Raw genomic sequence first — 57,671 nt, 5'->3', positions numbered from 1 at the left:
GACGAGGCTTCTCTTCCCTTTGCGCTTGAAGCGCTCCACAGCGCTTTCGGGATGGTGGCGAAAAGGGAGGAAGGAATAAAGGCGTGAAGAAGTGAACATGCATAGAAACCCGCCAGCATAGAGAAAAGGAGTGTGAACCCATGCGATACCTGGGAGAAGTGATTACTGCCATGGTGACGCCGTTTGACAGGAAGCTCGACGTTGACTATAAAAAGGCGGCAAAGCTTGCGAAAAAGCTTATAAGCGAGGGAAGCGACAGCCTTGTCGTCGCCGGGACCACCGGTGAATCCCCCACCCTTACAAAGGAGGAGAAGCTCAGGCTTTTCTCCGCCGTAAAGGAGGCTGTGGGAGGCAAAGCGCCGGTGATTGCCGGCACCGGCTCTTACTGCACGAAGACCACCGTCGAGCTCTCCAGGGATGCTGAAAAGTGCGGCATTGATGCTATTCTTGTCGTGGCTCCCTACTACAACAAGCCGCCGCAGGAAGGCCTCTACGAGCATTATGCAAGGGTTGCCGAATCAGTGAAGGTCCCTGTCATCATCTATAATATCCCCGGTCGCACGGGCGTCAATATCTCAAACGAGGTCATCGTGAGACTCCATAAGAAATTCCCCCATGTGATGGCGGTGAAGGACGCTGCAGGAAACCTTGATCAGCTCTCCGAGCTCGCCCTCAGGACAAAAGCCGCGGCGGGCCCCGGGAAGGCTGTGGCGAAAAAGGGGGAGTTCAGGATATACAGCGGTGACGACTCCCTGACGCTCCCCATGCTCTCATGCGGCGCTTCAGGCGTGGTGAGCGTCGCCTCCCACCTTGCGGGGAAGCGCATCAAGAAGATGATCGGGAGCTTCTTCAAGGGCGACGTGGAAGAGGCCAAAAAGATCCACTGGGAGCTTTTCCCTCTCTTCAAAGGGCTTTTTGTCACGACGAACCCCATACTGCTGAAAGAGGCCCTTGCCCTCACCGGGTTTGACGCGGGGGGGCTCCGCCCGCCCCTGCTTCCGGCTACAAAGGAACAGAGAGAAAACCTTGCCAGAATCCTCAAGGAAGCCAGAGTGCTGTGACAGGAAAAGAGAACAGCCATACCCTGGACCAACAAGGCGCAGAGTGCCACAGGGCTCAGCTGCTGGAGCTTCACGATGCCGTGAGGCAGTGCCGGAAGTGCCCACTCTCAGAAACGCGCACCTATGCAGTTCCCGGCGAGGGAAACCTCTCGGCGCGGGTCATGTTTGTCGGTGAAGGTCCGGGAGCCCAGGAGGATTCTGAAGGCAAACCCTTTGTGGGTGCTGCAGGAAGGCTTCTGGGGGAGCTTCTTTCCTCAATAGGCCTTACCCGCGGCGATGTCTTCATCACCAACGTGGTGAAGTGCCGCCCCCCGGGAAACAGGGATCCCCTTGACGAGGAGATTGCCAGGTGCCTCCCCTACCTCAGGAAGCAGGTGCTTCTCATGAAGCCTCTTCTCCTCTGCACGCTGGGGAAGCACGCGCTGAGGACTCTTGTTGACAGCAATCTTTCCATCTCCGCCGTCCATGGGAAGCTCTTCACCAAGGGGAATTACCGCTTTTTCGCCATGTATCACCCGGCAGCGGCTCTTTACCAGCAGAAGCTGAAGGAGACCCTCGCCGGGGATTTCATTACATTAAGAAAGCACCTGGAGGATAATGAGCTACTTCTTCCCCCAGTTCACCAACAATGAAAAGCTCCTCGAGGAGCCTGTCGTACACGAAAGCCCGCCGCACGGCGCACTCTGGATCGTGCCGCTGGGGGGGCTTGGAGAGATTGGCAAGAATCTCTGTGTCATGGAAACGGAGAAGGAGATTCTCGTCATTGACGCGGGCCTCATGTTCCCCAACGAAGATATGCCCGGCGTGGACTATGTGATCCCTGACATCCGTTATCTTATTCACAAGAAGGAGAAGATAAGCGGGATCATCCTCACCCATGGCCATGAAGACCATATCGGCGCACTTCCCTACCTCATCCCCCAGCTCAGCGCGCCCCTCTACGGCACCAGGCTCACCATCGAGCTGGTGAGAAGCAAGCTCAGGGAGTACGGTGACCTTGCCACGACCACGAAGCTTGTTACTGTCTCGCCCGGAGACGTGCTCACCTTTGAAAGCTTCTCTGTCCGCTTCTTCAGCGTGATCCACAGCATCTGCGAGGGAGTGGGGCTCATTATCGATACGCCTGCGGGAAGAGTGGTCCACAGCGGCGACTTCAAGTTTGACACGGCCCTCCAGAACGGGAGCGTCGCTGATTTTCTCACCCTGGCGGGACTTGGCGAGGAGAAGGTGACGGTGCTGATGTCCGACAGCACCTATGCAGAAAAGCCGGGCTTCTCAGTCCCCGAGAGGGTTGTCGTCGAGACCCTCGACAGGGTCTTTCAGTCGTGCAGGGGGAGGATAATTGTCTCCACATTCGCCTCGTCGATACCGAGGATACAGCAGATTATGAACCTGGCCAGCCGCCATGGCCGTAAGGTCTGCATCCATGGCAAGGGCCTGGAGATGAACCTGGCCATCGCCCAGGAGTTCGGCTACCTCACCTACCCAGAAGGCACTGTCGTGAGGATCGAGGACACGAAAAGAATCGCTGATGAGAAGCTTCTTATCCTTGCCACAGGGTCCCAGGGAGAGCCCCTTTCGGCACTCACCCTGATGGCCACGGACTGCCACAAGTGGGTGAAAATCAAGAAGGGCGACACCGTTATTATCTCCGCCACGCCGGTTCCCGGCAACGAGACGCTGGTCCACAACAACATCAATGCCCTTTTCAGGCTCGGCGCCGAGGTTATCTATGAAAATCCCTACAGGACTGCAGAAAGCGACCAGGAGGCCTTTCATGTCCATGCGAGCGGCCATGGAAGCAGGGAGGAGCTCAAGCTCCTGATCACCCTGGTGAAGCCTGAGTATTTTATCCCTATTCATGGCGAGATCCGGCACCTGATATTCCATGCCCGCCTGGCTGAAGAGATGGGCATCAGGGAGGATCATATATTCATGATTGAGGACGGGACCATACTGGAGCTGACCAGAGAGGGACTGAGGGTCCTGACAATCCTCCCCATGGCCGATATCCTCGTGGACGGCTTTGGTGTCGGCGACGTGGGACCTTCGGTGCTGAAGGACAGGATGATAATGGCCCAGAACGGGGTCTGCTTCATGTCGGCCACCGTGGACCCTGACGGGGCCTTTATAGTGGAGGGCCCGTGCATCGAGACCAGGGGGCTGGTCTATGAAAAGGAGTCCCAGGAGCTTCTCGACGAAGCGCGGGGCCTTGCAGAGGCGGCCCTCGAGGAGAACCTCGGAAAAATGCCTTCCGAGGAGCTTCCCGCGGCGGTGAAATCGGTGCTGAAGCGCTTCTTTTACCAGAAAACCAAAAGAAGGCCCATCATTGTCCCCCTCATTATCTCGTCAAAGGACGGTACGGAATGGAAGTGAGAGTGCTGCCCAGAAAAAGGTGGGATGCCACCCTCGGGGTCCCCGGCGACAAGTCCATCTCTCACAGGGCCCTGATATTCAGCGCCCTCGGGACGGGATTATCGGAGGTGAAAAACCTGCTGCTGGGTGACGACTGCCTCTCTACGAAGCGCTGCCTCGAGGCGATGGGCATAGTCTTTGATGAGCGGGGACCGGGGCATATGCTTATCAGGGGAAAGGGACTTGAAGGCTTCAGCGAGCCTTCTGTGGTCCTCGACGCCGGAAACTCCGGCACCACCATGAGGCTTCTCTCAGGGCTTCTGGCGGGACTCCCCTTTTTTTCCTGCATATCTGGAGACAGCTCTCTCAACAGGCGTCCCATGAAAAGGGTCATCGCGCCCCTTGAGCTCATGGGGGCAAAGATATGGGCACGAGGGAACAACGAGTATGCCCCCATGGCTTTTCTCGGGTCGAGCCTGAGGGGCATAGAATACCGGCTGCCAGTGGCCAGCGCCCAGGTGAAGACGGCCTTGCTCCTTGCGGGGCTCACGGCCGGCGGCACCATGAGCATCATAGAGCCAATGAAAACAAGGGACCATTCAGAGCATATGCTCCAGGCCATGGGGGTGAAGCTCTGCATTGAAGGCACTTCCCTCTCCATGGATGGAAGGCAGGCTCTCTGTCCTCTTGCTATCACCGTCCCCGGCGACTTCTCTTCTGCCGCCTTTTTCCTGGCGGCCTGCGCTCCTCTGGAAGAGGCGCGTCTCTCGCTCACGAGGGTAGGCATCAATGAGACAAGGACCGGTTTCCTCGACATACTGCGGGAGATGGGAGCAGCCATCACTCTTGAGGAGATCTCCGAGGCCGTGGCCGGTGAGCCCTGCGCAACCATCACTATCAGGAGCGGCCGTCTCAGGGGAGTGACGGTTGGCGGACCCCTGATCCCCCGCTCAATTGATGAGCTCCCCCTTCTCGCCGCCCTGGCCACGCAGGCCGACGGTGTCACCGTGGTGAAGGATGCCCATGAGCTGAGAGTCAAGGAGTCTGACAGAATTAAAGCAATCGTGATGGAGCTGAGAAAGATGGGCGCCGCCATCGAGGAGCGCGAAGACGGCTTCGAAGTAAAGGGGACGAGGGCTCTCCGAGGCGCCCGCGTCATCTCTCATGGCGATCACCGGATTGCCATGAGCCTTGCCGTGGCGGCCCTCTTTGCCAGCAGCGAGACAGTGATTGAAGATGCCGGATCCGTGAGCATCTCGTTCCCTCAGTTCTTTGACCTCTTTCATACAGGCCATATCGAGGAAGGAGTGCCCCATGGCTCACATTGACGCCTCTACGGGGCTTGCGGCCCTTATCGGCTGCCCCGTGAGACACTCCCTCTCGCCCTTCATCCATAACCTTGCCTTTGAGATCACCGGCGTCCCCATGCGCTACCTGGCCTTTTCCGTAAGCCCTGAAAACCTTCATGATGCCATAAAGGGCCTGAAAGCCCTCGGGGTGAGGGGTGCGAATGTCACGGTGCCTCACAAGGAATCAGTCATCGCCTGGCTTGATGATCTCTCCCCCCATGGGAAAATCCTGGGAGCCGTCAATACCATAGTGTTTGAAAAAGGAGAGGCCCGCGGTGAGAATACTGACTGGCTGGGGTTCCTGAAAGCCTGGGATGAGGAGGCAGGGACTTCCCTCAAGGGCTCCCATGCCCTCATACTTGGCACGGGAGGCAGCGCCCGGGCCGTCTATTATGCCCTCGGGCAGTCCGGCGCCGGGGCGATCACCCTTGCAGCACGTTCTCCGGCTAAGGGTGAAGGACTTCACCGCCACTTTGAGGGCCTTTTCCCCTCTCTCGGCAGGGAGGTTCTCTCATTTGCTGACTGTGCCGCCCTGGCTGAAAGTTTCTCCAGGGCCGATGTCGTGATAAACTGCACCCCTGTCGGTATGGCACCCGGAGAAGAGCTATCTCCCATTGCGGTACCTGCAGGGATGGAAAAGAAGCCCCTGGTCTTTGACATTGTTTATAATCCGCTGGAAACTGCCTTGATGAGGGATGCCGCCAGTAAGGGCCTCAGGGCCTTCAGCGGCCTCTCTATGCTCCTCCACCAGGGCGCCCTGGCCTTTGAGCTCTGGACAGGCACTCCCTTCCCCCTCACTCAGATAAGGGCGCGCCTCCAGGAGATTTATAAAAAAGGGCGAATCACTTGATCGAGTGATTTCCGGGAAGCCGCCTGATGGTGCCCGGGAACCCTTCACCAATGGCAGAATATTGAGATAAGAGCGCCATTTTATCGCAGGAGAGAAAGATGAGACTCCTCACCGCCGGTGAATCTCATGGCTTTGGGCTGACAGGCATACTGGAGGGCCTCCCCGCCGGTATCCCCGTTGATACAGGCCGCATAAATGAAGATCTCGCCCGGAGGCAGGCAGGTGTCGGCAGAAGCGAGAGGATGAAGCTTGAGCGCGATACTGTTTCGATCCTGGGCGGGATCATAGGGGGAAAAACTTACGGCGGCCCCCTGAGCCTCCTCATCACCAACAGGGACAACAGGAATCTCCCGGAAAGCGGCGGCGATCCTCACCACGTGCCGAGGCCAGGCCACGCCGATCTGACAGGATGCCTCAAATACGGCTTCAATGATACAAAGATGCCCGCTGAGCGCGCCAGTGCGAGAAATACCGCCATATTCGTCGCTATGGGCTCGGTGGCGAAACAGTTCCTCGGGCTTTTTGGCATCGCTGTGCTTGGCTATACGAGCGCGATTGGAGCTGTGGCCGCATCCGGAGGGACTGGAAAGATTGAAGCTTTCCGCGAAGCCGTAGAGGCTTCTCCCCTGAGGTGCCCCTCGAGCGGTGCCGAAAGGGAGATGACGGCCCTCATAGAGGCCTGCAGGGAAGAGGGTGATACCCTTGGCGGCATTGTCACCGTGCTCGCCGAGGGCATGCCTGCGGGCCTGGGAAGCTTTGTGCACTACGACAGGAAGCTTGACGGGAGGCTGGCTGCAGCCGTGATGAGCATTCCGGGCATCAAGGGAGTGGAGTTGGGAGACGGATTCGGTCTTGCGGCGACCAGGGGAAGTGAAGCATATGATCCTGTCACGTGGGAAGGCCGCTACAGGAGAAGCAGCAATCATGCCGGAGGCCTCGAAGGCGGGGTGACAAACGGGGAGCCCCTTGTCATAAGGGCCGTGATGAAGCCCATACCAACCCTTGGCAGGGGTGCCCTCTCTGTCGATATTACCACAAAGAGGGAGAGCCGCACGCAGTACGTGCGATCAGACGTCTGCGCGGTGCCCGCTGCCGGTGTCGTCGCCGAAGCGATGACAGCCCTGGTCCTGATGGAGAGCTTCCTGGAGAAATTCAGCGGCGACACCCTTGAAGAGGTCACCGCAGCATACGGCGAATACATGGGCCGCGCGGGCGGCTCCTGAGCCGGCCGCCTTTCGGGAAACGGCCTTCAGGCTCTCAAAAGCGGGAGATGGAATGCAGAAAAACATATATCTCGTGGGATTCATGGGCACGGGGAAGAGCACAATAGGCAAGGAGCTTGCAAGGCTCACGGGCCGCAAGTTCATTGACATGGACCTGATGCTTGAAAAACGCCTGGGAATGACGATTGGAGAGGTCTTCGAGGCGAAGGGCGAGCTGTTTTTCAGGGCCGAGGAGAAGAAGCTCGCCTTTGAGCTTGCCGAGACCCACAACAGGGTCATTGCCACCGGCGGCGGCACCATCCTCGATGAGGATATCAAGGCCACCTTCGCCTCCCATGGCATCATGATATGCCTTATCACCGACAGGGGCAACCTCATTTCGCGCCTGAACAGGACCGACAAGCGTCCTCTCCTCAAGGGAGAGGCGCTCGAGGAGCGCGTCGCCCGCCTCATGGAAGAGCGGAAGGATATCTATGATAAGATCCCCCTCAAGGTTGACACGACGAACCTTTCACCCAAGGAGGCAGCGGAAAAGATCGTGAACCTCTTCAAGATAAGGCAGAAGATCCTGGATCAGCTCCAGAACCAGTATATCATCATAAGCTGAGTGATCATGGCTGCCAGGAGGGATGAGCGGCCGGGGAATAGAATCGAGATGACAGGGGTATCAAGGCAGGAAGCGGCAGTGTCCTGCAAGATGATGCCGGAGATTTATAGGGAGGTGCTCTTATGAAGAAATACGCCATTATGGCCCTGGTATGCATGTTTCTTATCGGGCTCGCCGTGCCGGTGCTCGCGAAGGTGACCATAAAGAACAATACCGATATCCGCTTCGAGGTGGAGATAAAGGACTCGAGAGCGAGGAAAAGCTACTTCCTCAATACAAGCGAGAAGCAGTCCTTTACCACCAGTCAAGGGGGAGGGAAGGTCACCATCTACAAGAAGGGCGAGGAGATCACCAAGTCGGCCTTTGACGACGGAGACTGTTTCATCATAGTCATCGAGGGCGAGAACGTGGTCATCAAGAAGGTCAGAAACCTGTAAATCGACAGGTTCGGTCAGGAGCAATAAAATTCTTCCCGCGCAAAAAACCTTACGCCCGACGGCAGACTGGACCTGAAACGCGGGGAAACCGGCCTGGTCCTTCGCTGGTTCACGCTTTATGGCGTTCAGGGTCATTTTTGACCTATTCGCCCCTTTCGGGCCATCCTTCGGCCATCTGGCGATAGCCTTTTATCCTCTCTGTGATAAGGTTTGAGAGGGGCAGCCTGTTTGATGTTTTCCGGCTGATATGCTATGATATAATCATGGATACACATGAGACCCGTTCCGTTGCTGCCCTGTTCCTTCCCGATGAAGAAGAGCTTCTTCACCTCAACGATTCTTTGTCTTCTCAGGATTACGAGGACATGCTGCTCCTGCCGGAGCCTTATGAGCTTCCCGCGGGGGGGCCCTGCAGGCCGGAGCACCTCGTCAAGCTCACCAGGGAGGGCCTCATCCCCGAAGCGGAAAAGCTCACCGAGGATATCTCCTTCGGCTCAATCGACAGGGACGAGCGGGCAGCGCGCATTGATTTTCTGCTCTGCGAGGCAGTCCGCGGCCGCCTGGCACTTGATCTTGCACTCGGCGGCCTTCTCGTCACTCTTAAAACGAAAGGGGTTGATCAGTTAGGATACCGCTCCATGGGGACCTTCGCCACGGAGCATCTCTCTTTCTCGGGGCGCACCGCGTCGGAGCTGATGCACAACTTCGAGCTGCTCAAGGCGCTGCCCCTCACCCGTGAGGCATATCTGCATGGAAAAATCGCAAAGAGCGCTCTCAGGCATCTCTCGAGGGTCGCAACGCCTGAGAATGAGTCCTGGTGGCTCGCCATTGCAAAGGAGCGCTCCCTGTGCGGCCTTGAGCAGGAAGTGAAAAGGGCCCTCGCTGAAGGGAAGGCCGATGGGGCTCCCGGTTCTGAAGGAAGTCTGCGCGCAGCGGGCGGGGCGTGCGATGATGCGCACGGTGACGAGGCTGAGGGCACGATGATGTATTTCAGCGTGCCGCCCTCCCTTGCCCTCACCTGGGACTTCGCCCTCTCCCTCTTCCGGGACAAAGAGCACTATGACGGGCCTGTCTCAGGATTTGTCGAGGCGCTCCTCGCCAATTTCCTGGCCTCGGGGAAAGCCGCCCCGGAGCTCCCGGCCCTCGATAGCGAGGGGAATCGCCCCATATTCTCACGGGTGCCCCTCCTGAAAAGGAGGATGAGAAACCGGCGTGTGAGCGATCCCGATGAGTCCGACGGGCAGGACGGCGAAGGCCAGGCCTTCGGCTCTCCCTGGGAGCAGCCCTGGAGCATCCATTTCCCGTCGTGGCTGGAAGAAGCCCGGCCGGGAAGAGACGCCGGGAGCTCCGCAAGGGCGATTTCGAATCGCCTCCGGAGGGCCGCCTCGATCCGCCAGAGGCTCGACGTGGCCTCGGGAATGCTCCTCCGGGCGATGGATGAGCGGCAGCTCCACCGCCTTCTCGGCTATGAGTTCATCGAGGATTACGCAGGGGAGTGCTGCGGATTTTCGATGGCTCAGACCCGCCAGCTCATCAGGCTCGCCCAGGGATTCCGGCGCCACTCCCTCACTGAAGACGCCTTCAGGAAAGGTGTCATCACCAGGGAGCAGGCACGCCTCATCCTCCCCCTCGTGGACTCCAGGAATGAATCGCAATGGATTGCCTATGCCGCAAGCGTGCCCACGATTGATCTCAGGGAAGAGGCGGGGCGTGTCGCCCGGATCCTGGAATATGACTGCCTTGTCCCTCACAATTATGCGCTCCTTCCCGGCTTCCGCTACGTCACTGACGAGAGGTTTCACGACCTGCCGGAGGAGGTGCAGGACATCATAAGGACTGGGTCCTGGTACACAGGCCCTTCCCTCAATCCTTCGTGGCCTCTTGAGTCAGACGACGAGGAACTCGTCGCTTCCCGCGACAGGCGCTTTGATGTGCCCTGGAAGTATTTCAGCGATGTCGATGAGCTGCGCGCCGCCGAGGCATCCAAGAAAATTGAAAAAAACTCCAGGCTGTGTGCGGGCCTCGGAAATCGGTCGGGGAGCGATCATCTCTATGCGGGGGCATGCAATGGGGAGAAGCAGGCACCTCATGGGCAAGGATGCAAAAATCTCCTGTGCTCCTGTCATCAGTCGCTGGAAAAAGCCCGGCAGATCTGCACCATCCCCCGGGGAGAGAGCCCAGAAGAAGTCTTTCTCAGGGACATTCTCTCGGAAGGCAGCCCGGCCAAGGCAGGGGGCCCCTCCCTGGCAGTGAAGGGCGCCATGATGATCAAGTTCTTCCTTCCCCGGGAGCTCCAGGGGATCTGGGATCTGGCGGCTCACCTCTTTCTCGCCAGGCTTGCCAAGGCAGAGGGCGCCGACACCTCCGGTGATTTGTTGAGGGACCCGGAAGAGAAATTCCTTGCCGCCCTTCTAGCCGACTATCTCACCACCGAGGGAACCTTGAAAAAGGCGGCCCATCACCATAAAATTCTCAGGCGTGACCGCTTCCGCTGCCAGACCCCCGGCTGCCGGTGCCGGCGGGGCCTCCACGTGCATCATATCATCAGGCGCTCCCAGGGCGGCACCGATGCCCCCTGGAACCTCATTGTGCTCTGCGAAGCCTGCCACCTCCACCTCCTCCACAATCTGCGGACCCTCACCGTGAAGGGCAGGGCGCCTTACGAGCTCACCTTTACTTTCGGCTCACTCTCGGAAGGCACTCCTTTCCTGGTCTATGAAAAGGGGCTCGTGAGGAGTTCTGGCGGTTCCATGGCTTCTCGATGAGAACGGCCGCAGGCGCGGACACCGATTTGCACGTCACCGGCCTCAAGAATATATGAGAAACTATGGGCTATGGCATCTCTGTCTTTCTCCAGGCCCGGATCATTATGATATCAGCATTTTTACCGCTGTGCCTCAGTGAGAGGGCAGGAAAAGCGTCTTCCCGATGAAGAAGTAACTGCAGCGAACAATTCGAGGCCCACGGCCTCCCCTCAGATTCCTGGACTTGCAGAAAAGAGGCTCTCAATGAAACAATGGTCCGTACTCCCAAGGGTATTGATTGTATTGACGGTGCTGGCTTTTTTCACCGGCTGCGGCGGTAACGGCGGCAGCGGAGAAAGTGTCGTGCTCTCATCCTCCGGTGATGCATTGAAAATGAGATTCGCAGCCTTTGGTGATCTCCAGATAGGCACGCTCCAGTCAGGAAACGCGAGCTGCACCAACATTCCGCAGCTCCGCCAGACCATTATTGACTGTGCCGGCAGCGATCCCGTGCCTGAGATCACCTTCCTGAACGGCGATATGGTGCTGAACATGATCAAGGATGACGGGGAAGCGCTCAAAACCCAGCTTGATGCGTGGCAGCAGCTCTACAGCGGTCTCCCCGATGCAGGCAGGAGCCAGCTTCTGCCGATCCCGGGAAACCACGAGGTGGACTTCGAGGACCTCGCGCTCAACGCGCAGGCGCCCAACCCGGGGGCCATTGATCAGTGGCTTCTGTGGTTTGTGAGGAACGGCTATGATTTCGCCGCAGGGAACGGTCCCACGCCGGCGGGCTCAAACCCCGACAGCCTGGCCCGCGATGAGTCAAAGCTCACCTATTCCTTCACCAGGGGAGTTACCCACTTCACTGTCATCGATACCGACGTGCTCACCACGAAGACTGACGCGACCACGGGGCTGGTGCTGTCCGGCTGGATTGCGATCAACTGGATAGAAGAGGATGTGAGAAAGGCCCAGCTTGATCCGTCAGTCTCAGAAATAATCATAGTGGGGCACAGGCCTGTTGAGACGCCTTCATACAGCACCGACAGTCCCGGCATAATCAACACGGCCGAATATCCTCTGGCCGACAGGCTTTCCGCGGTGATGAGCAGCAACAGCAAGGTGAAGCTCCTTCTCGTAAGCCACTGCCATGCATGGGATGCAAGAAAGCTCAACAACGGCGCAGGCGTGTGGCAGGTAATAGTGGGAAACGCCGGAGCGCCTATCCAGGAAGGCTGGAATCCGGCAGGAGGAGTGTACTTCGGCTATTCCCTCATCGACCTCTATCAAAGCGGAAAGATAGTCCTTTCCAATTACGGGAGAGCCCTCCCCCCCTCCCCGCAGAAATTCTACGAGGACTCGCCCGTGGCCCCGGCGCCCGCGACGCTGAGGGAAACCCTGACGATTTAATCGGGGGCCGACTCCGAAATGGCGGATCCCGGGGTGCAGATTCCTCGAAGAACTGCGGTGTGCTGGAGAATCACGATCACCTCCCCTGCACCTCACGCCCCCCCTCATCACGACCCTGAAAGCATTGCTGTGCTTGATGAGGTCGTCTGTTTTCATGCACTCTTCATGCAGGGTAAGAGCTTTTTCCCGGTCTGTCGTTTCTCCTCTTGCATATTATCTTGAGATTCTCTTGCCGGTCCAGTCCCCGCCGTCCAGGCTCTTGTCATAGCCCCACGTGCCATAAAGGCTATTGCCATCACTGGAGATAGTCAATGTCACTCTCCCAGCATCTTTGCTGGGCCTGTAGGAAGGTGCCTCGCTCCAGTAGCCTGTGAGGGTTCTGCCATCATTTGAGAGAGTGGCTTTTATTCTTCCCTTGTCATGGGTATAATTCCCATAGACCGACACCCCTTCCACCTTAAGCACCATCCTTCCCCAGTTCGTATCCCAGGTACCTGCAAAGTTGCTCACATAACGTATCTGCTCACTTGTGGGCGCGGGCCCCGGCGAGGTGTCTTCTCTTTTCACCACGGTAAATTTCATTGGTACATCTATGCTGAAATCCTTTGAATCTGTAACACGGACTGTCACTTCGCGAGGGCCCAGTTTTTTAAGATTGATTTCGATAGCGTCCATGTTGTTGAGCTTTTCATCCTTTTTTCCTTCAAAGAACCATTCATAGCGGAAAGGCGGCCTTCCTCCTTTTATTATCTTGGCTTCTATTTCGATGGTTTCGCCTGCATATATGGTGTCCTTTGATAAACATGCCGAATCTTCGGCGCTGAGAACAAGCTTTACCCCGAATTCTTCTATTTTGGGTTTCACTGTGGGCTCTGGCCTTTCTTCAACGGATACGGTGCAGTTTGCCTGGGCCGTGGTCCCGGCGCTGTCCCTCACGATTACCGATTCGGTATACTGTCTCGGATTCCCAAGGGTCCATTGTATGGAGGATTGAGAGAGCTCCGTCTCCTTTTGGCCGTTCCAATACCATTCATAGGTATAGGGAGGCACCCCTCCCCTCGGTTTCGCCACGAGGCTCACTTTCAGGCCCGTTGGTCCGCTCAGCGCAGGAGGATCGAGGGTTACCGTGAGAGGCTGCGCGCTTGCAGCAGGCGCTGCCTTCTGCTGCACCGTGACGGTGCAGTTTGCCTGGGCCGTGGTCCCGGCGCTGTCCCTCACGATCACTGATTCGGTGTACTTTCCCGGACTCCCAAGGTTCCATTGTATGGAAGATCGATAGAGTTCCGTTTCCATCTGCCCGTTTTCATACCACTCATAGGTATAGGGAGGCACGCCCCCGCTGGGATGGGCAACAAGGCTCACTTTCAGGCCTTGAGGGCCGCTCAGTTCCGGGGGATCGAGGGTTACCGTGAGAGGGCTTGCCGGACTGGCAGGCGCGGCAGGCTCCTGGGCCGGTGCCGCTTCATGGTGCACGCTCACCGCGCACTCTGCCCTGGCCCGTGACCCGGTGCTGTCCGTCACCACGACCGATTCAGTGAACTGCCTCGGCCTGCTTGGAGTCCAGCTTATGGAGGGAGTGGAGACAATGTCCTCCCTTGAGCGGTTATCAAACCATTCATAGGTGTAGGGAGGCGTTCCTCCGTTCGCCCTTGCTTCAAGAGTGATTTTCTCACCGGTCTTTGCATTCACTTCCTGGGGAGAGAGGGTTACCGTGAGGGGCTTTACATTTTGAGAGCCGATATCACGTATTACTCCTTTTGCGATATTATCGGCTGGATCAATCTCGAGAGCTTTCTGCGAATCTGCAAGGGCTTTCTCCTTGTCGCCAAGGTGCATCCAGCATCGCCCTCTTGCCGCATAGTAACGGGCCTCAGGCTTCAGCCTTATTGCTTCGTTGAAGTCTTCTATTGCTTTCTTGTGCTCACCGAGATGGCAGTATACGACACCACGGTTACGATATAACGATTGATAGTCCGGCTTCAGCCGTATCCCCTCTGTATAGATGTCAATAGCTTTCCTGTAATCACCAAGTTCATCGTAGGAATATCCTAATATATTATAGACAAGATAATATTTCAAAACTTTCAATTCATCTGGCAGTGCAGTGTTATTCCTGAAAGTGATGGCTTTGCACGAGTCTTCTGCAGCATCTCTGAAATCTTTGATTGAATTCTTGCTGTATGCTCTGTCTGCGTAAGCTGAGGCAAAATCGGGCTCCAGCTCGATTGCCCTGTTGAAATTTTCAATGGCTTCGCTGAACTTCCCCTCCTTATTTTTAGTAACGCCCTGTAAATAATACTTAATTGCCTCACTCCGCGAGGTTTTTGCAGCCCCTTCCACGGCCACAGTGCCGGCGGTACTCTCTTCATTTCCGGCGCTGTCTTTCACTTTCACCGATATAATGAACTGTTGAGGCTTGTCAAAAGTCCAGGTGACCCTGGGGCCTGAGGCTTTCTCATCCCTGGCGGGGCCTGCATACCACTCATACCGGTAAGGTGGCTTTCCTCCGCTTGCCTGAGCATCAAGTGTGATTTTCTCGCCTGTCTTTACCTTCACTTCACTCGGAGAGAGGGTCACGCTGAGGGGCTCGGCCTTCTTCTGAAGCCTCGCGAGGGCTGCCAGGGACGTGGCATCGTCTGGCTTTATCTCGAGGGCCTTCCTGATGTCAGCGAGGGCACCCTCAAGGTCTCCCGTCTCTTCCTTTGAAAGACCTCTTCCGCACCATGAGGTGTATTTCCGGGGGTCAAGCTCGACAGCTCTGGTGAAATCTTTTATGGCCTCCTGGTGCCTGCCAAGCATTCTCAGGGCAATGGCCCTGTTATAGTAAGCGCTTGTATAATCAGGCCTGAGGCGGATTACCTCGCTGTAGTCCGAGATGGCGCCGGCGAGATCGTTCATCTTTCTCTTATCGAGACCTCTGTCATACCAGATGACGGCATTGCCCGGTGTGAGCGCAATGGCCCTGCTGTAATCTTCCACTGCTCCCCTGCTGTCGCCGGTCTCACCTTTGCATACCCCTCTCATGTGCCACGCCTCAGCGAGAGATGAGTTTATATCGAGTGCTTTCGTATAGTCGGCAATCGCTCCCTTGTAGTCTTTTGTTTCCTGTTTCCCTGCTGCTTCCTTCATCAGGCCGGCCAGGTTTTTCGAGCGCCCGGCCGCTTCCTCGGCAGCCTTTCCCTTCTTCAGGGCCTCCTGCGAGATGGTGACGCTGAAGCTCCCCGAGCCGCTTCCGAGCACCATGCCATCAGCGTTTTTCACTGACACCGTGGCCTGGCATGTTCCCACCTCGCTTCTCTGGGCCGCCGTCTCTTTTGCAGAGGAGTTGCCCGAGAAGCTCGAGCCGCTGTTGAGGCTCCACTGGTAGCGGAGAGATCCCTCAGGCAGGGGCTCGATGTCGGCGCGGAGCCTCACATCCTGGAACACGGCGATCTCGCCGGGTGCATCGACAAGACCTTTTCCCTCCTTCCAGACCTTGGGAGGAGGGCCCGAAGGCCCCAGCACCGTGACAGAAACCTTGTAGGAAGAGGCCTGAATGGTCCCGCTCGCGTCGCCAAGGTCATCGCCGTAATGAGGGGTCCGCACCCGCGCCGTCAATGAGGCCGGTGTGCTGTCCAGGAGCAGGAATACAATTTCCTTGGTATCCTTGGATTCCGAGAGGAGCTTCGCATTTCTTGAGAGCTCCCACCGGGCTTCGCACTCATTGAAGAGAGGCACTGTCTTGAGTTTCGCTTTAACCTCTTTTCCCACCTGGGGTGAAGAGGGAGAGAATTCAAGAGAAAGAGCCGGGGCGGCCACTTCCGCTTCAAGCTGCTCTGATTCGCCCGCAGGAGTGAGGGCGCTCCCCTTTTTTGCCAACACCTCCACCCATGCCTTCACCTTCCCGGGGCGGGTGAAGCGCACCTTGCTCTGGGATGCGGCGCCTTCACCGGGATCGAAGGAATCCTTGGTATCAGACTGCCATCGGAACACAAAGCTCCCGGTGACGGGTTTCCCTCCCGAAGTGAGGGCCGCCTTGAATTGTGCCGTCTCGCCAAGAGTGATCGTGCGGGCGCCGCCCGTCATCTCAATGGTCACGGTGAGATCCCCCACTATGAGAGAGAGCTCTTTCGAAGCCTTTTTGCCCTTGCTGTCAGTCACCGAAGCTTTCACTGTATATTCACCCGGCTTGGCAGAAGAGAAAAGATGGCTTGATGTGCTCCCCGGGGAGCCGTCATTCCAGGCGTATGAGTAAGGCCCCTTTCCCCCCTTGACTCTTGCCGTGACCTTCGATTCCTCACCGGGGGCAAGCTTTGCCTTTGACGCCTCAAGCTCAACGGAGAGGGGCTCGCTCTCTTCAGTGGGAGAAGGCTTCTCCGACGGAGTGATGGCCACGGGGGCCGCACCTGGCTTGTCCTCGAAGAAACCGCAGCTGTGATAATAGTTATCCGTAAGGGAGACAGACGGGGGAACGGGATCGGGGACCGGGTAAGGGAGCTTTTTCTTCAGCGCTTCCACCTTGTTCACGTATCCCTTATAATCCCCGGAAGCTTCACAGGAGGAGGAAAAATCCAGGAGCCCCGATCCATTGATGGCCGCTTTCGCGGCGTTCATCTTCTTCTGTTCGTCTTTATGGCGGGTTGATGCCCAGGCGATGCACTTCTTCTTATAAAGGGCAAGAAGCTCTTCCTTTGTCATAACCTTTCCCCCGCCTTTCCCGCGCGCGCTGTGACGATCCTCATCGGCATCGGGCCTGCACCGCGAGGGAAACCCTGAAAACACCCTGGTATCAAGCTCTTTCAGGGCATCAAGGTATTTCAATGCATCGATAAGCCAGTTGTGGAGCTTTTTCGCCTCGGGGGCGAAGTGCTCCTGGTATCTTTGCTGGGCGCTGCTCCCGGGCTCCTGGGAAGGAATGCCTGTGGGGGAAGGAGTGGGAGAAGGCGATGGACTCGGCTCCGGAGTGCTTTCCTTGCCTGCCATGATTCCTTTTTCCACGCAGGCAAGCACGTGCTCTTTACCGAAATCGCCCAGGTAGTAGAGGACAGCAGTAACCTTCCCCTGTCCCGTGACCTTGACCTTGGCTTCATTGTTCTTAGTCCCGTCGCCCCGAGGCATGATCTGAGCGCCGCCTGAAGCCACCCAGCGCCAGAGACTCTCCTTGGGAAGGGTGCCTCTCACGCAGAGTGCCTTTGCATTGATAACCTCGTCCTTTGCAGGCTTGGCGTTGGAGAGTGATATATCAACAGTATATTCCTGTTTTTTTACAAATATGAATACATTGTCATAGCCTTTGCGACCCTTTTCATCCTGAATCTCCACCCTCACGTTGACGAGCTTTTCATCATAAGGGCCCGCATCAAAAACATATGAGGCTTCTGAGCTTCCTTTATTGCTGAAATTCCAGTAGTAAGTCAATTTTCCGCTGTCAAAGGCTTTTTTCACTTTCACAGAGAGCTTTGCTTTTTGCCCCTGGAAAACTTCAGCTGACGATGGCTCTGCCTCGACAAGCAGAGGATTATAGTAAGGTGTTGTATCTTCATCGGAGCTGATTCTCATGGTTGTCCAGTTTCCATAGTTGAAGAAGGATGCCTTCTTGGGATCCACCCCGCTGCCGAGGGGGGCAAAATCTCCAGGATTCACCCATTGCCCTGATTTGAGGATAGTTGCAATCCATTTCACTTCCCCCCACAGGGCGGATGCAACAGAATCACCCTCCCCGGCGGCCTGCGGAACAGTTATGTCCTGCTTGGAAGCGACAATCGCGCCGCCTTTTTGCCCCAGCAAGACCTTCCCGAGATTATTGACAAACTTTCTGTGCTCTGCAGTTGCTGCCGCGGAGCATACCAGTAACAAGATTCTGGCATCAGGAGCCATAATGGTTCTTACCTTCTCAAATCGATCCAGGTTGTCTATACGGCGGATTAAATCAGGCCTTATATTGTCATCGTAGCTTTCGAGCCTTTTTTCGGCCAATTCCAGATCAGATTTCTCCTCTTCACTGAGCTCCTTTTTATATTTGAGCGTATAGTATTTCAATCTGTTACTGATTCTTGATTCAATGGCGGATCTGAGATATCTCATATCATTATCTATGTCAATATCATCAGGGTTGAGCTGAACTTGCACAGGCTCTTCAGATAGAGTAATAAACGGCGTCTCCTGTGAGCCGTGGCCTAGAAGAATCAGATTCCCGATTTTCTTTTCTCCTGAGCCGATTTTATGCAGTTTTTCAAAGAAATCATCGACGGTATGAACCTCAACCATGTAGTTTATCTCTGAAAGCTGTCCCATGAGGGCCTTTAATGTCTGGTCCTTTTCTGTCTGCCTGAGTTTAGGAAGTACACCTATGCAGATAGTATCGCTCCCTTTGCCTTCTTTCCCACGGGCCTCTTTGTTTACAGCCTGTGATCCAAAGAGACATAGTGCCATAAAAAAGATGAGAGAGATAACTATCTTCATGCCAGACGGCAAGCCGTATTTAATCTTCAGCTTGAATTGATGCATAGGGAACCTCCTTGTTAATAAGGCAGAATCTCAATAATTTTGAGCCTGGTATTTCTCTTTGCAGATAGTTATAATCTGTGGTCTATATATTCCCGGGATCATGTTCTTTTCAGGCCGTCATTTCCCCTTTTGGTCCTTCTTCTCACAAAATGCATTTGTACCGTCACAATGGGGCAAGTGGAAGTGAAATGACTGTGGTGCTTGCCCTGAAAATATTGATCCCGGGAATAAGGCCTCATATTGACAGGGAGACGGTATGCTGCTATAATTGAGGCAGAGTGAGTCATAAAGAGAATCAAGGAGCCCGTGCATGAAGCAGCTCACCCTGAGAAGCCTTCCCCCTGATATAGAAAAGAAGATCCTCGAGGTGGCCGAGAAGGAGGGCCTGAGCTACAACAAGGCCATAATCTCGCTGCTGAAAAAGGCAGCCGGCGAGGGTCGAGGGAAGAAAAAGCCGGTCCATCACGATCTTGACCATCTCTGCGGCATCTGGGATGAAGAGGAGGCAGCATCCTTTGAAAAGCATCTCGGCATCCAGAGAAAAATTGACGAGAGCCTATGGAAGTAAGCCGCGTATTGATTGACACCCCGGCCTATTCCGCCTTCTTAAGAGGCAGTAAAGCCATAAAAACGGCACTCCAGCATGCTCAGGAAATCAATGTCAGTCCCATTGTCGTAGGGGAGCTCCTTGCGGGCTTCATGAAAGGCAGAAAAATGAAAGAGAACAGGGAGAGACTTGCTGAGTTCCTACTCTCACCCAGGGTCAGGATCATTCCCCTTGATGAGGAGACCTCCGAGCGCTATGCAGTCCTTCACTCATTTCTCTATTCAGCAGGGAAGCCCATCCCCACCCACGATCTCTGGATAGCCGCGCAGGCCATGCAGCACGGCTTGAAGATCCTCACCACTGACAGGCATTTTGATGCCGTCCCCCATGTGCTCAAGGAAATTTTCCCCCCGTGATCTTAAGCTCCCCTCCAGGGCATACCAGGCGACTCCGGGTGAATCCCGGCCATCACTGCCGGCCTGTCCGGATGTTAACATTTTCATAACAATCGAAATGACCTTTTATGCTACAATATAATCAGGTAATATATTATCTGAAAGAAAGTGGGAATGGCTATGTCAGAAATATCACCGAATGTCCCGAGCCAGTTGCGTATTGTCTCCTATAACCTGGAGGCGCTGGGCCAGGATGCCCCGGCCGCTGAAGGGGCCAAGAAGCGGGAGAATATGGCAAAAACCATAGAGGAGCTCGACGCAGATATAGTAATCAACCAGGAAGCGCCCAACGAAGCGGATTATGTCGATTTTTCAAAGTCGGACCTGAAGGGAAAGTACCCCTATACCCATTTCTTCAAGACAAATGATCCCTCCAAGCACCACCTTGGCATTATGAGCAAGTTCCCCATCACAGAGACACAATCTCATACCGATGAAGAGTTCCCGATTCATGGCAGTGATGAGAAGATGACGTTTCTGCGTGACGCCCCCGAGACGGAGATCCAGGTGGGGCCCTACGCGCTCAGGATCATCGACGTGCATTTCAAGGCCGATCCCTATTTCAAGAGCCGCAAGGCAAAAGACCCCGACAAGATGCAGCTATGCGAAGACAAGCGTGTGGGAGAGGCCGAGAAAGTCATCGATCTTATCGCCGGCTCCATGAAGCGCATGCCCAGCAAGCTCTATATCGTGGCGGGAGACATGAACGAAACGCCCACTTCCCCGGCGATACAGACATTGACCCATAACACCACGGCGCCCCTCATAGATTCTTTCGGGGATTCCCCCGAGATTTCCCACCCGGCCGCCGGGAAGCGCTTCGATTACATCATGCTTTCACCCGAGATGTCCCAGGGGCTGGTGCAGGGCTCCGCGAGGGTATATCATTCCACGAGCGCCGAAAATGGCTCCGATCATCTCCCCATATCGCTCACCATTGACATGGATGACCTGGGAGGGGAAAAGAAAGCCTAGAGGCACAATTCCGCGGGTAAAGAAAAGGACCATTGCACCGGCAGGAGGTCCTTTTTTCCTGTCTCTCGCTGATATCATCGAAGAGAAGACCCTTGAAAAAGTGACTTTTTGTTAACACATTGTTAATAGTCATCGCCACCTCCTTTCAGGTATAATATAAGTGCGGAGGAGTATGCTTTCATGTTCGGTGGCGTAGATTTTCCTTCATCGTTCATCCCCGTCGATATGGCGGCCGGCAAGAAGAAGCCCCCCATAAGGGCTGAGAAGCCTGTTGACGAAACAGGCCCCACCGACAGCTACGAGAAGAAGGCAGCGAATGACAACACAGCCCCCAGCGCCGAAGAAGCGGCAAGGAGCAAAGAAGAGCTCCAGGAGGAAGAAAAGGCCGGGCAGGACACGGGAGATCTTGAAAATGCCCTGAAAATCACGATCCTCCATACCAACGACATCCACGGGATGGAAGAGAAGCTCCCCGCATTGAAAGCCCTCATAGAAGACCTGAGACAGGACAATCCCAGCTCCATCCTTGTTGACTCCGGCGACATTGCTTACAGCGCCAAGCCTACGGAAGGCGACCATTTCGACTCGGTGAAGAATTATATCAACGAGGCGGGTTATTTCGCCATCGTGCCGGGCAACCACGACTTCCAGTGGGGCAAGGACGAGGCGGTCAAAGATTTCTTTACCCAGGTGAAAACCGACGTGCTCTGCGCAAATGTCCATGACACGGAGACCGGCAAGCACCTGGCCGGCACAAAAACAAGGGTGATGAAGGAGCTGGACGGCCTGAAGGTCGCCTTCATCGGCGTCACCACCACGAAGATGGCGACACCTGATCACCCCGATACAGGTGATGATCTCATAGTGTTCCCGGAATACGAGACCCTTCAAAGCGAGGTTGCGCAGGCGAAGAAAGAGGGCGCCGACATCGTGGTGGCCCTCATGCACAAGGGATATACCGATATCAAGGAGTTCAAGGACTTGGCCAGGCGCCTTCCCGACATCGACCTGATGGTCCTCGGCCATGATCATGAGCTTCACAAGACATCGCTGCGCACGGGCCCCATGCCTCACAGGACCTACATAGTGGAGGCAGGCTGCTACGGCAATTACGTGGGCGGCGTCAATTTCTATGTTGACAAGGACTCGAAGAAGATTATCAAGGCCCAGATGAAATCATATCCCACGAAGAATTACACCGTCACGGCCCAGGACCCTGCAGTGAGCAGTTCTCTGGAGAGCTCGGGGCTCTGAAAATGCCCCAGGGGAGGCTTTAATGATCAGCGGCGACAATTTTTCCATAGGAAGCTCCTGGAAGACCAGGGAGCCATTGAATGTTCCCTCCCATGGGATGACGGAAAAGGCCCCCCGGGAGCAGGCGAGACAGGAGGAGGCCCAGCCTTGCGAGGAAGCGGTCCTCTCCGAAGCGGCAAGAAAGTCTCACGGGAAAGACCATCACCACAAGTCGAAACACGGAGAGAGGAATAAGCCTGCCGGGGCGCCTTCAAAACCCGCTCCCCAGGCGCCTCTCAAGGACCATACCACAGGCGCGTCATATGTCATGACGAACGGCGGCAAATCAATTGCCCTTTTTGCCGATGCTCCCGCACCGGGAGAAAGCCGCACTGTCAGCACTTTCGTTGACAGGTACAGCACAATTGCAGCGACATGCGGCTGGTGCACCATGAAGGATGACGGGTCGCTGGATCCCACCGGAAAATCAAGCGCAGGTGAAGCACTCGGTGCGCTCCCGCAGCTCAAGGACAGGGCTGAGGAGCTTGCAAGCGACCCCGCCAAGGGAAAAAAGATCACGCCCGGATCGATAGAAGAGGCCGCCGTCGGCGCCTATGCCGAAGCATGCGGCGTGGTGCCGCCCACGGTCACGAGGGAAGCGACTGGCGCCGCGGAATTTATTGATGGAAAAGGGGCCCCATGGGACGTAAAAAGCCCCCTCTCCCCGCCTCAAGGCGCGAGATGGTCTTTTGACGCTCCTCATATTCTCGTCAAGCTCCGTCATGATCTCGGTGAAGGGGAAGGCGTGCTCCTTAACCTCAGCAACTGCAACAAGGCCGATGCCGATGCCGTGATCAACCTCATAAAATCAGACTTTTCAAACGAGGAACGCTCGCAGGTCAGGATACTTGTCAACCGCGAGGCCCTTGCGCAATGAGTACAGTGCTCGATATGCGCCGGCGCCTTGAAGCCCACTCACGGTGGCTGGCCCTTGATCCCGACGGTGAGCGCCTTGACCTCTCCGGCGCCGACCTCACCAAGGCGAATCTCTCCGGTGCCTGCCTTGCAGAAGCCCTGCTTTCCGGTGCAGACTTGTCAGGTGCCCTCCTTTCCGCCGCTGATCTCTCCGGAGCCGAGCTTGAGCAGGCCCGCCTTGACGGCGCCGACCTCACGGCTGCCAGCCTCGTGAAGGCCAACCTTCACCGCGCCTCCCTCCAGGGAGCCGTAATGAAGGGGGCGAAGATGAAGCGGAGCGACATGGGAGACACCGATCTGCAGCGCGCCGATCTCTCGGAGGCTGACTGCGAGGGTGTCCTTTTTGCCGGCGCTGACCTGCGCCACGCTGATGCGAGGAATGCAAAACTGTCGCACTGCCTTTTTGACGGAGCCCTTGTCTATGGCTTGAACCTCTCAGGTGCCGACCTTGACGGGGCAAAGGGAAGCCATGTCCATTTCAGCAGGGAGAGGGACGGGAGCGACACAGGCGACATCACAAGGCTTCACTGAACGGCCCTTACAGGGAGATTATGCCGTTCTTCACGGCGAAAAGCACCATCTCGACGCGGTCCCTGAGGTTGAGCTTGCTCATCAGGTTGGCCACGTGGCTCTTGACCGTTGCCTCGCTGATAAAGAGCGCCGAGGCGATCTCCTTGTTGTTGAGGCCCTGGGCAACGTGGCTGAGCACTTCCCTCTCGCGCTCCGTGAGGCTGGTAAGCTTTCCGCTCTCTCCTTTTTCAGGAGATTTCCTTTTCTCCTCTGAGAGCTTGCAGAACTCCTTCAGTATCTTGTTCACAATGCGGGGCTGAATGAGCGACTCGCCCGAGTAAGCTGACCTGATTGCCTTGATCACCTCGAGGGCATTGGTGTCCTTCATAAGGTACCCTGTGGCACCCTCCCTGATGAACTTGAAGACATAGGCGTCATCCTCGAGGGCGGTGAGGATCACCACCTTGCAGAGGGGCTGCTCCCTCTTGATCTCCCTTATTGCCTCCAGGCCGTTCATACGCGGCATGTTGATGTCCAGCAGAATGATGTCGGGATGAAGCTTCCTGGCCTGTGCCACCGCTTCCTCCCCGTCGCTTGCTTCGGCAATGACTTCGATATCTTCCTCTTCGCTGAGGGTGTGGAAGAGCATCTCCCTGAAAAGATGGTGATCGTCTGCTATGAGAACCCTTATTTTCTCGTCCATTATGAATCTCCCGGCTGAGTGATAGTATGCTCCCCCGGAGGGGCAGCAGCGGCGGGGGCTTCACCAGGGCCTGACTCCTCAGCAGATGCGGTGTTTTCACGGGAGATGGTGAAGGCAAAGATCGTGCCCTTCCCCACCTCGCTCTCCACCAAGATCCTCTGGCTGTGGCCGTCTATGATCTTCTTGACTATGTAAAGGCCCAGACCCATGCCCCCCGATGACTTCTCCCCGAATGTGAACTGGGTGAACTTGTTGAAGATTGAGGTGATGTGCCGGATCTCAATACCGGCTCCCCGGTCAGCGACAATGATCCTGATGACCGGGCCGCTCTCCTCGGCGGTGAGCGTGATGGCGTCACCTGGCTTGGAAACTTCGATTGCGTTTCCTATGAGGTTCGTAAGAACCTGCCCTATCTTTGCCCTGTCGGCATGGACCATCTCGCAGGAGGGGGGCACCTTCACCTCGAGGGAGACGTCCCTCTCCTCGAGGAAGAGCTGGAGGGTGCTCTTTATCTCCTCTATGAGCATTGAGAGCTTGAAGTTCTCCATATAATAGCTTATCTTTCCCGCATCATATTTTACCGAGTCCAGCATGTTCCTCACCAGGTGGAGGAGCTGGCTGTTCGCCATGGCGATGCTCCTCAGGAATTTTTCCTGCTTCTCGGTGAGGGGGCCTGTTTTGGACTTGAGAAGGAGCTCCGTATAGCCCTGGGCTGCCGCAAGCGGCACTTTCAGGTCGTGGGTGACGAGAGAGAAGAACTCTCTGAGCTCCTTGGTCTTATCCTGGACCTGCTGCTCAAGCTTCTCATTGAGCTGGCGGTAACGCTCGTTGAGATCAAAGAGCCTCCTGTTCTGCCGCTCGAGCTCCTCCCTGAATTTCTTGAGATCGCCGGCCATCTTATTGAAGGAGCCGTACGCCCTCGCAAGCTCATTGGTGTGTACCAGGTCAAGATCCACCCTGGTGTCGAAATCGCCGCTCGCGAGGCGGTCCTGGGCCTGGAGGATGAACTCCAGGGGGCGCCTGACGGCGTTGTCGGTCCATATGGAGATGGCGATGAAGGTGGAGATCAGGAATATGAGCACCAGGGTGATGTTCCCTATGGTGATGAGCTTAAGGAGCGTGGGCAGTTTCTTGACGTTGAAGGAGAGATAAAGGACGCCCACGGGCATGTCCTTCCTGATGACGGGCATGAAATATTCAAAACTGAAGCTCCTGTTGTCAAAGATGGCCACATGGGTGGCAGGCTCGCCGATCAGGTCGCTTCCATCATGGTAGGCCCAGAGATGGGAAGAAGGCGACTCAGTCCTGGAGGCTTCCTTGAGAAGGGCGTTCCTGAGGCCGATCTCGTCATCCTTGATGCCGTAGCGGAAGAGGATCTTCCCGTCGCTGTCGTAAATCTTCACAGCCCTGATATCCTCGAAGCCGTCGAGGTAAGCATCGAGGGAGCGCCTCTGGTTGTCGGTCACTGCCAGGGTCTCTGTGGGAGGCTCCCTTTCAAGAAAAAGTATCCGCCTGGACCACTGGGTGATGAACTCGGCCGTGGCGGCGGTGACCTGGGTGGTGTTGGAGACAAGGGTGTTCTCCAGTATGTTGATGTTGAAATAGCTCATCACGGAGATGACGAGCGACATCGGGAGAAAGAGAATCCAGAAGATCTGCCACTTCAGCTTGAGCCCCATAGGCTTTTACCAGCTCCTCCTGCAGGGTCCCGTCACGTTCACCCTGGCGCCGCAGAAGCCGCAGGCCCCCCCGTCCGACAGGGAGCAGGATGATACGCCCATCCCTTCTCGCTTGATCACTGTCTTCCGGCAGGAGGGACAGAGGGTGTCGTTCCAGGGATTGAAAGGGATATTGCCCGCATAGACATACTTAAGCTTTCGGCCTGCAATCTCATGAGCCATTTCTATGCTTTCCATGGGAGTCCCCGGGAGATCCATCTTGAAGTCGGGATGGTACCGGGAAAAATGGATGGGCGTCTCCTCGCCGAGGTGGTCGTGAACCCAGTTCACAAGCCCCTCCAGATCTTCTCTTGAGTCATTGAGGGAGGTAATCAACAGGTTGGTTATCTCCAGCAGCATGTGATCCTTTGCTTTGCGGCAGTATGCAAGCACCGGTTCCAGCTCGGCCTTGCAGTATTTGCGGTAGAACGAGGGATTGATGGATTTGATATCTATGTTTGCCGCGTCAATGTATGGGAGAAGCTCATCGAGGGGTCCCTCGTTGAGAGAGCCGTTGCTGACGAGCACGCTCTTGAGGCCATGGCTTCTCAGCAGCCTTGACGTTTCAAGCACAAACTCAAACCATATTGATGGCTCATTATAGGTGAATGATATGCCGATGTTCCCCTTGTCCTTTGTGCGGAGGGCTATTTCAAGAGCGCTTTCGGGGGTGACGAGGTCGGTTGCGCGCTCTATTCCCTCGCAGGTGAGATATTTCTTGTCGGGATGGCTCAGCGTCCAGTTCTGGCAGAACTCACAGGAGAAATTGCAGCCGAAGGTCCCGAATGACAGGATCCGCGACCCGGGGTGGAAATGATAAAGGGGCTTTTTCTCGATGGGATCGAGGTTCACTGAGGCGCAGCGGTCCCCGATGAGGGAATAGAGGGTTCCTTCCTTGTTGAGGCGCACCCTGCATCGGCCGCTTCTCCCCTCATTGACAATGCAGGCCTGGGGACACAGGAGGCACCGTACGTCGCTCGTCCCTTCGATTTCCTCAGCGTAGCGTGCTTTTATCATCACCATCACCCCTTCCTTCAAGGAATACTTTCACCGGTTTCAGCATGGGCACTCCCTGGAGGAGCACTTCCCCCAGGGCTGCAAGGGTGCCGTCTGGAAGCTCGAGCCGCAGGCGCTCCCCTCCCTGAGGAAGTGGACCGTGGCGCTTTTCAAGCCTTAAGGCTGCTCCTTTCAGGACACGGAGCATATCGCCTTCGTCGAGCCTCACTACCGGCATATGCTGAAGGGCCTGTCCGGGCGGCACAAGAAAGTGCCCGAGCCTGTTTTCCTGGAACCCTTCCGCAAGCTCTCCGGGAGTCATTGCATTTTCAATCCTGAAAATGCCGCTCTGCCACCTCACCAGGAACGTCAGGATGGCTCCGCAGCCCAGTGTCTGCCCTATGTCATGGCAGAGGCTCCTCACGTAAGTGCCTTCTCCGCACTCCACGTCAATGATGAGACGGGGTGGGCTGTAGGAGACTATCTTAAGGGAGCTGACCTTCACCTTCCTGAGAGGTGCCTCCCTGGCGAGGCCTTCCCTGTAATACTCGTAGAGGTGCCTCCCCTGCACCCTGACGCTGGAAGCCATCGGCGGCCTCTGCTCGATGATACCCCTGAAGGAGCAAAGTGATGACTCAAGCAGGGAAAAATCAGGGCACTCAGGGCTCCCTGTTTCCGTGATGGCGCCGAAGGCATCGTATGAATCGGAGACCAGGCCGAACTGCAGCTCTGCCCTGTAGCCCTTGGGCTCAGAGGGAACATGCTCCGCGAGCCTGGTCGCAAAGCCCAGCGCCACAGGGAGCACGCCTGCCGCCCCAGGATCAAGGGTGCCCAGGTGGCCCACCTTCTTTATCGCAAGTGTCCTCCTGAGATATGCCACCACGTCGTGGGAGGTCATTCCCGGCGGCTTGAGCACGTTGAGAAAACCGTTCAATGGAGGGGGAGGGCCCTATCCTTTCTGTTTATTCATCTCATCATAGTCAACTTTTCCAGGTTTATAGATGGTAATGCTCTCCACAGCTCCCTGGTCAGTCACCTTGAATATGACGCCCTTCTTGAAATAATTGGCAAAGCCGGCCTCTTTTTTATCGGGCTCGCCCCAGGTCTTCTTCACCTTGTCATAGCTGTCGCCCACTTCAAAAGGGATGCCCTTGAGCTTTGTTCCCGAATTCTTGACGATAATGGCTTTGATGACGTTGTCATCGTTGGTGATGTAAAAGACGAGGCCGGGCTCAGTGTAGGCCATCTGGACAAAGTCGTCCTTCTTGTCCGACTTGCCCCGTGAGGCGTGTATGATATCGGGGGCAGCGAACTGGCTGAAGACAAAAACCATCTTCTGCCCGGGCGTGAGCACCGTCTGGCCTACCACAATTCCGCAGAGTTCCTCCTCTGCACCAGCCACGGACGCCGACAGCGCGCACAGGAACAGCACCATTGTCACAAGAATCCATGCCCGTTTCATTGCCTGCTACCTCCTTATGGTAAAAAATTCACCGAGCTCTCTTCATTTTTCCTTCTCCGTGCCATCGTGGAGAGCGCCGCCGGCAAAGTGCATCCCTGCCATCATTCCCAGCATGTAGCTCATGGAGCCCGCCCCTGATATCTGTGCCCGGCACACGGGCGCAATGACCGAGCGGGCCCTGAACTCCTCGCGGGAGTGAATGTTGGATAGATGCACCTCGATGACGGGGATGCCGATGGATGCCACGGCGTCACGTATCGCATAACTGTAATGGGTGAAGGCCCCCGGGTTCAGGACGATGAAATCAGAGGTGCCTGCCCCTTCGTGGAGCCTGTCGATAAGGGCGCCCTCGTGGTTTGACTGGAAAAATGTCACTTGCAGGTGACGGGCCAGAGCCCAGGACCTGATCTGTTCATTGAGGCTGTCCAGGGTGAGAGTCCCGTAAATATGGGGCTCCCTTGAGCCCAGCAGGTTCAGATTGGGGCCATGGATCACCAGGGCTTTCATAACGGCTCACCTCGCAGTACCTTCAACGGCTTCCCGATCTAAATACAATTCGCCGCGGGACCTTTATTCCCCCGCTTCTCCCCTCCTCTACCGGGGACCTGCAGGGAGGCTCGCAGCGCTGTCCTTCTCCCCCATCTTCTCTTTCATCACCTTCTCCATCAGGTAAATGGGAAGATTGCCCGAGTAGAGAAGAATGTCATGGAACCTCCTGTCGGAGAACTGACGGGGGAATGTTGCCTTTATCCTTGTCTTGAGGGCCTTGAGCATGTGCTTGCCCATCAGGTAGCTGAGCTGGTAACCCGGAGTGTAGGTGTAGCGCTTCACTTCCGCCATAGCGCCAACTTCTTCCATGCCTACCTCATTGACCAGCGTCGCTATGGCATCCTCAAAGGACATCTGGCCGCTCGAGAGCTTGATGTCAATTATGATCCTCCAGGCCCTCCAGAGCATGTCCTTGTAACGGATGAGGCTGCCTTCAGGGGTGTTTTTAAATCCCGCCTCTGCCGCGGCATCTTCACAGTAATGGGCCCAGCCCTCGATGAACTCGAAGGCGTGGGCGAAGATCCTCGCCGTCTGGGGGTTGGTGTTGGAGCAGCAGAGCTGCAGGTGGTGGCCCGGGTAGCCTTCATGGACCGAGGTGTTCACCATGTCCTCGCTGCAGAACTCCTTGAGCCTTTCGTTGTTGCCTTCCACCGGTGTTATCATGTAGATCCCCTTCTGTATCTTGTCAAACTTGCCCGGCGAGGAATAGGCGGCAAAGGGGATAAAATGGCGCATGAAGATGGGAGTCTCCTGGACATCCAGGATCTCGTTCTCCGGGAGGGTGGCAAAGCTGCTTTCCTTCACAAACTCGCGGGCTTCGCGCATCACCTTCTTGACGTCGTTGAGGACCTGCTCGAAATTCGTGGGGCCTTTTCCCCTGATGCCTTTCAGTATCTCCTCGACGGTGGCTGTGCCGTCAATCTGCCGTGCAATGGATTTCATGGTGTCATTGATGGATTTCACGTAATCCTCACCGATGGCCAGTATCTCCCCGGGGGTGTAACCCAGCTTCCTCATCGCCATCAGAGCCGCGAACTTTTCCTCGCCGATGGCATAGTCCGGGCCTGCTTTTGGGAGAATATCCGTTGAAAGCCATTGCTCATAAGCCTTGAAGGCATCCCTCACCTTGACGGCGTTTCCATGAAGCTCCCTGAGAAGGCCGTCATTCTTTATGAGGGCCTTGGCCATCTCCTCAATAAAATCAATATAGCCCTTCATGCGGTGGCATGATTCGATGCCTATCTCGGTCCATATCCACACGGGCTTTTCCACGAGCTCCCTGGTCTCCTCGAGATAGCGGGGGATCTTCTCAAGCCTCGAAATGATGCTCCTGAGGCGCCCCTCGAAGGGCGTCGAATCGCGGGAGATAAGGGTGTAGAGTGCCGATCCCACCCTGGCGGGGCCCCTGGGGTAGCCCTTGTCAAGCTTGATATGCTTTTCGGAGAAGAGATCCATCTCAAGGACATCTATCAGGCATTCCCTGTCAATTCTCTCGTCAAAGGAGAGGTCGCTTTCGGGAAAGGCTTTCACGTCCCTCAGAAAGGACTCGGAAAGAGCTATTGACCGCTCCTGCTGCTTTTTCCCTCCCTCGGGGAGGAGATCGTCATACTCCTCGAGACCCAGGTCGCTTCCCCAGACAGGTGACAGCTCGAGGGATTTCCTGAAGTACTGTTCCACGGTCTCTTTGAAATCGGCCATTTTTTTCATCCTTTCACTTGGTGCAATTCCCCCCATGGTGATTCTCTCCCTCCATAAAGAAACCTCCTTGGAACCGGGATGAACCGGTCATTCCCTGATAGATTCAAAGGATTTTTAGGATATATCGAGAATTTCCACTCTATTGTGGACATATTTACCGTTCAGGAAATCACATCCTATCTCAAGGATGTGCTCGAGTCAGATGACGTGCTCGCCGATCTCTCCGTGAGTGGAGAAATCTCAAATTTCAGCGAATCCCTCGCAGGTCACTGCTATTTTACCCTCAAGGATCCCCATGCGCAGCTTCGCTGCGTGTTTTTCAAAGGCGCCCGCGCCAGGATCAGGCTCCCTCTCCGCGAGGGTATGAAAATAGTGGCCAGGGGAAGGATCTCTGTCTATGAAAAGCAGGGCCAGTACCAGCTCATTGTGGAGCACGCGAAAAAGGAAGGGCAGGGCGAGCTCTACGAGCAGTTCCTGAAGCTCAGGAAAAAGCTCGAAGACGAGGGGCTTTTTGATGAAGCCCGCAAATCGGCCATCCCTCCCCACGCGGTGACAGTGGGCGTCGTGACCTCGCCGTACGGTGCCGCCCTGAGAGACATCGTCACCACCTTGAAAAAAAGGAGCAGCGTCACCATCGTCCTCTCCCCTGCCCTTGTCCAGGGCGCTGATGCGCCCGGGAGCCTCATCGCAGCACTGAAGCGTCTGGAGAAAGTCCCCTCGATTGACCTGATTATCATAGGCCGCGGAGGAGGCTCCTTCGAAGAGCTCAACGCTTTCAACGACGAGGCGCTGGCCCGTGCCGTATATGCCTGCCCCGTGCCTGTCATCTCCGCGGTCGGCCACGAGACTGATTTCACCATCTGCGACATGGTCGCTGATCACAGGGCGCCAACGCCCACTGCGGCGGCTGTAGCAGCAGTTCCTGACTCCCGCGAGCTGTCGCTCCGCATGAAAAGCCTCATGAAAACCCTGGGCAGGTCTCTTGATAAGACATTGAAGGGCTCGCGCATCAGGCTGAAAAGCCTTCAGCTCCGCCTGGAAGGAAGGCATCCGAAGCGCCACCTCGAGAGACTTGCGCAGAACCTGGACATGCTCTACGCAAGGGGAACCAGAGCTCTCACCTCCATGCTTACCCTCAGGAAAAGCAGGCTCCTGGCAGGCAGGGAGATACTGGAAGCCTATAATCCCCGCCATGTCATCGAGAGGGGCTACTGCATCGCCTACAAGATGCCCCGGGAGGAGCTGGTCAAAAAGACCTCACAGGTGGCGCCTGAAGACAAGGTGAGGCTTGTGGTGGGAGACGGCTCAATCCTGGCAAGGGTTATGGAAGCAAGAAAAGATCAAGCCGGCAAGGCGGGGGGACTCTCATGAAAAAGGACCTGAGCAGGATACCTTATGACAGGCTTTACGAGCAGCTTGAAGAGATCGTGGAGAAGATGGAAAAAGGCGACCTGGAGCTTGAGCAGGCCCTCCTGCAGTATGAGCAGGGCGTGACCCTTTACAGGGAGTGCGAGAAGCGCCTGAAGGAGGCGGAGTCAAGGCTCCTGGTACTGAAGGGAGAAAAGGAGGGCGTTGCGGCCCTGGAGCCATTTTCCCTTGATGAAGAGGAAGAACGAGATGACGAGTGACCTGGAGCAGTACTTCCTGGAAAAATCGGCGCTGGTGAACAGGGCCCTTGAAAGCTATTTTCCCGCGGCCGCGGGGGGGCTCTCAGAGGTGATGGCTTACAGTGTCCTCTCGCCGGGAAAGAGGTTCAGGCCTGCGCTGATGATTGCAGCCGCCGAATCTCTCGGCCTCGATGCCTCCGAAGCCATGGCGCCGGCCTGCGCCATGGAGTGCATTCACTGCTTCTCGCTGATCCATGATGACCTTCCCTCGATGGACAACGATGACTTCCGCCGCGGAAAGCCTTCATGCCACAGGAGATTCGGCGAGGCCCCGGCGCTGCTGGCCGGTGATGCTCTGATGCTCAGGGCTTTCGAGATAATCGCAGAATGGGGCACAGGCGATCCCCGGAAGGCCCTGGGAATTATAGGGGAGCTCTCGGGCGCCTCGGGCTCTGCGGGGATGACAGGAGGGCAGTATCTCGAATATTGCCAGAAGGAGAAAACTCTTGACAGGGAGACTCTCCTGGAGATTCACCGTCAGAAAACAGGCGCCCTCATCACTGTCTCCCTGAGGATAGGCGTCCTGATAGCAGGGGGCGGTGCAGGCGACATGGAAGCCCTTACCGGTTATGGGAAAGCCATAGGGCTGCTCTTTCAGATCCGGGATGACATAATAGATGCAGGGCACAGGCGGGAGGCCATATCCTTCCCTGCCCTTTACGGGGTCGAAGGTGCCCAGGCCTTTGCTGAAGAGACTGCAAAGCAGGCCCTCGGCTCCCTTGCCTCCTTTACGGGCAGGAGAGAGCGCTTCGAGGCGATAGTGCAGTACCTGCTGCTCAGGAAGAGATAGCATACATGGGAAGAATTCTTGATCTCATCAGTTCCCCCAGCGAGCTGAAAAAACTGGGTATACCAGAGCTCAGGGAGCTTGCCGGGGAGTTGAGGAGCGAGATAATCTCCACGATATCAAAGGTGGGTGGGCACCTTGCCTCAAGCCTTGGCGTGGTGGAGCTCACTATCGCGCTTCATTACGTCTTTGACATGCCCAGGGACAAAATAATCTGGGATGTAGGCCATCAGTGCTATGCTCATAAGCTCCTCACGGGGAGAAGAGAGGTCTTTTCTTCCATAAGGCAGCACTGCGGCATCAGCGGCTTCCCCAGGAAATCTGAAAGCGATTTCGACTCGTTCGGAACGGGTCATGCGAGCACCTCTATCTCGGCGGCCCTTGGGATTGCCGTGGCAAGGGATCTCAGGAAAGAGAAATTTGACGTCATATCAGTGATAGGCGACGGGGCAATGACGGGGGGTATGGCCTTTGAAGCCCTCAACAACGCGGGATCGGTGAATACAGACCTGATAGTGGTCCTCAACGACAACGAGATGTCCATCTCCAGGAACGTGGGAGCCCTCGCAGGCCACCTGGCGCACGTCAGGATGAATCCCGGCCTGCTGAGAGTGAGAAAGGAGCTCCGCAAGATAGTGCGGAGCATCCCCAGGATAGGCCCCGACATGCTGAAAGCTGCTGAGCAGATAGAGGATCATCTCACCTACCTCGTGGTGCCGGGAGTCATCTTCGAGGCCCTGGGCTTCGCCTATCTCGGCCCCTTTGACGGCCACAACCTCGATCAGCTCATCAATGTCCTCGAAAAGGCCAAGCATATTGAAGGGAACAAGCTTATCCATGTCATCACGAAAAAGGGGAAGGGCTACCCCCCTGCGGAAAAGGATGCCACAAAGTTCCATGGCGCCAATCCCTTCGATATCGATACGGGCGACACAAACGGAACGAGCAAGGTCTATACGTACACCGAAATCTTTGGAAGCACCCTCGTGGAGCTTGCCCGTGAAAATGAAAAGATAGCGGCCATCACGGCGGCTATGCCCGACGGGACAGGCCTCATTGACTTCGCCAGGGAGTTCCCCGCAAGATTTTTTGACGTGGGAATTGCCGAGCAGCATGCCGTCACTTTCGCCGCAGCGCTTGCCTCGGAGGGCTTCATACCCTTTGTCGCCATCTATTCAACTTTTCTCCAGAGGGCCTTTGACCAGATCATCCATGATGTATGCCTCCAGAATCTCCATGTGGTCTTTATCGTAGACAGGGCAGGCATTGTAGGAGAGGACGGATCGACGCACCAGGGCATATTCGATCTCTCGTACCTGCGCATGATCCCCAATATCGTCATAATGGCTCCCAAGGATGAAAATGAGCTCCGCTCCATGATGAAGACGGCCATTGACCATAATGGCCCCGTAGCCATAAGATACCCCAGGGGAAAAGCCGTCGGGGTGCCGCTGGACGAGAAGGTTGCCCCCCTGGAGATTGGAAAGGGAGAAGTCATAAGGGAGGGCGAAGACATTGTGCTCTTTGCCCTGGGAAGCATGGTGTACCCCAGTATTCTTGCCGCGGAAAAGCTTGCCGCAAACGGCATCTCCGCCACCGTCGTGAATGCCCGCTTTGTGAAGCCCCTTGACGAAGCCCTCCTTGTGGGAATTGCAAGGAAGATGAGGCGCGTCTTTACCGTAGAGGAAAATGTGGCTTCAGGAGGCTTCGGCACTGCTGTCGCCGAGCTCATGCAGCGCAGCGGATGCGAGAATGTCGGCGTCTCAATCATCGGCCTTCCCGACTGCTTTATTGAGCATGCCTCCCAGGGTATACTGAGGGAAAAGCTCGGCATGACGCCTGAAGGGATTACGCAGAGCGTCCTCGGAAGCCTGCAGGTCACCCTATGAGCGCCACCCCGGGGATCCAGGCCAGCATGAAAGGGAAAAGACGGCTTGACTCACTTCTCCTGGAGAAGGGCCTCTGCGAATCACGCCACCTGGCCCAGAGCCTCATCTTTGAAGGGAGAGTGAAGGTGAACGGCATAGCGGTCACCAAGGCCGGGACACAGGTTCCTGCCGATTCTGATCTCGTCATCGAGGGGCCGCGGCGCCTATACGTGAGCCGGGGCGGCCTGAAGCTGGAGCATGCCCTGAGGTCATTTGCAGTCTCCTCCCAGGGTGCTCTTGCCCTGGATATCGGTGCGTCAACAGGAGGATTTACCGACTGCCTTCTCAAGGCCGGGGCTCTCAAGGTCTGGAGCGTCGATGTGGGGAAAGGGCAGCTTGATTACTCCCTGAGGAACAATCCCGCCGTGGTCTCACTCGAAGGTGTCAATGCCCGATATCTGGAGAGATCTCAAGTTCCCGGGAAAGTGAACATTGTCACTGTTGATGTGTCTTTCATCTCGCTGGAGCTGCTTTTCGCAAGACTCAGGGAGTTTCTTCTACCGGGCGGAGCGATGATAGTCCTTGTCAAGCCGCAGTTTGAGGCGGGAAAAGGCAGGGCAAAGAAGGGCGTCATAAGGGATCCTTCGCTCCACAGGGAAGTGCTCCTCAAGGTGATAGCCCGCGCTGAAGCCGCGGGGCTTTTCACCGCGGGGGCGACTTACTCGCCGCTCAAGGGACCGGCGGGAAACACGGAGTTCTTTCTGCATCTGGAAGCGGAAAAGCCCGCTCAAGGAGCGGATCACGATATCATAGTCTCCAGGGTGCTTGACGAGACAATGCTCTATTACGGGAAGAAAGGTGGGGACCATACCCATGAGAAAGATCTTCATTGTTGATGATGACAGCGCGTCAGCAGCATCCCTCAAGGAAGCCCTTGAGCAGGAGGGAGTCCAGGCTGACCTGTTCAAATCGGGAGAAGAGGCCGTCTCCAGAGCGTACCAGGACCCTCCCGACAGCATAGTCCTTGCCATGGTGATGCCGGACAGTTCAGGCTATGAGGTCCTCCACCAGCTTGATATCCATCCCGAGACCTCACGGATCAAGGTGCTCCTCACCACTGAAAATCCCCAGTTTCACCGGGAATATGCCCTTATTGCCGGAAAAAGGCTTGAGCTCATCAAAAAACCCTGCCTGACAGCCGACATGCTTACCGCCCTGAGGGCTCTTGCCGATAATGAAGGAGGAAGCAGCGATAAGGAAGAAGCATCATGGCACGAAGGGTGCCCTGGAGTTTACCGTGCTGATGCCGTATCGGCGCGCTTTGCCGAGGAGTTCAAGAGGGCGGCGAGATTCTCCTATCCTCTTTCCGCCATAAAAATCGCCATCTCTTACGAGAGCAAGAAGGCGCCCGATATGCAGCGGCTCATGAGAGAATGCGCTGCCCTCATAAAGCAGTCACTCCGCGTGATAGATATCACGGCTATAACGGGCGAGGGCGAATTTTTAATCATCCAGCCGAGGATGGGAAAGAGCAGCGCCCTGGTACATGCGCAGAAGCTCCGCAATGTTTTCCAGGGCCATGAGTTCCCGAAAGGCATAGAGAGCTCCGCCGTGAAAACCGCCATGGGCATATTCTATACCGACGAGCGCTCATCTGCCGATGAGGCGGGGTTTTTGCGCAGCGTGAACGAAGCCCTGGCCAAGGCCAGGCAGATGGGTGAGAACCAGATATACATGAAGTGACAAGGAGCCGCTATGGAGACTATAACCCTTTACCCCTCGCGGGTGAAAAAAGCCCTCGAGAGCTCTCTTGAAGTGATTGACTGGCTCACGGGGAAAGGTATCAGGGTCTTTCTTCCCGAAGGAGCCGCTCTCTCCACAGGCAGACCCGACCTGGCTTCGACCGATGAAGTCATCAGAAAAGAGAGCGCTTTCGTGGTGAGCATGGGCGGTGACGGTACCCTTTTGAGGGCTGCCAGGCTTGTGGGAGGTACAGAGATACCTCTCCTGGGGATAAACCTGGGAAGCCTGGGCTTTCTCACCGAGCTCCCCGTGGCCTCATGGCAGGATGCCTTTTCACGCCTTCTCCAGGGGGAGTTCGCCGTCGTCGAGAGGATGGTGCTCCACTGCGAGGTAAGAAGAGGTCACGAGAAGGTCTTCAGCGGAAATGCCCTCAATGATGCCGTGATACACAGAGGGAATGTGAGCCGGCTGCTCCATCTCTCGATCCATATAAACGGCCGCTTTGCAGGCACTTACTCCGCAGATGGTCTTGTCATAGCGTCGCCCACAGGGTCAACGGCATACTCCCTCTCGGCGGGGGGGCCCATAGTGAGCCCCGAAGTGCAGTGCCTCATTCTCACCGCCATATGTCCCCACACCCTCTCGGCAAGGCCGCTGGTAATCTCCGAGAAGGAAAAGGTCTCCGTCAAGGAGTCTCTCCTTGACGGGATAAGCCTCTCACTTGACGGGCATATCAATTTCGTGCTTGCCAGGGACGATGAGATACTGGTGGAGAAAGCCCCGCAGGGTATAAGGTTTGTCCATCTGGAGACGGATTTTTATGCAATAGTGAGAGACAAGCTCAAGTGGGTGGCCCCCCCCGGGGCGCCGCCCTCCTGAGCGCACCCGGTCCCGGCAAGAACGAGCAGCAAGAAAGGTCCTGGAAATGTACAAGAAAACGGTTCTAGACAACGGCATCAAGGTTATCACAGAAGAGATGCCCTTCTTCAAATCGGCCACCATCGGCGTGTGGGTGAACACGGGCTCCAAGGACGAGCCACTCTCAAAGAACGGCATCTCCCACTTCATCGAGCACATGATGTTCAAAGGCACGGCCACGAGGAGCGCCACGGAGATCGCCGAGCTTATGGACAGCGTGGGCGGACAGCTCAACGCCTTCACTGAAAAGGAGCAGACCTGCTATTACGCGCGGGTGATTGACAGGCATGTGCCCATGGCCATTGAGCTTCTGGCGGACATGCTTCTCAATTCCTGCTATGATCCCGAAGAGATTGAGAGGGAGCGCGGTGTGGTTCTTGACGAGGTCCGCCTCTATGAGGACTCGCCTGACGAGTTAATCTTCGACATATTCAACAAGCTCCTGTGGGACGGTCATCCTCTCGGACGCTCCATTCTCGGCACCAAGAAGGTCATCGAGCGGATAAGCCGTGATGACCTTATCGCCCACGTGGAGAAGCACTATGTGGCTGAGAATCTCATTATTGCGGCGGCAGGGAACATCAAGCACAAGGAGTTCCGGAAGCTTGTGGAGCGCTCCTTCCACCGGGCCGGCGAGTGGAAGGGAAGGAAACCCGGCTCCAGGCCCGTGCCGGAGCATGAAAAGAAAAACTATGTGAAATACAAGGACTGTGAGCAGGTTTACCTCATCACCGGTGGGAAGGGCATCTCCCAGAGGGATGATCACAAGTACTGCCTCTCGGTGCTTGACAGCATCCTCGGGGGAAGCATGAGCTCAAGGATTTTTCAGGAGATCCGCGAGAAAAGGGGCCTCGTGTACAACGTGTGCTCTTTCCAGAACTCCTTTTACCATGCGGGCCTTTTCGGACTCTTCGCCGGGACGTCCTATGAAAACCTCTCCAAAGTCATCTCGCTTATGTATCAGATAGTCAAGGAGATGAAAGAGAAGGGCGTCGATTCCAAGGAGCTCGTGCGCGCCAAGGAGCAGCTCAAGGGCACTATCTCCCTGGCCCTGGAAAGCACCTCCAACAGGATGATGAGGCTTGTCAAGTCCGAGATATTCCATGGAAGGCTTGTGCCCCATGAGGAAGTCTTTGAAAAGATAGATGCCGTCACTGTCGATGAATTGTTCTCCCTCTCACAGCAGCTCCTCAACATCGACGGGTATTCAACGGCGATCCTGGGCCCCCTTGAAAAGGGGTTCCAGTTCTCTTTCTGAGGGGGCCTGCTTCCCCGGGGGCTTTACTGAAGATGGCCCCGGGGGGATGATGAGGGAGCCTTGCTTGAGCTTGTCAGGCCACACGAGGACGAAACGGCTCCCCTGGATCTGTTCCACCAGCATCCTGTGGCGGTTCTGGTTGGTATAACCGTCAAAGCTCTCAAATTTCACCTTGCTGTATACTGTCTCTTCATTGGTGGCAAGGAGGCTCTCCCTTATTTTTTCGCTGTCGGCTGTGTGGGCTCTTCTGAAGGCCCCAACAAGCACTTTCGCTGCCACATAGGCTTCGACACTGTGAAAATTGGGCAGGGCTCCCCCGTATTTTTCCCGGAACAGCTTTACGTAAGCCCGGCTTTTTTCGCCGGCAAGATCAGGTGACCACTGGACCACTGTGCAGACCAGGTTGGAAGAGGGGCCGGCCGACCTTATAAATTCATCGATGGTGAATCCCGCGCCGGTGCCCATGAAGATCCTGGGATTGATGCCCATATCCCTTGATTTCTTCATGAGAAAGACGGCGTCGTCAAGGTATGACACCATCACCAGGGCATCGGGATTTTTCTTTTTCACCTGGGCAAGGAGGAGCTCCATCATCGAGGTGTCCCTGGGATCATAGCTTGCCGAGAGCCTTATCTGAAAGCCTTTTCTGGCTGAATACTCCTCGAGGGACTTCATCGTTGAGGAGCCGAAGAGGGAGCTTTCCGCGAGGATGGCTACCGATTTTATCTTCCCCTCCGTGGCCAGGCACTCTGTCACGGTCTCGGCATAGACGCTTGAAGGGGCGTTGATTCTGAAGACCCAGGGGAAGCCCTTCTGCGTGCAGAGGTCAGAGGCCGCAGAGGGGATCAAAATGGGCTTCCTGTGGTAATTTGCGATCTCTATGGCGCTGAAAGTGCATCCGCTGCTGTATGAGCCTATAAGGGCGCATACCTTGTCATCGGTGATAAGCTTCCGTGCCACCTCAGCGGCTTTGTGCTCATCCCCCTCGTCATCTTTCATAAGAAATTCAATCGCCATCGGCAAAGGAGAGCTTTCCTGCTTTAACTCCTCGATAGCCATCTCATAGCCTCTTTTCTGTGCCAATCCAAAGGTGCTGTGGACGCCCGAGAGTGGCAGGATTATGCCTATTTTCGCTGGGGCTGAGGCCTTTTTTGCACATGATACCAGGAGCAGGGAGGCAGCCGACAGTGCAAGCACCGCCATTATCATGAGGAGAGAACTCTTCGATATCTTCATTGTTATTTCACCTCAGCTTGATGAACGATGAGAAAATGAAGCCGCAGGCGAACCCCCCGATATGAGCCCACATGTTGATATTTGACCCGGGCATGATGCCGATCACCACATTTATGCCGAGCCATATCATAAGCTGCGAGATATATGCCGATTCGAATATCTTCTGGCGCACGTTGAGGCCGAAATAGGCGCCAAGCACCCCGAAGAGGGCGCCCGAGGCGCCGGCCGACGGCAGGGTGGGCAGCAGGAAAAAACTCAAGGCATTTCCTGCCAGCCCTGACAACATATAAAGCACAAAGAACTTGAAAGAGCCGAGAATTTTCTCTATAGGCGGGCAGATAATGATGAGGCAGTACGAGTTGAGCAGGAAATGCATGATGTCAACATGGAGGAAGATGGAGGTCACTAATCTCCACCACTGGCCCGCTATGACCGCGGGTGTGTACATGGATCCCATTCTGAGCATGACATTATGGCCGCTTATCTGTTGGAGCACAAGGGTCAGGATATAGCAGACGATATTTATGGCAAGAATAATAGTGCTCACCCTTACAATGTGCTCTTTCATCATCAGAAGTGAGAGGGAGTACTTTTCCTGCATCTCCTTCTGGAGCTCCGAGGAGATCTCGCCTTTCCCGGCGCACGACTCGCAGAGGGGGTTGCACTGGATGGCCCCCTTGCCGTTGCAGAACTTGCAGGTGGTATTTTTTTCGACGCCTGAAGGGAGCGTGATAGAGACAGTGCCTGTACTGTTGCAGTTCGAGCAAGTGACAAAGCCCGAGCCCTTGCACTCAACACACTTTCCGTTCCCTTCGCAGCGCGGACATTTCATAGGTCGCTCTCTTCTCCGTTTCTCCGGGCCCTGCCGCGGCCCTTTTATGATGGCTTCACATAATGCAGGTTGGAAAGAAAAAAGATAATCATGGCAAAAATACATGCGATAAGGGGGGCAAGTCCCCAGGCCACCAGGATCCCTACTAGATTTTTCACTTTAAGGGCCTTGAATCCTCTAATGAAACCGATACCGAGAATGGAGCCGATTATCGCATGGGCTGTTGATACGGGCACCCCGATTACGGCGAAAAAATGGACAGTGAGCGCTTCGGCGAGCACTGCTACAAGTGCAGAAAAGGCATCAAGCTTGATAAGGCCCCTCCCCACCATCATCATTACCCCTTTGCTGAAGGTGGCAATTCCCAGGGCGATGCTCAGTGAGCCGATAAGCGCTGCCGCCCTGGCAGTGAGAAGACCGGAGCTCACGAAGACCGCGGCGATATTGGCGGTGACATTGGCGCCCATGGCATAAGAGGCATAGCACCCTACAATGATCAGGCTTGATCTGAGTAAGGCATCGCGTTGAAAAATGTTGAGGTGAAGTGAATTGTAGATCTTTCCCAGGCCGAGGTAAAGAGGAACGACTATCATTGCAGCGCCCACGGGAGCGCCAAGCCAGCAGAGCACGATCTTGCCCAGGCCATGGAACTCGGCTTTTCCTGTCATGATGCCAATCCCTATGATGCTCCCGACGACGGCCTGCGAGGTGGATATGGGCAGCCTTATCACATTGAGAATTGTGATGGTAAGGGCTGCAGCAACGGTCGATATAATGGCTGTCTGCAGATTCTGCGGCGCGAGGCGGCTCAGGGTCTCTATACCGCGCTCCCCTTCGAGAAGGGCCCCGAGCATACAGAAAAGGGAGGCATATACAACAGCGTTCCAGAACCGGAGCATCCGGGAGGTGACGGCTGTGCCGAATACATTGGCGAAATCCTTGGAGCCGATTGACCACCCGAGAAAAATGCCCCCGAGAAGATAGAAGGGTAACAGCGCCGTCATATCTGCCCTTTAACGCTCGTGATGATGATCCTGTCTGAGACACTCTCGGCGCCGTCAGCGATATCGCCGATCTGAAGGATCAGCTGCTTGAGAAGCACCTTCTCACCTGTTTCGAGGCCCGATTTGAAAATCTTGGTGATGATCCTTCTCTCGAGCTGATCGCAGAAGCTCTCGAGGTGGTCGATCTTTCTTGTGAGCTCCTGGATCCTCTCCCTCTTGTGAAAGAGATCCCTGATGGCTTCAGAGACGATCTTGCAGGACTCGCATGAGTTCTGCAGCAGGTTTTCCAGGTCGGCAATGAGGTCGGCGGGGAGCCTTATGTTCTCGCATTGTATCTGGAAGAGCACTGATTCGAGCTTGTTGGGGATCCTGTCGGCCGTCTCCAGGAGCCCAAGGATGTCGCCGCGCGATTCGGGGAGAAGTGCCTTGCTGTAAAGCTCCATCTCTATCGTGCGCCTCAGGTCATCGAGAGAGGACTCCTCCTTGTGGGTCCTGTTCACCCAGTAGTCGAAATCAGCGCCGGTACCCTTTTCCAGGTAGCATTTCATGCCGGTGCTGAAGCTCTGGGCGCACTCCAGGAAATGCTCCAGGTAGGTTCCTATCATTACCTCGATGCGCTTCTGGCTCTTGAAGAGAAATGTCATTGTGCCCTCTCTTTCGCATCACCTTCAGCTTCTGTGAGCTGCTCGCACAGCGTCAGCCTTATGGCATTAAATATCCCGATGTATCCCGGTGACCGGTAGTCTGGGTAAGTCCAGTGCCAAGGCCGAAAAGTCCTCTTTTCAAACTGGAGGGTCACCTCGGCATAAATGCCCTCCCCGATATAGATCCGGTGAGACCTGTCCTTTGTTGACGCGAGGACCAGCTTGGAGAGGCCTATATAACCGGGATCAATGTTTATCTGGCGCTTCATGCCGCCTCCCTCACCGGGCAGGGAGAATCTTTCCTCTATCCCGATGGCTGAGAGCTTCACCCCGGGGAGCACCGAAGGAAGCACAAGGCGCCTGAAGGCGAAAAATCTTCTTAATAGGCCTGTTCCCATCTCACGCTCATAGTAAGAGGTAAAAGTGAAAGGGATGAAGTCACTCGAGAAGTCCACTGGTCCGTACTGAGGCGTGAGCATTTCCAGGGCCTCGCCGAAATGCTCCTCTCTCTTTCCTATCATCCCCACAATGAGCTTTACAGGCTCAATTGACCTTACCTTACCCATGGTGCAGCGGTGAGATCAAGGCTTTTTCTTCGCCGCGGGCTTTGTCTCCTGGGCTTTGCCGGATTTCTCGGTCATCTCCAGGACCTTGGCATAGGCGGCGGTAATGAACTCCATCACTTCCTCGTTGGTGGGAGTGAATACGGGGACCACGCCTTTCTGCCTTCTCACTGAGAGATCGGTCTCATAGGCGTTAAGCCATGCCGTGGTGATATCCCTTGTTATTTCTACTGGATCTGCCATTGATGCTCTCCTTTCATAATGGTTCAGGTCATTGACAGGATGAACCTCTTAATTATTATACAAGAATAGCGCATTTACCTTCACAGTGACCCTGTGCATGAGGAAGCACTGCCATGAAATAAAAAAGTGGCACCCAGGGGTGCCACTTTTTTCGCTCCGTTTCTTATGCGAGGACTTTGTTCAGGCTTGTGACAAACTTCTCATGGATGGCATCAAAACCGCCGTTTGACATGATAAGTATCACATCGCCTGGCTTGATGGCCGAGGTGACATGCTGCACTATATCATCACTCCGGGAGATGAAAAGGGCATCTTTTCCCTTGTCAACAAGGTCGTTGATAAGCGACTCCGGTGAAAACCTGTCTTCAGGGTGTATCTGCCCCGGGTTGAAGACACCGGCAACGATAACCTTGTCGGCGCCTTCAAAGGAGAGCGCGTAATCCTTCTGAAAGAAGGCTCTTCTGCTTGTATTGGTCCTCGGTTCGAAGATGGCCCAGATCCTTCTCCCCTGATAGCGCGAGCGGATAGCCGCCACGGTCTCCCTTACTTTTGTCGGATGGTGGGCAAAGTCATCTATTATGACGACACCGTCAATGACCGCTCTCACTTCCTGCCTTCTCTTGACCCCTACGAATGTCCTGAGGCCTTCCCTGATCTCTTCAACGGTGAGGCCCTCCCTGTAAAGGAGTGCTATGGCTCCCAGGGCATTCTGAATGTTGTGCCTTCCCGGGAGCCTGGTAATGAAGCTCCCAATCTCCCTGCCTCTGAAAAGGGCTATGAATTCACTGGTTTCCCCGTTCATATAGACTTCGCGGGCAGTCCAGTCGCAGTCGCTGCAGTAACCGTATGTCTCTACCCTGCAGGGGGCCTGTGAAAGGATGTCCTTCACATGGGGGAAATCACCGCAGGCCATAAGGAGGCCCTCAGGGGGGATCAGCCTGGTGAAGCGGGTAAAAGCATCCTTAATATGCTCGATGTCCCTGTATATGTCGCCATGATCGAACTCTATGCTGGTGATGATTGCCGATGAAGGCTGGTAATGGACGAATTTCGGCACTTTGTCAAAGAAAGCTGTCTCGTACTCGTCGCCTTCCACGACGAAATGAGGACCCTGGCCGAGTTTGTAGCTTGACTCAAAATTATGGAGGATGCCTCCCACGAGGAACCCGGGGTCCCTTCCGGCGCTCTGGAGAATCCAGGCAAGTATCGAGGATGTGGTGGTCTTTCCGTGGGTGCCCGCAACGACCAGGGACTTCTTTCCTTTGAGAAAATACTCCTTGAGTGCCTGCGGAAAGGACATGTAGGGGATTCCTCTTTCCATAACGGCCTGTATCTCAGGGTTCCCGGACTTGATGGCATTCCCTACTATCACCATGGAGGGTTCGTCATCAACGTTCTCAGGCTTGTAGCCGTTCTTTATGGTAACGCCCATCTGCTCAAGCTGGGTGCTCATGGGGGGGTATACATTCTGATCAGAGCCTGTGACCTCATATCCTGCCAGCTTGAGGAGCCCTGCGAATGATCCCATTCCCATACCGCATATGGCCGTGAGATGGACATGTTTCTTCTCTTTCATAAAACCTCCCGTTTCTGTGTGCTAGTAGTATCCAATCCCGCCCGGTTTTTACAAAGCGCCTTGCCGCATGGGGGCCTCTGTATTTATTTCATTTTAACAGATAATAATTTCATTTGTATTAAGGGAAGGTTACAAATTGATAACAATCCGGCGGGAACAGACATTTTTCAAACCTGTCCCCGTCACTTTAGGATCTGTAGAGGAAGATGGTATCTCCGCATATAATATAATAAAGGAAAAATGGCAGGCGGTTCCCATGGAAGAAAGAGACACACCACAGGAAAAAGCTGAGAAAAAGGAGACCACCCTCGGCGAGATCATAATTATAACCGGCCTTTCCGGCGCGGGGAAAAGCCTTGCCCTCAAGTGCTTTGAGGACCTGGAGTTCTTCTGTGTTGACAATCTTCTCCCCGCGCTGATCCCAAAGTTCGTGCAGCTCTGCGCCGCGTCGGACCTCAATCAGATTGCCCTGGTCATCGACATAAGGGGAAGGCGCTTTTTCAAGGAGCTCATCTCTGCCCTCAAAGAGATCCCCGATTACGGCTTCAGATACCAGATTCTCTTCCTGGAAGCCTCCGATGAAGTGCTCGTGAGGAGGTTCAGCGAGACGAGGAGAAGGCATCCCCTGGCTCTGAAGGGACGGCTTCTTGACGGGATCAGCTTTGAAAGGAAGCAGCTTGAGGAAATCAAGGCCCTCGCCGACAGGATAATAGATTCGACCTCCCTCTCGCCCAGCCAGCTCAAGCGCGAGCTTACCAGCCTGGTGGTGCCCGCTGATGAGACCTATCCCCTTAACATCAGCATAGTGACCTTCGGCTTCAAGTTCGGCATCCCTCTCGATATTGACCTGCTCTACGACGTGAGGTTTCTCCCCAATCCCCACTATATCGCCGAGCTGCAGAATCTCTCAGGCAACAATGATGCCGTAAGGGATTATGTCCTGAGCCATGGCCAGACCCAGGCCTTTCTCCAGAAGCTTTTTGATTTCAATGAATACCTCATGCCCCAGTACGTGCTCGAGGGAAAATCCAGCCTCACCATCGGTGTGGGCTGCACGGGGGGGAAGCACCGCTCAATAGTCATAGGAAACGAGCTGGCCAAGTTCCTTGAAGGCAGAAATTACCGGGTCCATGTTGAATACCGGGATCTGAAGATATCTTAAGCAGCAGGGGCGCAATGGGATCGTTCATCAGGTTTCTCAAGTGGCTCTCGCCTGGAATGAGGATTAAGCGGTGGATTTTTCTTTTCTGGCTGGGCCTGTGTATCTTCTCCCTTGGCTTCATCCTGCTGGCAAATATAAGGACCCCTATAAACATTGAGCTCGGGATAGTTGATTTCTTCTATAACAGGCTTGGCATAAGGATATCATCGGCAGCGGTGGACATATTCTTTGTCTTCCTTGGGATATTCCTGATGATCCTGGCGATGAGGAAGTGGTTCAAGTCAATCTATAACGTGATTATGCCCTATGAAGAGAAAAAGCTTGTAGAGATCCTCTACGAGAAAAGGCAGCTTGAGACCGGCTACCGGATCGTGGCTCTCGGCGGGGGCACAGGGCTCTCAACGCTTCTGAGGGGCGTCAAATGCTACACCAACAATATTACGGCCGTCGTCACCGTGTCTGACGACGGTGGAAGCTCGGGGCGCCTGCGCAGCGAGCTCGGGATGCTCCCGCCCGGTGACATCAGGAACTGCCTTGTGGCCCTGGCCCGTGACGAGTCAACGCTTTCATCGCTTTTTCAATACAGGTTTTCAAACGGTAACGGCCTGGAAGGCCACAGCTTCGGCAACCTCTTCCTGGCAGCCCTCAACAACATAGCCGGGGACTTTGAAAAAGCGGTGAAACTCTCAAGCAAGATCCTCTCCATCAGGGGAAGGGTCTTTCCCGCAACCCTTCAGACCTCTGTGCTCTGCGCCGAGCTTGAATCGGGCGAGGTGATAACCGGTGAGTCCAATATTCCAAAGAACAATGGGAAGATAAGGAGAATCTACCTTAAACCTGAAGGCCATAAGCCTCTCCCCGAGGTGCTCCAGGCCATCAGAGAGGCCGAGGCCATCATACTTGGCCCGGGCAGCCTTTATACCAGCGTCCTTCCGAACCTGCTGGTATCGGACATGGTGGAAGCCATCAGAGAGTCAGGTGCACTCAAGATTTATGTCTGTAATGTGATGACACAGCCCGGTGAGACCACCGATTTCTCCGCGTCGGATCACCTGAAGGCCCTCTTCCGCCACAGCGCTCCCCATCTTGTGGATTATATCATTATCAATAATGAGATGCCCCGCAGGCATCTCGCGAAATATGAAGCCGAGGGAGCATACCCGGTGAAGCCCGATGGAGAGGAACTCAGGAAGCTTGGTGTTGAAGTGATTGCGGCGCCTCTTATTGAAGAGCCTGATCTGGCTCAGACTGATATCTGCGTTGAAATCGGAAGCTCATGCCCTTACACCGGCACCGGTGCCGACCTTGTGCGGCACGATCCCAGGAAGCTCTCAGATCTTATCATCAGGATCATCACGGAGAAAAAAGTGAAAACCTTTACCCGCTACAAGCCCGGTGAAAGCTGGAAGAGGCTCATGGGCTTCCTGGAGCGGTGATTTCTCTCAGGGGGTTCCGGTCTCAAGGTCAATGGCAAATTTCCAGAGTTCCAGGATGCGGTGGCCCAGGGCGCCTTTCTTTACATTCCCGGTATCTGCTGCATCAGGGGTGATGCCCATCTCGTCAAGTATGGCTGCTCTTGTCACCGTCAGCACATCTCCAGAGACGGCGTAGGCCGCCCTGTCAGATGAATACCTTGAAGTTCTCAGGAACTCCTGGGCACTCGTTTCACCGGCGAGGACAAGGCCGAGTACTTTCTTTACCGTGTCATAAACGAGAGGATAGTGCCGCAGGCTCTCAATATTATCCAGGATTTTTTCAAGAATGGTTCGCCTGAGCCTCTTCTGCTTCAGGAGGCGGATCATGAAGATAAGGGGAGCCTTCAGAAAATCACTGAAGCTTATCAGCTTGCTCTCCACGAACTTCACAAGCTTCTCAATATGCTCGTTGATGATCCTGTCAATCTCCTCTATTCTCTGGAAGTAGTGAAAATGGTTCAGGACGCAGTGGGAAAGGCCCATGGCAAAAAGGCAGCCGGCCATGTCAGAAGACAGGTCACCCCTTGCATGCCTGTTTATCACCGCGTAATTTTCATCATCACCCTGGAAGACCTTCATGTAAAAGTCATCAATGCCTGTGTATTCCTTGAAAATAACATTGAGGGGCCCGAAAAGGTTCACTGTTGCATCGAGATATGACTTATAAATATTCTCAGCTTCAGGTCCCGGCAATGAGCAGGCCGCCAGCAGCAATTCGTGCTCCTTTGACAGCTCATACGTGACGGGGGGCTTCCCTATTTTCGTCGCGGTGAGGTCAAGTTCTTCGCGGGCTTTGCTCTCGTCAGGGTGGATACACAGCTCCAAAGTAAGGGCGCGGGCCTTATCGGAACAAAAAGGCTTCGTCACTGCGTCTTCCATCAGAAATGTGGAGATATTTTCCACGATAGCGGCGGCATTGCTCATCGAGCTTCTCTCGAAGTAAGTCCTCATCTTGCTGAGAATGTCCGGATCATAATAAAATCTCTCCCAGGTCGCCCTCAAGACCAGGTAATAGCGGGCATTATCGCCCATTTCCCAGAGCGCTCCGAGCTTTTCCTTGCTGGCCTTGTAATTGCCGGGCTGGAGGGCGAGAATCTTATCATAGTAATCAACAGCAGCGGCGTAGTTATTCACCCGTTCATGGTAAATCGCGGCAATATCCCAGTAAAGGGCAACCTCTTCTTCCTTTTTAAGCTTCTGGTCAAGAAGCTTAAAAAGCACGCCCAGGGCTTCTTCGTACCTGCCGAGCTTTTCCAGGCACTCCCTGCTTCCTTCGAGCCCATCGCGGTTTGACGGGGCAAGGACCAGGGCATTGTTGAAGCATTCCAGCGCCTCCAGGGGAGCATTGTAGTCTTTCAGGAACGTGTTCCCCACCGTGAGGTATTCATTCACCGCAGGCTTATAGAGTAGTATCTCTTTTGCCATGGTGAGCTCCTCGAGGGAGAGCTTCTGGCCTTTTTCCCTTATGAAGAGCATCTCCCTCAGCTCTGAGATAGCAGTCCTGTCATCCTTGTGAGTGCGGAGCTGAAGTATGAAATATCTCCGGGCCTCGGTATAATCCCTTTTTGCCTTGAAGAAAAAGGCGATCCTGCTCAAGGGGTAGTGGCTGTCCTCGCCGTATCCTTCCTGCGCGGATTCCTCGTAGGCTTTGATTGCCTCGGCACTCTTTTTCCGGCTTTCATAGAAGAGGCCCAGATGATAGAGAAGGGCACCCCTGGGCAGCAGATTTCTCTCGAGAGAGGTTTTATACACCTCTTCTATGGCATCATCGATGGTTTCGTCCTTGCGCATGAAGACCGAAGCAAGGTAAGAGGTATTCAGGTCATCTTCCCTGTCATTCTGGTAAGCAAGAAGGCAAATATCGAGGTGCTTCCATCGCTCCTTCCCAAGAGCCCGGTAAGTATGGGCGAGCTGCCTGACCAGGGCTCTGTCCCTCTGGCGGAGATTGTAGACTTTCTCATAGACCTTAAGGGCCTCATCGTCAGCCCTGCCGCCTGCCAGGTAAAGGTTGCAGAGGGTGAAGAGATGCTTTTTCTGCGGCTCAAGCTCAACAAGCCTCTCCAGGACGTGGGAGAGGGCTTCCAGGTCATTTTTCCCTGTATAGTGGTCTCTCAGCCACAGCAGGAGATCGAGCCTTACTTCACGGTCCTTGAGGTGCGGGTTTTCCAGGATTCTCTCGTAGAGAGCGCTCTGCATCTCTGCCTTGCCCCCGCATTCGAGTGCAATGGTCAGCTGCCTCAGAGCCTGCCATGACCCCGGGTTCTCCAGCAGATATTCGTTCAGGATCGCAATGGCCTTCTCCCATCTCTGGTCTTTCACGTAGAGCATCCCCAGCGTGAGAAACTCCCTGCTCTCGAGCTTCCCCGATGCCATGATTCCTTCCATTATGGCAATCGCGTCGCTGTAGCACCCGTTTTCTATAAGGCCCTGGATCTCCGGGCGGTCTGAGGCCGGGCATCCATCAGCTACATTCCTCATGGCGTGACCTCCACTTTATTCCATAGTTCCAGTCACAGGCGGGGCGAACTGGTCTCTGTCTCCCGATGAGCCGGAGCCCCGGGAGATCTCGTTTCTTTTATGAAATATTCGCATTTTGTGGGAACTCTCCTTCGCTCACGGGGGGAAACTTGCGCCATTTGTTAAAAAATACTGAATAATTTGGCGAAAAGCTTAACATTTTGGAAATCAAGAGGCAAGAATTTCAGCTTTTTTTCAGAAGAGATTCATATATTTTTCATTGTTATCCCTTATAATCATGGTAGAAGGAAAAGGCACATGGGCCGATCTGAGAATCGACCCGCAGTGGTTTCTACCCGTGCTCCGGGGGAGGCTCCTGTTCCGTCCGGCCTTTCGGGGCCGCAGGAACGGAGGTGACGCCGGGAGAATAAGCGTACCTCGGGCGTGGTATGCTGAGTAACGTCATTATGGTGAGAAGGCCTGGCAAAGGAGTGTGAGCAGATGTCAGATGATAACGTGGAAAAGGTGGATGAAGTAAAAAGCTCATCAGGGAGCAGCTCCTCGAGAGAGGTCTATACCCCTCCGGCGCGCACCGCGCAGGAGAGTTCAGGATCATCGGCGGCCGGCATTGAAAGCAAGGCGAGGGCTGGCGAAACAGCGGGGCTTGGAAGGTCGGAGCAGGCAAGAGAAGCTTTCAGGCCCAGCAGGGAGCTCAGTGCAAGTGACAGCCGGGATGCCACGCAGACCGCTGAAGATGGGTCACCACTGAGCAGTTTTGCTTCGGCCTGGAACGGCGCCCTCGACCGGAGGACTTCGCCGAACCAGAGGCCGAACCAGAGACCGAATCAGACTCCGAACCAGGGTCCTAACCAGACGCCGAATCAGGGTCCTAACCAGACACCGAATCAGGGGCCGAACCAGACGCCGAACCAGGGACCTAACCAGACGCCGAATCAGACTCCGAATCAGGGTCCTAACCAGACGCCGAACCAGGGGCCGAATCAGACTCCGAATCAGGGGCCTAACCAGACACCGAATCAGGGGCCGAATCAGACACCGAACCAGGGTCCCAACCAGACACCGAACCAGGGGCCGAATCAGACGCCGAATCAGGGGCCGAATCAGACGCCGAATCAGGGGCCTAACCAGACGCCGAATCAGGGGCCGAATCAGACGCCGAACCAGGGTCCCAACCATCCGCCGCATCACCCGCCGGGGCCTGGGCCTAATCAGGGTCCCAATCAGACTCCGAACCAGGGTCCCAACCAGACTCCGAATCAGGGTCCCAATCAGACGCCGAACCAGGGTCCTAACCAGACACCGAACCAGGGTCCTAACCAGACGCCGAATCAGGGTCCTAACCAGACTCCGAACCAGGGTCCTAACCAGACTCCGAATCAGGGTCCTAACCAGACTCCGAACCAGGGGCCTCACCATCCGCCGCATCACCCGCCGGGGCCTGGGCCTAATCAGGGTCCCAATCAGACACCGAATCAGGGGCCTAACCAGACGCCGAATCAGGGGCCTAACCAGACGCCGAACCAGGGTCCCAACCAGACTCCGAATCAGGGTCCTAACCAGACACCGAATCAGGGGCCTAACCAGACACCGAATCAGGGGCCTAACCAGACACCAAATCAGGGGCCTAACCAGACTCCGAACCAGGGTCCCAACCAGACACCAAATGTGAAGCCCAATGATAAGCCTAATGAAAATGCGGCAGACAAGCAGATTGATCAGATGATCAAAGACCTGAAGAGCCAGGTGCAGATGCTTTCACAGATGGTAAATATGCTCTCTGCAAACAAGGGGAATATGGATCAAACCCAGTTCAACCAGATGGTGCAGATGGCAGGCGGTCTTGTAAATATGATGGACTTTCAGGTAAAAGGCGTGGAGCAGATGATGAAGATGCAGCGCCAGAACAACCAGGGAACGAATCCGCAGCCCGCACCGCAGCCTGCACCTCCCCCTGGTGGTGGCGGCTATAAGCCTCAGCCTGCTCCGCCTTCAGGTGGTGGTCAGCCTCAGCCTTTGCCGCAGCCGATGCCTCAACCTATGCCGCAGCCTCAGCCTTTGCCGCAGCCGATGCCTCAACCTACGCCGCAGCCTCAGCCATTGCCTCAACCCACACCGCAGCCCACACCGCAGCCCACACCGCAGCCGCAGCCTACACCTCCTCCAGGTGAGCAGCCGCCTACGCCCCAGCCGACACCGCAGCCTACGCCACAGCCGACGCCGCAGCCGACGCCGCAGCCTACACCTCCTCCGGGCCAGGATCCGCCGCGCACACAGCCAGGCGTCCCTGTGAATATTACTCAGCAGGAATATAACCAGCTCAACCAGAACCGGCTGCCTTCAACGCGGCAGGATGACAGGAACGGGAACAGAGTCGATGACAGGGTTGAAGCCCTTCAGTACACCCAGCAGCTTGGCTCCACCCTGGGCCTTCCCCCCAACGTGAAGCCTCAGGACATAAGAATATCCGATGCCAACAGAGACGGGAAGTTCAACCCCGGGGATACCCTCTATTACAAGGACGGGGATACATTCAAGAAAATAGTTCTCTCTGATCAGAATGTCAATGACATCAACAAGGTCCAGCAGGGTATCCAGGCATCATCGGCCCTTGGCCAGTCAGTCCAGAGCGGGAGAGTGGGATTCAACGGGGATATGAATAACCAGCAGTATGATCCGCGCTATTGGAAGGAAGTACCAAATCCCTTGAATCCGGAGAAGAAGATGTACGCCGTGAGGACTGAAGGCGCCGACGGAAGAGCCGGTACGGCTGATGATGTCTCGCCTTCGCAGGCCGTCAGGAGTATGTTTGAAGGGAATGGCAGATATCAGGCCGATTGTGCCACACCGGTCCATATGGCCGGCATGTATGAGCAGCTTCTCCAGATGGGCGATGAAGCCTTCAACAGGCAGTATCCCAACCTGATGATGAACGGGTGGCACAAGTATTCCGACAATACAGGCGGCCGCATCGATGACAGGGGAAGCCAGGACTACCGTGCAATACCTGACCCGTTGAAGGTCCAGGCACCCAAGCCCGGCGGAGGAACCGAGGAGCGCCAGTATGTTGATGCCGACAAGAACAAGGACTTGAGCAAGATCCTGAGGCCCAATGATTACGTCTATTTCAGGAACCCCGACCCTGCCCACAACGGCCAGGCCACCCAGGGTGAGAATACCAGGTTCATGGGGTATGATCCCCAGGGCAGGCCCCAGTTCTCCTGCAATCCCAGCGGCGTCGTGACGGCCGAGCGGGTGCAGATACCAGACTCACAGCCACCTCAGTATACATGGGGAGTAAGGCTCGGCGAGTTCGGAAACAATTACTGGTACATGGATCCCACGGTGGGGCACGCCCAGTAGTCCCGGGATACAGAATTGAAAAGGGGCAGCCTGCACGTGAGGCTGTCCCTTTATTTTTATAACAGGACCATTTTCGCATGGTGTCCCCCCAAAAAATCGGGGGCAGGTAGCCTGCTCTTGAGTATAAGAGCGCTGCTTATGCAGACCTCATAAGCTCCGTGTTTTTCAATCTTATCCCTCTCTCATATGCCAGGAAGGGATTATTCTCTGAGAGGGAGCCAAAAGCTAAGGTAAGGCAGTGAGGCGCATGGCCCCTTATGGTGAGAGTCCTGAGATTGTGAAGAATATGGAGATGGTGAGCCTCGCAGAGCGTGATGAGATTCCAGGGATCATCGCTGCCGCCCTGGGAGCGCCTGATGATGTGGTGAACGTGTAAGTTCCTGCGGCAGCGGCAGCCGGGGACCTGGCAGCGGAACCGGTCGCGCTTCAGTATTTTATGGTGATGGGCAGCATTGGGGAAGTGCCCCTCTGTGGCGAGGTAGTCTGCGAGGAGGGCGGCAAGGAATTTTTCTTCGGGGTTGATGAGGCTTTCGGCGCCTTCCACCTGGGAGAGCCTGGCGAGAAAGATGTGGGCCGCGAGGTTCCAGAGCACCTCAAGCTCCCGGGGGAGGAAGAACTTGATCATCATGGCGCCCTTCACTGCCCGGAAGGGGTCTTGTGATGAGAGGATGTCCCTGAGAAAGACCTCCTCGGGGCTCTCACCCCGGGGAATGGTGCAGGCTTCCCGGGCTTTTTCCAGTGACTGATGACACGAGCACAGGGCATTTTCGCATCCTTGCCCATGAGGTGCCTGCTTCTCCCCATTGCATGCCCCCGCATAGAGATGATCGCTCCCCGACCGATTTCCGAGGCCCGCACACAGCCTGGAGTTTTTTTCAATTTTCTTGGATGCCTCGGCGGCGCGCAGCTCATCGACATCGCTGAAATACTTCCAGGGCACATCAAAGCGCCTGTCGCGGGAAGCGACGAGTTCCTCGTCGTCTGACTCAAGAGGCCACGAAGGATTGAGGGAAGGGCCTGTGTACCAGGACCCAGTCCTTATGATGTCCTGCACCTCCTCCGGCAGGTCGTGAAACCTTTCGTCGGTGACGTAGCGGAAGCCGGGAAGGAGCGCATAATTGTGGGGGACCAGGCAGTCATACTCCAGGATCCGGGCGACACGCCCCGCCTCTTCCCTGAGATCAGCCGTGGGCACGCTCGCGGCATAGGCAATCCATTGCGATTCATTCCTGGAGTCCACGAGGGGGAGGATGAGGCGTGCCTGCTCCCTGGTGATGACACCTTTCCTGAAGGCGTCTTCAGTGAGGGAGTGGCGCCGGAAGCCCTCGGCGAGCCTGATGAGCTGGCGGGTCTGGGCCATCGAAAAGCCGCAGCGCTCCCCTGCATAGTCCTCGATGAACTCATAGCCGAGAAGGCGGTGGAGCTGCCTCTCGTCCAGGGCCCGGAGCAGCATTCCCGCGGCCACGTCGAGCCTCTGACGGATGGAGGCGGCCCTGATGAGCCTCCCCGCAATCGCCCTTGCGGAGCTCCCGGCGTCTCTTCCCGGCCGGGCCTCTTCCAGCCACGACGGGAAATGGATGCTCCAGGGCTGCTCCCAGGGAGAGCTGAAGGAAAGGCCTCCGAAGGCATGCCCGACAACCTCATCGGGATCGCTCACACGCCGGTTTCTCATCCTCCTTTTCAGGAGGGGCACCCGTGAGAATATGGGGCGATTCCCCTCGCTATCGAGGGCCGGGAGCTCCGGGGCGGCTTTCCCCGAGGCCAGGAAATTGGCGAGGAGCGCCTCGACAAATCCTGAGACAGGCCCGTCATAGTGCTCTTTGTCCCGGAAGAGGGAGAGGGCGAAGTCCCAGGTGAGGGCAAGGGAGGGCGGCACGCTGAAATACATCATCGTGCCCTCAGCCTCGTCACCGTGCGCATCATCGCACGCCCCGCCCGCTGCGCGCAGACTTCCTTCAGAACCGGGAGCCCCATCGGCCTTCCCTTCAGCGAGGGCCCTTTTCACTTCCTGCTCAAGGCCGCACAGGGAGCGCTCCTTTGCAATGGCGAGCCACCAGGACTCATTCTCAGGCGTTGCGACCCTCGAGAGATGCCTGAGAGCGCTCTTTGCGATTTTTCCATGCAGATATGCCTCACGGGTGAGGGGCAGCGCCTTGAGCAGCTCGAAGTTGTGCATCAGCTCCGACGCGGTGCGCCCCGAGAAAGAGAGATGCTCCGTGGCGAAGGTCCCCATGGAGCGGTATCCTAACTGATCAACCCCTTTCGTTTTAAGAGTGACGAGAAGGCCGCCGAGTGCAAGATCAAGTGCCAGGCGGCCGCGGACTGCCTCACAGAGGGTGAAATCAATCATGGAAGCCCGTTCTTCCCTGTCGATGGAGCCGAAGGAGATATCCTCCGTGATCTTCTCCGCTTCGGGGATGAGGCCTTCCCTGGTGATCTTGACAAGGTGCTCCGGCCTGCATGGGGTCCCTTCGGGAATCTCATAAGGCTCGGGGAGAAGGAGCATGTCCTCAAGTTCCTGAGAAGAGTCCTGAGAAATCAAAGTGTCATTGAGGTGAAGAAGCTCCTCTTCATCAGGGAGGAACATAGAGTGAATGGGATGGGTCACAAATGTATCCATGTGATAATTATAGCATACTGGAAGGCAGATTGCAAATAGAGCACATAGTAAAAAGCTCATAGTATAAGGCTTTCAAGACTATCGCAGGATGCCCGCTGGAGAACAAAAGGAGGTAAAGATGACAAAAATGACTCCAATGGGCTTTAACGGCTGTCAAAAGGTGCTTTCAGGCTTCTCCTGCCCATTTTGCAGGGAGGGCAGATATACAGGCATGCATAAATGATTTTTGAAAATTTCCAATAGAGCTACTGGTAGATTTTCACCGCTGCAAGCATCTCCTTGTAGGAAGGCATAATCCTCTGGGTCAGCTCGCGGAAAGACTCCAGGTGTTCAAGCCGCTCCTTGACCAGGAGCTTCATGGCGACCGAGGAGAACTCAATCCAGTCTTCCGAGGCCATAAAACTCTGTCCCTTGTGACGGAACGTCACTCTGGTGCGCATCACCACTTCCCTTCCCGCGTTCTCACACTCAGGGCAGCAGCTCATTTTTTTGAAGACCTGGCAGCCGCAGTGGGGGCATTCCCTTGTGAAGCGTATGTTTGATTCCTCGTAAATCTCGTAAGGGTCTTTTGAAGAGAGCTTCTCGGGATCGAAGGTTATTTCGTCCACCTCTTCAGACTGCCTGTTTCTCTTTCCGAAGACGTCCCTTCTCATCCTCACGGCCATTCCGCTTGATAGTACTCTCTCTGCATGAAGGGAAGGTTCTTCCCCTCTCCCTGCAATATGCACTGCAGCAGGGCCTGCTCCCTGCTGGCTCGCGGCGGGTCCTGAAATTGCAGGCCTGGCACCCGTGCCTGAGATGCCCTCCGCTGACTCCGGTCGTGTAAAAGTCATCCCCGTGGTGATGCTTTTTTTTGTCTGGGCTTCGACTTGATTAAGAAGTGAAGGCTCCATGCCAAGAGCTTTCATAAGATCCATGAAGCGGGACTGGCCCCGGGCCGTTGAGGTGGCTTCCCTGAAACAATCGTAAAATTTTGTTTTAAGCTCATTATCCTTGTCCACATTGTCAATGAAATGCTTGAAAAAGCTTTTCCCTTTTGTGCTGAGGATGGCATCGTTCATCACGTCAAAAAGGGCATCGCGGCTTGATGGATTCCTGAACAGCGCCTCAAAAGTGCCCTTCAACGATTTTCTGGAGTTTTCACCCGCAGAGATCTGTGTGAGCGTTCTGAGGAACTCCTCGCGGACCTCATTGGAGCTCCTTATTCCCTGGAAGAAAGATTCGAGAACCCCGCTTCCCTGCGCCCCTTGTGCAGATTGTGAGAGCATGGCAAGGAAAGAATCCCTCACTTTCGGCTCGCTTCTCACAATGCCGAAAAACTCCATGAGCTGCCCTCTCCCTGCATCACCTGCCGGCAGTCTTGAGAGCGAGATCATGAAGCCGAGAGAAAGCTTTTCATCGGAGGCCAGCTTCTGGTAAAGGAGCGAGAGGGCCTGGTTGTTCTGGGGATTTTTAGCCGCCTTGTTGAGAAAAGCCATGAAGCCTTCCCTTACCTCGGCATTTTCTGACGATCTTACCAGGAATTCCCCCATTGCAGACTGGCCATGGGTTTTTTCGAGAGACTGTGCCATAGTCTTGAGCAGGGAGCCCTGGAGAGCCGGGTCCTGCTCGGCGGCACGGAATTCAGCGGCAAGTGCCTCACGTCCTTCAGATGATCTTGATGCTGAGAGCTTGAGGCGCATTTCCTGGGCGGCAAGCTCGGGATCAGCAGCAGTTGTGGCATAGTATTCATTAAGCGCCTGGCGCCCTTCGGGGGTCTTCGCACCCGAGGCCCTGATGCCGAGCTCCGATGCGGCAAGGCCGGGGTCCTGGGCTGCCTGCTGGTTAAACTCCCGGAGCGCCTGGCGCCCTTCGGGGGTCTTCGCACCCGAGGCCCTGATGCCGAGCTCCG

46 protein-coding genes (1 of these 46 running past the window's edge) are annotated in these 57,671 nt (G+C 55.6%); 28 read left to right on the top strand and 18 right to left on the bottom strand.

The window, feature by feature from the left end; genetic code table 11:
* From RDV48_06480 to RDV48_06430, 11 genes are all read left to right on the top strand, one after another.
* Positions 1 to 87 carry the 3' portion of an aspartate kinase gene (locus RDV48_06480; GenBank protein MDQ7822425.1) on the top strand. The gene continues 1,143 nt to the left of window position 1, outside the view, so only the last 87 of its 1,230 coding nucleotides appear in the window; its start codon lies off the left edge, out of view; the stop codon is at positions 85 to 87.
* Between the two features lie 53 nt (positions 88 to 140).
* Positions 141 to 1,061 carry a 4-hydroxy-tetrahydrodipicolinate synthase gene (gene dapA / locus RDV48_06475; protein MDQ7822424.1) on the top strand — a complete coding sequence of 307 codons (921 nt, stop codon included), beginning with the start codon at positions 141 to 143 and terminating at the stop codon, positions 1,059 to 1,061.
* On the top strand, positions 1,058 to 1,693 hold the full coding sequence (locus tag RDV48_06470; GenBank protein ID MDQ7822423.1) for a uracil-DNA glycosylase: 636 nt from the start codon (positions 1,058 to 1,060) through the stop codon (positions 1,691 to 1,693). Before dapA ends, RDV48_06470 begins: the two co-directional genes overlap by 4 nt.
* On the top strand, positions 1,659 to 3,437 hold the full coding sequence (locus RDV48_06465) for a ribonuclease J (protein ID MDQ7822422.1): 1,779 nt from the start codon (positions 1,659 to 1,661) through the stop codon (positions 3,435 to 3,437). Before RDV48_06470 ends, RDV48_06465 begins: the two co-directional genes overlap by 35 nt.
* Positions 3,428 to 4,744 carry a 3-phosphoshikimate 1-carboxyvinyltransferase gene (gene aroA, locus RDV48_06460; GenBank protein ID MDQ7822421.1) on the top strand — a complete coding sequence of 439 codons (1,317 nt, stop codon included), beginning with the start codon at positions 3,428 to 3,430 and terminating at the stop codon, positions 4,742 to 4,744. The genes RDV48_06465 and aroA overlap by 10 nt, the downstream gene beginning before the upstream one ends.
* On the top strand, positions 4,731 to 5,615 hold the full coding sequence (aroE, locus tag RDV48_06455; protein MDQ7822420.1) for a shikimate dehydrogenase: 885 nt from the start codon (positions 4,731 to 4,733) through the stop codon (positions 5,613 to 5,615). The genes aroA and aroE overlap by 14 nt, the downstream gene beginning before the upstream one ends.
* Positions 5,616 to 5,713: 98 nt before the next feature.
* On the top strand, positions 5,714 to 6,838 hold the full coding sequence (aroC, locus tag RDV48_06450) for a chorismate synthase (GenBank protein MDQ7822419.1): 1,125 nt from the start codon (positions 5,714 to 5,716) through the stop codon (positions 6,836 to 6,838).
* A 52-nt stretch (positions 6,839 to 6,890) separates the two neighbouring features.
* Entirely contained in the window at positions 6,891 to 7,445 is a 555-nt protein-coding gene (locus tag RDV48_06445) for a shikimate kinase (protein ID MDQ7822418.1), read from the top strand.
* A 122-nt stretch (positions 7,446 to 7,567) separates the two neighbouring features.
* Positions 7,568 to 7,882: a hypothetical protein gene (locus RDV48_06440; protein MDQ7822417.1), complete on the top strand. Its 315-nt coding sequence runs from the start codon at positions 7,568 to 7,570 to the stop codon at positions 7,880 to 7,882.
* Positions 7,883 to 8,145: 263 nt separating this feature from the next.
* Positions 8,146 to 10,647, top strand: coding sequence for an HNH endonuclease signature motif containing protein (locus tag RDV48_06435; protein ID MDQ7822416.1), 2,502 nt, complete (start codon positions 8,146 to 8,148; stop codon positions 10,645 to 10,647).
* A gap of 243 nt (positions 10,648 to 10,890) precedes the next feature.
* Positions 10,891 to 12,039: a metallophosphoesterase gene (locus RDV48_06430; GenBank protein ID MDQ7822415.1), complete on the top strand. Its 1,149-nt coding sequence runs from the start codon at positions 10,891 to 10,893 to the stop codon at positions 12,037 to 12,039.
* Between the two features lie 213 nt (positions 12,040 to 12,252).
* On the opposite strand, the gene RDV48_06425 is transcribed toward RDV48_06430, so the two are convergent.
* A complete protein-coding gene (locus tag RDV48_06425) occupies positions 12,253 to 18,312 on the bottom strand; it encodes a tetratricopeptide repeat protein (protein MDQ7822414.1) in 6,060 nt (2,019 codons plus the stop codon).
* A gap of 523 nt (positions 18,313 to 18,835) precedes the next feature.
* On the opposite strand from RDV48_06425, the gene RDV48_06420 reads away from it, so the two are divergent.
* From RDV48_06420 to RDV48_06395, 6 genes are all read left to right on the top strand, one after another.
* Complete coding sequence (locus tag RDV48_06420) at positions 18,836 to 19,093, top strand: hypothetical protein (protein MDQ7822413.1); 258 nt, start codon at positions 18,836 to 18,838, stop codon at positions 19,091 to 19,093.
* Entirely contained in the window at positions 19,084 to 19,488 is a 405-nt protein-coding gene (locus RDV48_06415; protein MDQ7822412.1) for a type II toxin-antitoxin system VapC family toxin, read from the top strand. Before RDV48_06420 ends, RDV48_06415 begins: the two co-directional genes overlap by 10 nt.
* Before the next feature lie 153 nt (positions 19,489 to 19,641).
* On the top strand, positions 19,642 to 20,502 hold the full coding sequence (locus RDV48_06410; GenBank protein ID MDQ7822411.1) for an endonuclease/exonuclease/phosphatase family protein: 861 nt from the start codon (positions 19,642 to 19,644) through the stop codon (positions 20,500 to 20,502).
* A gap of 180 nt (positions 20,503 to 20,682) precedes the next feature.
* Positions 20,683 to 21,756 (top strand): metallophosphoesterase, encoded by a 1,074-nt coding sequence (locus RDV48_06405; GenBank protein ID MDQ7822410.1) that lies wholly within the window; start codon positions 20,683 to 20,685, stop codon positions 21,754 to 21,756.
* Between the two features lie 22 nt (positions 21,757 to 21,778).
* Positions 21,779 to 22,672, top strand: coding sequence for a hypothetical protein (locus RDV48_06400; protein ID MDQ7822409.1), 894 nt, complete (start codon positions 21,779 to 21,781; stop codon positions 22,670 to 22,672).
* Positions 22,669 to 23,241 carry a pentapeptide repeat-containing protein gene (locus tag RDV48_06395; GenBank protein ID MDQ7822408.1) on the top strand — a complete coding sequence of 191 codons (573 nt, stop codon included), beginning with the start codon at positions 22,669 to 22,671 and terminating at the stop codon, positions 23,239 to 23,241. Before RDV48_06400 ends, RDV48_06395 begins: the two co-directional genes overlap by 4 nt.
* A gap of 7 nt (positions 23,242 to 23,248) precedes the next feature.
* Here RDV48_06395 and RDV48_06390 read toward each other — a convergent pair whose 3' ends face one another.
* The 7 genes from RDV48_06390 to RDV48_06360 all read right to left on the bottom strand — a co-directional run bounded on the left by RDV48_06390 (position 23,249) and on the right by RDV48_06360 (position 30,346).
* Positions 23,249 to 23,923 (bottom strand): response regulator transcription factor, encoded by a 675-nt coding sequence (locus RDV48_06390; GenBank protein ID MDQ7822407.1) that lies wholly within the window; start codon positions 23,921 to 23,923, stop codon positions 23,249 to 23,251.
* Complete coding sequence (locus RDV48_06385) at positions 23,923 to 25,602, bottom strand: HAMP domain-containing sensor histidine kinase (GenBank protein ID MDQ7822406.1); 1,680 nt, start codon at positions 25,600 to 25,602, stop codon at positions 23,923 to 23,925. Before RDV48_06385 ends, RDV48_06390 begins: the two co-directional genes overlap by 1 nt.
* 6 nt (positions 25,603 to 25,608) lie before the next feature.
* Positions 25,609 to 26,664 carry an AmmeMemoRadiSam system radical SAM enzyme gene (gene amrS / locus RDV48_06380; protein ID MDQ7822405.1) on the bottom strand — a complete coding sequence of 352 codons (1,056 nt, stop codon included), beginning with the start codon at positions 26,662 to 26,664 and terminating at the stop codon, positions 25,609 to 25,611.
* Positions 26,636 to 27,571, bottom strand: a complete 936-nt coding sequence (gene truB, locus RDV48_06375; protein ID MDQ7822404.1) for a tRNA pseudouridine(55) synthase TruB — start codon at positions 27,569 to 27,571, stop codon at positions 26,636 to 26,638. Before truB ends, amrS begins: the two co-directional genes overlap by 29 nt.
* Before the next feature lie 15 nt (positions 27,572 to 27,586).
* Complete coding sequence (locus RDV48_06370; GenBank protein ID MDQ7822403.1) at positions 27,587 to 28,099, bottom strand: hypothetical protein; 513 nt, start codon at positions 28,097 to 28,099, stop codon at positions 27,587 to 27,589.
* A 42-nt stretch (positions 28,100 to 28,141) separates the two neighbouring features.
* Positions 28,142 to 28,606: a type II 3-dehydroquinate dehydratase gene (gene aroQ, locus RDV48_06365; GenBank protein MDQ7822402.1), complete on the bottom strand. Its 465-nt coding sequence runs from the start codon at positions 28,604 to 28,606 to the stop codon at positions 28,142 to 28,144.
* 87 nt (positions 28,607 to 28,693) lie between these two features.
* Positions 28,694 to 30,346 (bottom strand): DUF885 domain-containing protein, encoded by a 1,653-nt coding sequence (locus RDV48_06360; protein MDQ7822401.1) that lies wholly within the window; start codon positions 30,344 to 30,346, stop codon positions 28,694 to 28,696.
* 144 nt (positions 30,347 to 30,490) lie between these two features.
* On the opposite strand from RDV48_06360, the gene xseA reads away from it, so the two are divergent.
* The 8 genes from xseA to RDV48_06320 are packed head-to-tail and all read left to right on the top strand — an operon-like array spanning position 30,491 to position 38,587.
* Complete coding sequence (gene xseA / locus RDV48_06355; GenBank protein MDQ7822400.1) at positions 30,491 to 31,717, top strand: exodeoxyribonuclease VII large subunit; 1,227 nt, start codon at positions 30,491 to 30,493, stop codon at positions 31,715 to 31,717.
* Positions 31,714 to 31,974, top strand: a complete 261-nt coding sequence (xseB, locus tag RDV48_06350) for an exodeoxyribonuclease VII small subunit (protein ID MDQ7822399.1) — start codon at positions 31,714 to 31,716, stop codon at positions 31,972 to 31,974. Before xseA ends, xseB begins: the two co-directional genes overlap by 4 nt.
* Entirely contained in the window at positions 31,964 to 32,803 is an 840-nt protein-coding gene (locus RDV48_06345; GenBank protein ID MDQ7822398.1) for a polyprenyl synthetase family protein, read from the top strand. Before xseB ends, RDV48_06345 begins: the two co-directional genes overlap by 11 nt.
* 5 nt (positions 32,804 to 32,808) lie before the next feature.
* The gene (gene dxs / locus RDV48_06340; GenBank protein ID MDQ7822397.1) at positions 32,809 to 34,689 is read left to right on the top strand and encodes a 1-deoxy-D-xylulose-5-phosphate synthase; all 1,881 of its coding nucleotides are present in this window, start codon (positions 32,809 to 32,811) and stop codon (positions 34,687 to 34,689) included.
* Between the two features lie 26 nt (positions 34,690 to 34,715).
* Positions 34,716 to 35,564: a TlyA family RNA methyltransferase gene (locus tag RDV48_06335; GenBank protein ID MDQ7822396.1), complete on the top strand. Its 849-nt coding sequence runs from the start codon at positions 34,716 to 34,718 to the stop codon at positions 35,562 to 35,564.
* Positions 35,542 to 36,411, top strand: coding sequence for a response regulator (locus RDV48_06330; protein MDQ7822395.1), 870 nt, complete (start codon positions 35,542 to 35,544; stop codon positions 36,409 to 36,411). The genes RDV48_06335 and RDV48_06330 overlap by 23 nt, the downstream gene beginning before the upstream one ends.
* A gap of 12 nt (positions 36,412 to 36,423) precedes the next feature.
* Positions 36,424 to 37,290 (top strand): NAD(+)/NADH kinase, encoded by an 867-nt coding sequence (locus RDV48_06325; GenBank protein ID MDQ7822394.1) that lies wholly within the window; start codon positions 36,424 to 36,426, stop codon positions 37,288 to 37,290.
* 46 nt (positions 37,291 to 37,336) lie between these two features.
* A complete protein-coding gene (locus tag RDV48_06320) occupies positions 37,337 to 38,587 on the top strand; it encodes a pitrilysin family protein (GenBank protein ID MDQ7822393.1) in 1,251 nt (416 codons plus the stop codon).
* On the opposite strand, the gene RDV48_06315 is transcribed toward RDV48_06320, so the two are convergent.
* From RDV48_06315 to mpl, 7 genes are all read right to left on the bottom strand, one after another.
* Positions 38,537 to 39,823, bottom strand: coding sequence for an ABC transporter substrate-binding protein (locus RDV48_06315; GenBank protein ID MDQ7822392.1), 1,287 nt, complete (start codon positions 39,821 to 39,823; stop codon positions 38,537 to 38,539). The two genes, RDV48_06320 and RDV48_06315, sit on opposite strands and share 51 nt — an antisense overlap.
* 7 nt (positions 39,824 to 39,830) lie before the next feature.
* A complete protein-coding gene (locus RDV48_06310; GenBank protein MDQ7822391.1) occupies positions 39,831 to 40,655 on the bottom strand; it encodes a rhomboid family intramembrane serine protease in 825 nt (274 codons plus the stop codon).
* A gap of 44 nt (positions 40,656 to 40,699) precedes the next feature.
* Positions 40,700 to 41,659, bottom strand: a complete 960-nt coding sequence (locus tag RDV48_06305) for an anion permease (GenBank protein ID MDQ7822390.1) — start codon at positions 41,657 to 41,659, stop codon at positions 40,700 to 40,702.
* Positions 41,656 to 42,303 (bottom strand): DUF47 family protein, encoded by a 648-nt coding sequence (locus RDV48_06300; protein ID MDQ7822389.1) that lies wholly within the window; start codon positions 42,301 to 42,303, stop codon positions 41,656 to 41,658. Before RDV48_06300 ends, RDV48_06305 begins: the two co-directional genes overlap by 4 nt.
* A complete protein-coding gene (locus RDV48_06295) occupies positions 42,300 to 42,869 on the bottom strand; it encodes a DUF4416 family protein (GenBank protein ID MDQ7822388.1) in 570 nt (189 codons plus the stop codon). Before RDV48_06295 ends, RDV48_06300 begins: the two co-directional genes overlap by 4 nt.
* A 15-nt stretch (positions 42,870 to 42,884) precedes the next feature.
* On the bottom strand, positions 42,885 to 43,109 hold the full coding sequence (locus RDV48_06290) for a hypothetical protein (GenBank protein ID MDQ7822387.1): 225 nt from the start codon (positions 43,107 to 43,109) through the stop codon (positions 42,885 to 42,887).
* Between the two features lie 163 nt (positions 43,110 to 43,272).
* Positions 43,273 to 44,685 (bottom strand): UDP-N-acetylmuramate:L-alanyl-gamma-D-glutamyl-meso-diaminopimelate ligase, encoded by a 1,413-nt coding sequence (gene mpl / locus RDV48_06285; GenBank protein MDQ7822386.1) that lies wholly within the window; start codon positions 44,683 to 44,685, stop codon positions 43,273 to 43,275.
* A gap of 256 nt (positions 44,686 to 44,941) precedes the next feature.
* Between mpl and rapZ the strand changes: the two genes are divergently transcribed.
* Both rapZ and RDV48_06275 read left to right on the top strand, forming a co-directional pair.
* A complete protein-coding gene (rapZ, locus tag RDV48_06280; protein MDQ7822385.1) occupies positions 44,942 to 45,847 on the top strand; it encodes an RNase adapter RapZ in 906 nt (301 codons plus the stop codon).
* Between the two features lie 14 nt (positions 45,848 to 45,861).
* The gene (locus RDV48_06275; protein ID MDQ7822384.1) at positions 45,862 to 47,283 is read left to right on the top strand and encodes a YvcK family protein; all 1,422 of its coding nucleotides are present in this window, start codon (positions 45,862 to 45,864) and stop codon (positions 47,281 to 47,283) included.
* Positions 47,284 to 47,289: 6 nt separating this feature from the next.
* On the opposite strand, the gene RDV48_06270 is transcribed toward RDV48_06275, so the two are convergent.
* Complete coding sequence (locus tag RDV48_06270; protein ID MDQ7822383.1) at positions 47,290 to 49,800, bottom strand: hypothetical protein; 2,511 nt, start codon at positions 49,798 to 49,800, stop codon at positions 47,290 to 47,292.
* Between the two features lie 1,719 nt (positions 49,801 to 51,519).
* Between RDV48_06270 and RDV48_06265 the strand changes: the two genes are divergently transcribed.
* Positions 51,520 to 53,160 (top strand): hypothetical protein, encoded by a 1,641-nt coding sequence (locus RDV48_06265; protein MDQ7822382.1) that lies wholly within the window; start codon positions 51,520 to 51,522, stop codon positions 53,158 to 53,160.
* Positions 53,161 to 53,296: 136 nt separating this feature from the next.
* Here the strand turns inward: RDV48_06265 and RDV48_06260 are convergent, their stop codons facing one another.
* Both RDV48_06260 and RDV48_06255 read right to left on the bottom strand, forming a co-directional pair.
* A complete protein-coding gene (locus RDV48_06260; protein MDQ7822381.1) occupies positions 53,297 to 55,780 on the bottom strand; it encodes an HNH endonuclease signature motif containing protein in 2,484 nt (827 codons plus the stop codon).
* A gap of 245 nt (positions 55,781 to 56,025) precedes the next feature.
* Positions 56,026 to 57,671 (bottom strand): hypothetical protein (locus RDV48_06255; protein MDQ7822380.1); only part of this gene is annotated, 1,646 nt, incomplete at its 5' end.

The sequence above is a fragment of the Candidatus Eremiobacterota bacterium genome, from assembly GCA_031082125.1.
GTDB lineage: Bacteria > Vulcanimicrobiota > CADAWZ01 > CADAWZ01 > Ess09-12 > Ess09-12.
This window is presented reverse-complemented; position numbering and strand designations above follow the sequence as displayed.

Coding starts and splice junctions, on each gene's coding strand:
- RDV48_06420 (MDQ7822413.1), top strand. CDS start 18,836: ATGAAGCAGCTCACCCTGAGAAGCCTTCCCCCTGATATAGAAAAGAAG.
- RDV48_06270 (MDQ7822383.1), bottom strand. CDS start 49,800: ATGAGGAATGTAGCTGATGGATGCCCGGCCTCAGACCGCCCGGAGATC.
- rapZ (MDQ7822385.1), top strand. CDS start 44,942: ATGGAAGAAAGAGACACACCACAGGAAAAAGCTGAGAAAAAGGAGACC.
- mpl (MDQ7822386.1), bottom strand. CDS start 44,685: ATGAAAGAGAAGAAACATGTCCATCTCACGGCCATATGCGGTATGGGA.
- RDV48_06320 (MDQ7822393.1), top strand. CDS start 37,337: ATGTACAAGAAAACGGTTCTAGACAACGGCATCAAGGTTATCACAGAA.
- dapA (MDQ7822424.1), top strand. CDS start 141: ATGCGATACCTGGGAGAAGTGATTACTGCCATGGTGACGCCGTTTGAC.
- aroA (MDQ7822421.1), top strand. CDS start 3,428: ATGGAAGTGAGAGTGCTGCCCAGAAAAAGGTGGGATGCCACCCTCGGG.
- aroC (MDQ7822419.1), top strand. CDS start 5,714: ATGAGACTCCTCACCGCCGGTGAATCTCATGGCTTTGGGCTGACAGGC.
- RDV48_06295 (MDQ7822388.1), bottom strand. CDS start 42,869: ATGGGTAAGGTAAGGTCAATTGAGCCTGTAAAGCTCATTGTGGGGATG.
- RDV48_06440 (MDQ7822417.1), top strand. CDS start 7,568: ATGAAGAAATACGCCATTATGGCCCTGGTATGCATGTTTCTTATCGGG.
- RDV48_06405 (MDQ7822410.1), top strand. CDS start 20,683: ATGTTCGGTGGCGTAGATTTTCCTTCATCGTTCATCCCCGTCGATATG.
- RDV48_06360 (MDQ7822401.1), bottom strand. CDS start 30,346: ATGGCCGATTTCAAAGAGACCGTGGAACAGTACTTCAGGAAATCCCTC.
- RDV48_06435 (MDQ7822416.1), top strand. CDS start 8,146: ATGGATACACATGAGACCCGTTCCGTTGCTGCCCTGTTCCTTCCCGAT.
- RDV48_06465 (MDQ7822422.1), top strand. CDS start 1,659: ATGAGCTACTTCTTCCCCCAGTTCACCAACAATGAAAAGCTCCTCGAG.
- RDV48_06370 (MDQ7822403.1), bottom strand. CDS start 28,099: ATGAAACGGGCATGGATTCTTGTGACAATGGTGCTGTTCCTGTGCGCG.
- aroE (MDQ7822420.1), top strand. CDS start 4,731: ATGGCTCACATTGACGCCTCTACGGGGCTTGCGGCCCTTATCGGCTGC.
- dxs (MDQ7822397.1), top strand. CDS start 32,809: ATGGGAAGAATTCTTGATCTCATCAGTTCCCCCAGCGAGCTGAAAAAA.
- RDV48_06260 (MDQ7822381.1), bottom strand. CDS start 55,780: ATGGATACATTTGTGACCCATCCCATTCACTCTATGTTCCTCCCTGAT.
- RDV48_06400 (MDQ7822409.1), top strand. CDS start 21,779: ATGATCAGCGGCGACAATTTTTCCATAGGAAGCTCCTGGAAGACCAGG.
- RDV48_06395 (MDQ7822408.1), top strand. CDS start 22,669: ATGAGTACAGTGCTCGATATGCGCCGGCGCCTTGAAGCCCACTCACGG.
- RDV48_06415 (MDQ7822412.1), top strand. CDS start 19,084: ATGGAAGTAAGCCGCGTATTGATTGACACCCCGGCCTATTCCGCCTTC.
- RDV48_06310 (MDQ7822391.1), bottom strand. CDS start 40,655: ATGAAATGTCCGCGCTGCGAAGGGAACGGAAAGTGTGTTGAGTGCAAG.
- RDV48_06265 (MDQ7822382.1), top strand. CDS start 51,520: ATGATCAAAGACCTGAAGAGCCAGGTGCAGATGCTTTCACAGATGGTA.
- RDV48_06300 (MDQ7822389.1), bottom strand. CDS start 42,303: ATGACATTTCTCTTCAAGAGCCAGAAGCGCATCGAGGTAATGATAGGA.
- RDV48_06290 (MDQ7822387.1), bottom strand. CDS start 43,109: ATGGCAGATCCAGTAGAAATAACAAGGGATATCACCACGGCATGGCTT.
- RDV48_06385 (MDQ7822406.1), bottom strand. CDS start 25,602: ATGGGGCTCAAGCTGAAGTGGCAGATCTTCTGGATTCTCTTTCTCCCG.
- xseB (MDQ7822399.1), top strand. CDS start 31,714: ATGAAAAAGGACCTGAGCAGGATACCTTATGACAGGCTTTACGAGCAG.
- RDV48_06275 (MDQ7822384.1), top strand. CDS start 45,862: ATGGGATCGTTCATCAGGTTTCTCAAGTGGCTCTCGCCTGGAATGAGG.
- RDV48_06325 (MDQ7822394.1), top strand. CDS start 36,424: ATGGAGACTATAACCCTTTACCCCTCGCGGGTGAAAAAAGCCCTCGAG.
- RDV48_06425 (MDQ7822414.1), bottom strand. CDS start 18,312: ATGGGACAGCTTTCAGAGATAAACTACATGGTTGAGGTTCATACCGTC.
- aroQ (MDQ7822402.1), bottom strand. CDS start 28,606: ATGAAAGCCCTGGTGATCCATGGCCCCAATCTGAACCTGCTGGGCTCA.
- RDV48_06410 (MDQ7822411.1), top strand. CDS start 19,642: ATGGCTATGTCAGAAATATCACCGAATGTCCCGAGCCAGTTGCGTATT.
- amrS (MDQ7822405.1), bottom strand. CDS start 26,664: ATGGTGATGATAAAAGCACGCTACGCTGAGGAAATCGAAGGGACGAGC.
- RDV48_06315 (MDQ7822392.1), bottom strand. CDS start 39,823: ATGAAGATATCGAAGAGTTCTCTCCTCATGATAATGGCGGTGCTTGCA.
- RDV48_06390 (MDQ7822407.1), bottom strand. CDS start 23,923: ATGGACGAGAAAATAAGGGTTCTCATAGCAGACGATCACCATCTTTTC.
- RDV48_06430 (MDQ7822415.1), top strand. CDS start 10,891: ATGAAACAATGGTCCGTACTCCCAAGGGTATTGATTGTATTGACGGTG.
- RDV48_06330 (MDQ7822395.1), top strand. CDS start 35,542: ATGAGAAAGATCTTCATTGTTGATGATGACAGCGCGTCAGCAGCATCC.
- RDV48_06445 (MDQ7822418.1), top strand. CDS start 6,891: ATGCAGAAAAACATATATCTCGTGGGATTCATGGGCACGGGGAAGAGC.
- RDV48_06335 (MDQ7822396.1), top strand. CDS start 34,716: ATGAAAGGGAAAAGACGGCTTGACTCACTTCTCCTGGAGAAGGGCCTC.
- RDV48_06305 (MDQ7822390.1), bottom strand. CDS start 41,659: ATGACGGCGCTGTTACCCTTCTATCTTCTCGGGGGCATTTTTCTCGGG.
- RDV48_06345 (MDQ7822398.1), top strand. CDS start 31,964: ATGACGAGTGACCTGGAGCAGTACTTCCTGGAAAAATCGGCGCTGGTG.